The following is a 56223-nucleotide window of genomic DNA, read 5'->3' as shown; positions in this document are numbered from 1 at the left end:
CTGGGTCTTGCCCGCCCGCCATTGGGGGTCCTGTGAGAGTCGCCAGGCTCGCTGCCCTGTTCACCGCCGTCCTGGTCCTTCCGGCGACGGCGTTGCCCGCTCAAGCCGACGCGCCGCCGTCGCCGGTCTTCAAGGACGGCCAAGCCCAGCCGGTGTTCGACCCGGCGGACGTCATCCGGGAGAACGTCTGGGTCACCGCGCCGGTCGACAGCGACCGTGACGGCAAGGACGACCTCGTGCACGCGGAGGTCGTGCGGCCTCGCGCGACGCAGCAGGGCATGAAGGTCCCGGTCGTCTACCAGGCCAGCCCTTACTACGCGGGCGGCAACGACGTCGCGAACCACAACGTCGACGTCGAGCTGTACGTGCCCGGCGCGAAGCGTCCCCCGGCGGGCCCGCGGATCGCGACCAAGACCGTCGGCCCGAACGCGGCGCCGATCAGCTGGCGGTACCAGGACTACTTCACCGCCCGCGGCTTCGCCGTGGTGTACGGGGAGTCGCTCGGCAGCGGCCAGTCCACCGGCTGCCCGAGCAGCGGCGACGTCAACGAGACCATCGGCGCGAAGTCCATTGTGGACTGGCTGAACGGCCGCGCGACGGCACGGGACGCGGCGGGCAAGGCCGCGGTCGCGGACTGGAGCACCGGCAAGACCGGCATGATGGGCGTGTCCTACAACGGGACGCTGCCCAACGCGGTGGCCAGCACGGGCGTGGAGGGGCTGGAGACGATCGTCCCGATCGCGGCGATCTCCAGCTGGTACGACTACTACCGCAACGACGGCGCCGTCGTCGCGGCGGGCGGGTTCCAGGGCGAGGACGCGGACGTGCTCGCGGACTACGTCTACACGCGCGAGGATCGCGCCGTGTGCCGTCCGCTGATCGACGGCATCGCGGTCGACCAGGACCGGGTGACCGGTGACTACAGCCCCTTCTGGGACGCGCGGAACTACCGCGACGACGTGAACAAGGTGCGGGCCTCGGTGCTCGTGGTGCACGGCCTCGGCGACTGGAACGTCAAGACCGACCAGGGCACCCGCTGGTACGAGATGCTCAAGGCGCGCGGCGTCGAGCACAAGATCTGGCTGCACCAGGCCGGGCACTCCGATCCGTACAGCCTCCGCCGCGACGTCTGGCTCGCCACGCTGAACAAGTGGATGTCGCACTACCTCTACGACGTGGACAACGGCATCGAGCGCGAGCCGAAGGCCACCATCCAGCGTGAGGACAAGTCGTGGGTGGACGAGCCGGAGTGGCCGCTGCCCGGCACCCAGGACGTGAAGCTCTACCCGTGGCCCGGCGGCTCTTCGAAGGGCAAGCTCGACACGCGCAACCCCGTTCCGGGCAAGGCCGCCGTCGAGACGCTGGCGGACGACGCGAGCAAGACGATCGAACAGCTGGCGGCCGCGGCCTCGTCGGGCAACCGGCTGCTGTACTCGACCACCGCGGCGAAGCAGCCCGTGCGGCTTTCCGGAACCGTGAAGACCGACCTGTCGCTCTCCTTCGACAAGCCGGCCGCGAACGTGACCGCCGTGCTCCTCGACCGCGCCCCGGACGGGACGGCGAAGGTGATCACCCGCGGCTGGACCGACCCGCAGAACCGGCGCGACCCCGCCCGCACCGACCCGATCACCCCCGGTGAGAACTACAAGGTCGAGGTGGAACTGGTCGCTAAGGACTACCTGCTCGCGGCCGGGCACAAGATCGAGTTCCTGGTGGCGTCCAGCGACCACGACTACACGCTCCGGCCGAAGCCGGGCGCCGGTGTCTCGGTCGAGCTGAACCGCAGTTCGCTGGTGCTGCCGGTGGCGGGTGGCAAGCCCGCGCTGCGAGCCGCCTTCGGCTGAGCGGGCCGGCTTTCCGTGAAGGCCTCCTTTCCTACTTTCAAAGTAGGGAAGGAGGCCTTCGCTACGTCACGTCGCGGCCGTAGGCGTGTCGCGAAAGCCACTTTCGCAACCTCCAGCGTTGTGAAAGTGGCTTTCGCAACGTCACGCCGCGGCCATCGACCCCAGCCAGAATCCACTGGGTAACCAAACCCCGGACGACACGGAACACGCACGGCCGACGACGGGCGTTGCCGACGGCCTCGCAGGCGTCGCGAAAGCCACTTTCGGGACACCTGATGTCTCGAAAGTGGCTTTCGCGACACGCGATGCGGGCGCGCGGCTGCCGGAAAACCCCGACCCGACCTCGGGCTTGTACGGAAAATGTATTTCCTCCGGCTTTGCTTCGGGCCGTCCGGCTTCCCCACCTGATGGAGGTCTCCATGTCCAGGTTGCGCCGTTTCGCAGTGCTCGCCGCGGCCGCCGTCATCCCTGCGCTCGGCCTGACCCTCGCCGGTACGACGCAGGCGTCGGCCGCCCCGAACTTCCAGGTCCCGTTCAAATGCGGCGTCACGGTCACGGCGGCGACGTTCAGCGGGCACAGCCCGGCCAACTCGGTCGACTTCCAGAAGTCGGGTATCACCGGGATGCCGGTGCTGGCGTCGGCGGGCGGCACCGTCACCCGGGTCGCCAACGAGGGCAGCACGAGCTACGGGCGCTGGGTCGAAATCGACCACGGCGGCGGCTGGCGTACCCGGTACGCGCACTTGTCGACCCAGTCGGTCTCGGTCGGCCAGGCCGTCAGCCTCGGCAAGCAGATCGGCACGGCCGGGGCGACCGGCGGCGTGACCGGTCCCCACCTGCACTTCGAACAGCGGCTCAACGGGGTCGCGCAGAAGGCGGTGCTGCACGGGGTCGCGGTGCCGTACTACGGCCACACCAACTTCACCAGCAAGAACTCGTGCGGCGGTAACCCGTACTCGGCCACCGAGGTGTGCGGCAGCGGGTTCTCGGTCGTCGACTCGCAGGCGCTCGCGAACGGGTCTGGCACCGCGTACCTGCTCTACAACGCGTCGACCAAGGCCAACTGCGTCACCACGCTGAAGGCGGTTTCGCTCGGTACCGCTTCGCCGGTTTCGGCGTTCCTCGAAGTCCAGGGTTCGGCTCGCGTGACCGACTCCGGCAGCTTCACCTACTACGCCGGACCGGTGAAGAAGACGGCCGCCGCGACCTGCGTCAAGTGGGGCGGCTCGGTCGGGTCGAACACCTACGAGAGCCCGTTCGAACACTGCGGCTGACCCCGCGGGGCCGGGCACTGTAGATCACCCCACCGACAGGATCGGCGTCCCCGCGTCCGGCCCGCGGCGGTTGTCCACAACGGTCCCGGCTGTCCACAGATTGTCGTGCCCTCACCCGGCGGCCCCATTCCCGCCGCAGGGTGGGGGCATGACCACATCCACTCCGACCGGCAGGACCAAGGTCGATCTGACGGATCCGGCGGACCTGCTCGCCGCGATCCCGTACCTCCTCGGCTTCCACCCCGAGGACTCCGTCGTCGTCCTGGGCCTGCGCGGCCCGGGACGTATGCAGCAGGGCCTCGTCATGCGAGCGGACCTGCCGCCGCCCGGCCTGGAACACGACGGGGCCCGTGACCTCGCGGTCAGGCTCGCCGTGACCGGCCACACCGGTGCCACCGTCGCGGTGATCGGCGGTGGCACCGCGAACAAGGCCGGGCGGCCACCACGTCGGCGGTTCGTCCGGCGCCTGGAAGCCGTGCTGGCCGAGTACGAGATCTCGCCGAAGCATTCGGTGTGGGCGCCGCGGATCGCCGCCGGCGTGCGCTGGGGCTGCTACCGGGAAAAGACCTGTGGCGGACTCCTGCCGGACCCGCGCGACTCGGTGGCCGCCGCGGTCGTCACCGGTGCCGGGCAGATCACCCACGCGAGCCGGGACGAGCTCGAGGGCCTCTTCGATCCCGTCGCGCCGGAGACGCTCGCCCGGCGTGCCGATCTCCTCACCAGGATGGCCGACCCGCCGTGGCGAGGCCGGGATCCCGTCCAGGCGGGAGTCGCCGAGGTGAACGCCGCGCTCACCCGGGCGGACGGCGGCGACCTGGCGATCACCGACGACCAGGCGGTCCGGCTGGCCTGGGCGCTTTCCCTGGTCGAGGTCAGGGACGCCTGTGTGCTCACCGCCGCGCCGGCGGACTCACGGCTCGCCCGCGCCGCGGAGGACCTCTGGCTCACCTTGGCCAGGGAACTCCCGGCGCCCGAAATGGCCGAGGCACTCGTCCTGAAGGCGCACGCCGCCTATGTCCGGGGTGATCTGGCGACCGCCGGGATCGCCCTGGCCAGGGCCACCGAAGCCGACCCCGATCACGGGCTGGCGAGGCTGCTGACCGCGGCCCTGCACGCGATGGTGGAGCCGTCCGAGCTGTCCGGAGCGGTCCTGCGGCAGCGAGCCGGAGGACCGCCCGAGATCGGCCTCAGGCGTTCCGGCGGGACCGGGTGAATGCCCAGGCGTCGGCGACGATGCCGTCGAGGTCGGTGCGCTCGGGCTTCCAGCCGAGTTCGTCCCCGGCCCGCTCGCTGGAGGCCACCAGCACCGACGGGTCGCCCGCCCGGCGCGGAGCGACCGCGGCGGGGATCTCGTGGCCGGTGGTGCGGCGGCACGCCTCGATCACCTCGAGCACCGAGAAACCGGTGCCGCTGCCGAGGTTGTAGATGCGGTGTTCGCCTTCGGCCGCGTGGCGGAGGGCCAGCTGGTGCGCGTCGGCGAGGTCGACCACGTGGATGTAGTCGCGGATGGCGGTGCCGTCCGCGGTCGGGTAGTCGTCACCGAAGATCTGGATCCGCTCGCGATCCCCGGTGGCGACCTGGAGTACGAGGGGGATCAGGTGGGTTTCGGTGGTGTGCCGCTCGCCGAAGGAGCCGTAGGCGCCGGCGACGTTGAAGTAGCGCAGGCTGACGGCGGCGATGCCGTGGGCACGCGAGAACGAGGTGATCGCGTGGTCGATGGCCAGCTTCGTCGCGCCGTAGGTGTTGGTCGGCTGGGTCGGCGCCGTCTCCGGGATGGGGGAGGACTCGGGCTCGCCGTAGGTGGCCGCGGTGGAGGAGAACACCAGCCGCTTCGTGCCGTGGTCGCGCATCGCTTCGAGCAGGCGGAGCGAGGTCAGGACGTTGCCTTCCCAGTACTTCGCCGGATCCGTCATCGACTCGCCGACCAGCGACTTGGCGGCGAAGTGGAGCACACCGTCGAAGCCGTCGCCGAGCATCCGCCGGGCGACCTCGGCCGCGTCGCCCTCGACGAAGGTGGCGTCCGGGTGCACCGCGTCGGCGTGCCCGGTGGAGAGGTCGTCGACCACGGTGACGTCGTGCCCGGCCTCGACGAGGCGGGCCGCGCAGACGCTGCCCACATAACCGGCTCCGCCCGTCACCATCAGCTTCAGGGTCTTGGTCGGTTCGTCGGTCACGTTCGCGCCTTTCTGCTGCGGATGCGGTCGCGGCTCAGTGTCCTCGCCCCCGGCCACCGGCCGCGCCCCGGGGTGCGGTCCACGGAGCCCGGCCTCAGCGTGTTACGCCTTCAAGCACGCGAGTTACGTCCCCAAGCACGCGTGTTGCGGGCCTGGACACGCGAGTCACGCCGAAGCGGCCTTCGCGGCACGCCTCGGCATCACGGGGCAGCCCCCTCGCTAGAGCTCGTCGCGGCCCGCGCCGCGCGACGGCACGGCGGTGAACAGCCTGGGGTGGCGCAGATCCGCCGCTTCGTACGCGGCCTTCACCGCTCGCCCGACGGCGTCCACATCGGACTCGCGGACCAGCGCGATCGCCGAGCCGCCGAAGCCGCCGCCGGTCATCCGCGCGCCGAGCGCCCCGGCTTCGCGGGCCGAATCGACGGCGAGGTCGAGTTCACGGGTGGAGATCCGGTAGTCGTCGCGCATGCTCGCATGCGAGCCGTCGAGGTGAGGACCGATCTCGGTGATGCGGCCCGCCCGCAGCAGGTCCACGGTGTCGAGGACGCGCTGGTTCTCCGTCACCACGTGGCGTACCAGGGGCACGAGTTCTTCGGGCAGCTTGCCGAGCGCGGCGTCGAGCCCGTCGACGTCGATGTCCCTCAGCGCCTTCACCTCGAGCAGTTCCGCGGCGCGTTCACAGCCCCGGCGGCGTTCGCCGTAGCCGCCCTCGGCGTGCGAATGCTTCGTGCGGGTGTCCATGATCAGGATCCGGACGCCGGATTCCTCCAGCGGGAACGGCACCTGTTCCAGCTCGCCGGAGCGGACGTCGAGGAACAGCACGTTCGATTCCGTGCAGCACAGGGAAGCGGTCTGGTCGAGCAGGCCGGTCGGCGCCCCGACGAAGTCGTTCTCCGAACGCTGCACCCAGCGGGCCACTTCGTGCAGGCTCGGCGAAGCCCCGCCGGTGCCCGGAGTGGTACCCGCCAGCCCCAGCAGCGCGAGCGCGACGGCGCATTCGAGCGCGTGGGAGGAGGACAAGCCCGCCCCCGAGGGAACGTTGCCCGCGATGGCCACGTCCGCGCCGCCGCCGAGGCCCTGGTCACGCAGGACCCACGCGACCCCCGCCGGGTACGCGGCCCACCCCTCGACCGAGCCGGGCCGCAGGTCGGCGACCGTGAGCGGGCCGGATTCCTGGACCCTGCCGTCCGAGCCGAGGGTGGCCACGGTCAGCACACCGTCCTCGCGCGGCGTCGCCGCGGCGGCGAGCCGGTGCGGGAGGGCGAAGGGCAGCACGAAACCGTCGTTGTAGTCGGTGTGCTCACCGATCAGGTTCACCCGGCCCGGTGCGGACCAGACCCCGGCCGGAGCCCGGCCGTGGAGGGCCTGGAAGGTCTCCGCGGCGTCGGACGCGGCGCTCACCTGGCCTGCGCCAGCACGGCGTGCAGCGCCGACACGGGCACCTGCGCGGTGCTGCTCCCGCCGGTGACCTCGATGGTGCCGCCGGGCGCCGTCTTGCCGACCTTGACCCGGCTGCCGGGCACGATGCCGACCGACTTGAGCTCCGTCATCAGCGTCTCGTCCAGCTGCACGTGCTCGGCGATGCGGCGGATCTCGACCTCGCCGCCACCCATGCGGGCGAACTCGTCGAGCCGCACGAGGTCGGCTTCGGCGGGCGGAGCGGGTTCGCCGTCGCCGAGCTTGTCGAGCCCCGGGATCGGGTTGCCGTAGGGCGACGTGGTGGGGTGGTCGAGCAGCTTGACCAGCTTGCGCTCGACGGCCTCGCTCATCACGTGTTCCCAGCGGCAGGCCTCGTTGTGGACGTGCTCCCACTCCAGGCCGATGACGTCGACCAGGAGGCGCTCGGCCAGCCGGTGCTTGCGCATGACCGCGATGGCGAGTTCGCGACCGTGCTCGGTCAGCTGCAGATGCCTGTCGTCCGCGACCACGACCAGTCCGTCGCGCTCCATCCTGGCGACGGTCTGGCTCACGGTCGGGCCGCTCTGCTGCAGCCGCTCCGCGATCCGGGCCCGCAGCGGGACGACACCTTCTTCTTCGAGCTCGTAGATGGTACGCAAGTACATCTCTGTGGTGTCGATGAGATCGTTCACGCTGTCCCCTTCGTCCGCGTTGCTCATCGTAGTCGCTGGCACCGACAGCGACGCAGGCGTGGGGAGAACAAGCATCGAGGCGGGAAAAGTCCCCCAAGCTGGGCAGGGAGCCCTGAGGCACGGAAAGATGGGCCCATGCGCCCCATGATCACCACCAGCGAACTCGCCGCGCGGCTCTCCGGACCGGAATCGGCACGCTCCGTAGTGCTCGACGTCCGCTGGCGGCTCACCGGTCCGCCGGGCGCCGATTCCTACCGTGAGGCACATCTCCCGGGCGCGGTGTACGTCGACCTCGACACGGCGCTCGCCGGGGAGCCGGGCGACGGCGGCCGTCATCCGCTCCCCGAGCCGGAGACGCTGCAGCGGCATCTGCGGGCGGCCGGGGTCCGCGCCGGTCACCCGGTCGTGGTCTACGACGACGCCGACGGTTCGGTCGCGGCCAGGGCGTGGTGGCTGCTTCGGTGGGCCGGGCACGCCGAGGTCGCCGTGCTGGACGGCGGGTTCGCGGCCTGGGCCGAGGAGGAGCGCCCCGTCACCGACGAGGTGCCGACGCCCGAGGAGGGGGACATCGTCGTGAAGCCCGGTGGCATGCCGGTGCTGGACGCGGCCGAGGCGGCGACGCTCGCCAGGGACGGCTTGCTCTTCGACGCGCGGGCCAGGCCCAGGTACGCGGGGGAGACCGAGCCGATCGACCCGCGCGCCGGGCACATCCCCGGCGCGGTCAACGCGCCCTTCTCCGGGCACCTCGGCGAGGACGGGCGCTGGCGCGACGCCTCGGAACTGGCCGAGCGGTTCGAAGGCCTCGGCGTGACCCCGGAGACCCCGGTCGGTGTCTACTGTGGATCGGGCGTCACCGCCTCGTCCGTCGTGCTCGCGCTGGAGGTCGCCGGCCATCCGGAGCCGGCGGCGTTGTACGCGGGTTCGTGGTCGCACTGGTCGCGCGATCCGGAGCGCCCGGTGGCCACCGGGGATCTGCCCGGCTGACCCGCGGGCGTCCGGAACGACGCACGGGCCGCGTCCGGGCACTAGAGTTCGGACCATGCGAGCACCGGCCGTCGTATGGGACTCCTCGCTGCTGGGCTACGACCTCGGCGGCGAGCATCCGTTCAATCCGGTGCGGCTCGAACTGACCATCCGGCTCGCCACCGAGCTCGGCGTGCTCGACGGCGTCGAGCTGCTCGTCCCCGGCCCGGCCGGGGAAGACGAGCTGCGCCGCGTGCACCTCGGCGAGTACATCGAGGCCGTGCGGCAGGCGCCGATGACCGGCGCCGACTTCGCGCACGGGCTCGGCACCGAGGACAACCCGGTGTTCACCGGGATGCACGAGGCTTCCGCGCTGGTGGTGGGCTCGACGCTGCTGGCCGCGCGGAAGATCGCCGAGGGCGAGGCGACCAGGGCGGTGAACATCGCCGGCGGGCTGCACCACGCGATGCCGGGCAAGGCGTCGGGTTTCTGCGTCTACAACGACTGCTCGGTGGCGATCTCGTGGCTGCTCGACCACGGTTTCGACCGTGTCGCCTACGTCGACACCGACGTCCATCACGGCGACGGCGTGCAGACGGCGTTCTACGACGATCCGCGCGTGCTGACCGTTTCCCTGCATCAGCACCCCTTCACGTTGTGGCCGGGAACGGGCTACTCGGCGGAGATCGGCAAGGGCGGGGCCGAGGGCACCGCGGTCAACCTCCCGCTGCCGCCCGGCACCCGCGACGGCGGCTGGCTGCGGGCGTTCGAGGCGGTGGTGCCGTCGCTGCTGGAACAGTTCCGGCCGCAGATCCTCGTCACCCAGTGCGGCGTCGACTCGCACGAGGAAGACCCGCTGGCGGATCTCTCGCTGTCGGTGGACGGCCATCGCGCCATCTACCGGCGGCTGCGCGAACTTTCCGAAGCGCACGCCGGTGGCCGCTGGCTCGCCGTGGGCGGCGGTGGTTACCAGCTGATCCGAGTGGTGCCGCGCTCCTGGACCCATCTGCTCGCGACCGTGCTCGGCCGCGACGTCGACCCGGCGACGGCGCTGCCGCCGAACTGGGTCGCGTCGATCTCCAGGGCGGCGCCGCAGGCAGAGCTTCCGGCCGGCATGTCCGACGGCCGCGAGACCACGTTCGTCCCGTGGGGAGACGGAGCGGACGAGCCGGTCGACATCGCCATCCGTGACACCCGCCGCGCGATCTTCCCGCTGCACGGCCTCGATCCGGACGATCCGAGGGACTGACATGGCCAGTGAGGACACCAAACGCGACCCGTACGACTTCCCGCGCGAGTGGGAGGCCGACGTCCTGCTCTCCGACGGCGGCACGGTGCACCTGCGCCCGGTGATCCCCAGCGACGCCGACGGGCTCGTCGCCTTCCACGGCAGGCTGTCCGAACGCACCCGCTACTTCCGGTACTTCGGCGCCTATCCGCGGATCCCGCAGCGCGACCTCGAACGGTTCTCCGTCGTCGACCACCACGACCGCGTCGCCTTCGTCGCGCTGCTGGGCGACGACATCGTCGCCGTCGGCCGGTACGAACGGCTCGAACACGGGCCGTCGGCCGAGGTCGCGTTCGTCGTCGACGACGCCCACCAGGGCCGAGGGCTCGGGTCGATCCTGCTGGAACATCTGGCCGCCGCCGCATCGGAATGCGGGCTTCGCCGCTTCGTCGCCGAAGTGCTCGCCGAGAACGCGGCCATGGTCCGCGTGTTCCGCGACGCGGGCTACCAGGTCAGCCGCGAGATCGAAGAAGGCGTGCTGCACCTGGAGTTCGACATCGACCCGACCGAGGAGTCGCTCGCGGTCGCCCGGTCCCGGGAGCAGGCCGCCGAGGCGCGCAGCGTGCACAATCTGCTGCACCCGAAGTCGGTCGCGGTGATCGGCGCGTCCACCGATCCGACGAAGATCGGCTACGTCGCCCTCACGAACCTGCTCAGCGCCGACTTCGCCGGCACCGTCTACCCGGTCAATCCCGAGCACAAGTCCGTCCGCGGCGTCCGTGCCTATCCGTCCGTCGTGGACATCCCCGAGGACGTCGACCTCGCGCTGGTCGCCGTGCCCGCCGAGGCCGTCGAGTCCGTTTTGGACGGTGCACTGGCCAAGGGGGTCAAGACCCTTCTGATCGTCTCGGGCGGATTCGCCGAGGCCGGGCTGCACGGGCTGCACGCCGAGCTGAGACTGGTCGGCGAGGCCAGGGCGCACGGGATGCGGGTCGTCGGCCCGAACGCGCTGGGCGTGCTCAACACCGACGCCTCGGTCCGGCTCAATGCCACCCTCGCACCCCGCCTGCCCGCGCGCGGCCGCACCGGGTTCTTCTGCCAGTCCGGCGCGCTGGGCACCGCGATCCTCGCGGACGCCGAGTCGCGCGGCCTCGGGTTGTCGACGTTCGTCTCGGCGGGGAACCGGGCCGACGTCTCCGGCAACGACCTGCTCCAGTACTGGGAGACCGACCCGGCGACCGACCTCGTCCTGCTGTACCTGGAATCGTTCGGCAATCCGCGCAAGTTCGCGCGGCTCGCCCGGCGGCTGGCGCGGACGAAACCGGTGGTCGCGGTGAAATCCGGCAGGCACGCGGTCCGCCCGCAGCTCGCCGCGACGTCGGCGGAGGTCGACGAGTCCAGCGTCCAGGCCTTGTTCGAGCAGGCGGGTGTCGTCCGCGTCGACACGCTCGCGCAGCTCTTCGACACCGCGCTGGTCTTCGCCCACCAGCCGCTGCCCGCCGGGCCGCGGATCGCCATCGTGGGCAATTCCAGCGCCATCGGGCTGCTCGCCGCGGACACCGCGCGGGCGCACGGCCTCCGGCTGACCTCGGACCCGGTCGACGTCGGGCCGCAGGCGAGCCCGGAGGAGTTCGCCGCGGCCGTGCGCGAGGCGCTCAACTCGCCGGAGACCGACGCGCTGGTCGTGGTCTTCGTGCCGCCGCTCGCGATCCCGGGCACCGCGTACGCCCGCGCGTTGCGGGAGGCCGTCGTCGAGATGGACAAGAACAAGCCGATCGTGTCGACCTTCCTCGCCGTCGAAGGCGTGCCGGACGAACTCGCCGTGCTGTCCGAGGACGGCGTGCCGACGCGGGGTTCGGTCCCGTCGTACCCCAGCCCCGAACGCGCGGTGAACGCGCTCGCGCGAGTCGTGCGCTACGCGGCCTGGCGGCAGCGGCCGCAGGGAAACCTGGTGCGTCCCGCCGGGCTGCACGCCGAACAGGCGCAGGTGATCGTCGCCGAACTGCTGGCGGGCGAGGACGGCAAGACGACCCTGCTCTCCGACGACGACGTGGTCCGTCTCCTGGGCTGCTACGGCATCGACGTCGTCCCGTTCCGGGTGGTGACGTCCGCGGACGAAGCGGTGAAGGCGGCCGAGGAGCTGGGCTTCCCGGTCACCCTCAAGGCCGTCGACGAACGGCTGCGCGGCAGGCCGGACCTGGCGGGCGTGCGGCTCGATCTGTCCTCTGTGGACGGAGTGCGCCGGGCGTATCTCGACCTGCGGGAGATCTCCGGTGACGACGAGGTCTACGTCCAGCGGATGGCGCCCAAGGGCATTTCGTGCGTGGTCGGGCTGCAGGACGATCCGTCGTTCGGCACGCTCGTGTCGTTCGGTCTCTCCGGCCTGGTCAGCACGCTGCTGGGGGACAGGGCCTACCGGGCGGTCCCGCTCACCGACGTGGACGCCGCCACATTGCTGCGCGAACCGCGGACTTCGCCGCTGCTGACCGGGTATCGCGGCGACGAACCGGCGGATCTGGCCGCGCTCCAGGACATCGTGCTGCGCGTCGCGGCGCTCGCCGAGGACAATCCCGAAGTCCGCTCGATGACGCTCGACCCGATTCTGGCGTCACCGGACGGTGCCTTCGTCGCCAACGCGCGGATCGTGCTGGGCCCGCCACCGTCCCGGCCCGACACGGGGCCGCGACGGCTACGGCCGATCAACGCCCCTGCTTGAGCCATTCCTGGGGAGAGCGGGCCGCTAGGTCCGCGTCGTGGCCGGCGAATGCCGCGATATCCCGCTTGATCGTGTTGTGGAACGCGACGATCAGCCCGTCGTGGACGAGTTTCGACTGCACCGCCTCAGCTTCCCCGGCCAGAGGACCGGCGGGGATGGTCAGCTTGGTGGCGGTGTGCACGAGATCGAACCCGCCGCCGAGCGGACGGCTCGACACCTGGCGGATCCGCAGCGTGCTGCCCCGGTAGACGGTGTCGAAGATGTTCTGGCTCTCGCGCGCGATCGTCGCGCGGCCGCGCTGGATGCGGCCGACGACGTCGACGAAATCCGCGTCCTCGGCGAAATTCGCGGCCCACGCCTCGCCGTCGCCCGCGTTCCAGGCGCGTTCCAGCGCGGTGATGATCTCCTCGGTGGTCATCGCTATCCTTTCCTGTAACGACGATCCATAAGTTAGAACAACGTTCCAACTTTCGAGGAGCATACATGCCCGCGGACCTTCCCGGCATCGTCCGGTTGCGCGACCGTCGTGAGGCGCTGACGCTGCGCACGATCCTGACGGCGGCCCGCGGCCTCTTCGCCGAGCGCGGGTACGCGCGGACACCGATCCGCCTCATCGCCCAGGAAGCGGGGGTGTCCCCGCAGACCATCTACGCGCACTTCGGTTCGAAGGCCGGGGTCCTCGGCGGGCTCGTCGACCTCCTCGACGACGAGGCCGGGATTCCCGACGTCGTCGCCGAGGCGCACCGGACCGAGGACCCGGTCGCGTTGCTTGGCCTGCTGGCCACGGTCGCCCGCCAGGTCCGGGAACGCTGCGGTGACATCGTCGCGATGCTGAGCTCCGGCGCCGCCGTCGATCCGGACATCGCCGCGACCCAGGCGGAAGGCGCCCGGCGTAACCGGCTCGGCGTCGAAATGGTCGTCGGCCGTATCCGCGAGAGCGGGCGCGCGGTGGTGCCCAGGGCCGCGGACGTCGCCGTGGCCCTGATGAGCGCCGACGTCCACACCAGCCTCGTCACCGAGGCCGGGTGGAGTCACGACGACTACGAAGCCTGGCTCAAGGACACTTTGGTCACGTCGCTGCTTCGGTGACGCAGTGTCTTGCCGAAGAACTCCGAGAGCCGGGTGCGCTGTTCGGCGACGCTGCGCACGGGATCGATGGTGCCGACGAACGCGGCCGGGGCATTGCCCAATTGCGGCAACAGCGTCTGGTAGTCGGTGAAACTGAAATGCTCGCCGTCCGGCAGCCGCACTTCGCGCGTCCAGCCACGCTGGTTGCGGAGGAACTCCTGCCAGGACGCGTCCGACGCGGCGCTGTGGTCACCGGCGCTCATCAACACGAACGGCCGGTCCAGCCCCTCGTCGGCGACGCGGCCGAAGATCCGCTGCGACTGCGAGTGCGCCATGCTGCCGTCCAGATCCGCCCCGGCGACGATGCGCCGGTCGCTCACCATCGTCTCGCCCGCGGTGAACCCGCCGGCGGAGTGGCCGAACATGCCGGCCTGGCTCAGTCCGAGTGAGTCGAGCACGAAACGCGTGTCCCGGACGCGAGTGTCGATCACGCGCTTCGACACCTCGATACTCGACGGCGGCAAGGATTTCTTCGCGACGCGGCCGCCGGGGAACTCCACCGCTTCCGCTTCGTGGGTGTGGTCGATGGCCACGACGACGTAGCCCTCGCTCGCGAGTTGTTCCTGGTGGGTGGTGCCGTGCGAACGCGACAAGGTGCCGCCGGGCGAATACAGCACGACGGGCCGCTTGCCACCGATCGCGGGAGCGCCGACCCGGGAGTGGGTGGGGAAGCGGTAGTCGAGCCGATCCGCCGCCATACCCAGCTTGACGGCGTCGCCCTCGGCCACGACCTTCGCGACACCTGGCGCCATGTACGGCGCTTTCGGCTTTCCGCTCGGCAAAGCCGGGTACCGCACGGTGACCATCAATTCCCTTGGCACACCGGGAACCCACGGGTCTTGGCGGGAGTGGTCGACGAGATGGAGGTCGGTGCTGCCGACGGCGTACGGACCCGTCGGTGCGGGAAGACTCAAGCGGACGGGCGCCGCCGACGCGGGCGGGGTGAGGAGGACGGCGGGCAGGGCGAGAGCGGTCGCCAGTACGCCGATCCGGCGCGTTGTTCGTTTCATGGCACCGAACGTAGGCAACGCGCCCGGCCGCGGACATCGGGAAGATCACCCGTCCCGACCCTGAGATCCACTCCGCATTTCGTCCTCTGGATGCGGTAGTTGCCAACGCCAACTACCGCATCCAGAGGACTAAATGCGGGGGTAGTGGAGCTCGTGGGCGTCGCGGGTCCCGTCGGCGGCCAGGTCGCGTTTGAGGACCTTGTGTGTGGCGGTCCGCGGGAGTTCGTCGAGCGTCCGCACGAACCGGGGCCGCTGCTTCGGCCCCAGATCGCCTTGTGCGGCAACGAAAGCGGCGAGCTCGTCGGCGTCGATCGGTGACCGGCAGACCAGGGCGGCCATCACCTGGTCACCCACCCGCGGATCCGGCACCCCGTACACGGCGGCCTCCCTGACGTCGGGATGCCGCAGGAGCGCGCGCTCGATCGGGGCCGTGCCGAGGTTCTCGCCGTCGACGCGCAACCAGTCGCCGAGCCGCCCGGCGAAGTAGCAGTAGCCGTCCGCGTCGAGATACGCCAGGTCGCCGGTGTGGTACATCCCGTCGCGCATCCGCTCGGCCTCGGCCGCCGGATCCCCGTAGTACCCGGCGAAGAAGCCGGGACCGCCGGTGTTGACCAGTTCGCCGACCGCCTCGGCGGCGTTGAGCAGCTTCCCGCGCGCGTCGAATTCCGCCGGGGGACAGGGTTTCCCGGTCTCCGGGTCGAGGACGGCGACGCCGTCGAGCAGCCGGCCGAGCGAACCGGCCGGGGTGGTGGCGTCCCGTCCGAAGTTCACGCCGCCCTCGGTCGAACCGAAGGCGTCGACCACGTGGCAGCCGAATCGCTTCCCGAATGTGGCGAGGTCGGCCTCCGCGCCTTCGTTGCCGTAGACCAGTTTCAGCGGATTGTCGGCGTCGTCGTCCCGTTCGGGAGTGGCGAGCACATAAGACAGTGGCTTGCCGACGTAGTTGGCGTACGTCGCCCCGAAATTCCGGACGTCCGGCAGGAAACCGGAGGCCGAGAACCGCCGCCGCAACGCGATCCCCGCGCCGGCGGCGAGCCCGACCGACCAGCCCGCCATGATGGCGTTGGAGTGGAACATCGGCATCGACACGTACACGGTGTCCTCTGTGGACAGACCGAACCGGGTGGCCAGCATCTCGCCGGGGTAGGCGATCTTGCCGTGCGTGCACCGGACCGCCTTCGGGTCCCCGCTGGTGCCGGAGGTGAAGATCAGCATGAGCAGGTCTTCCGGCTTCGCGGCCACCGGCTCGGCAGCCGCCGGCACCGGCTCCAGCTCGCTCAGCGGCAGCACTGGCACGTTGGCCTCGGACAGCAGCGGAAGGTACTTCTCCTCGGCGAACACCAGCTCGCAGTCGGCCAGCGCGACGTCGCGGGCCAGCGCCGCGCCCCGGCGCGTCGGGTTCAGGCCGACCAGCACGTGCCCCGAAAGGGCCGCGCCGCCGAGCAGGAACGAGAACTCGGGAACGTTGTCCGCCAGCAGCCCGAAGTGTCCGCCGGGCCGCAGGAGTCTGGCGAGCGCGGCGGCGTGTCCGGCGCAAGCCCGGACGTGCTCGGCCCAGGACCAGCGCCGGTCTTCGAACAGCAGGCCGGTCGAGCGGTCCTCCGCCCGCGCGAGCAGGAGTTCCGTGACCGTGGGGGTCATGCCGGGTCCGCGGCCAGCAGGTCGCCGAGTCCCCGCAGTTGCGCGGTCGCCCCGCCCAGGGTGAACTCGAGCCGTTTCGCCGCGACGAAGTAGCGATGCAGGGTGTGGTCGACGTCGATGCCGACCCCGCCGTGGACGTGCACGGCGGTGTGCGCGACCCGGTGCCCGGCCTCGGCCGTCCAGAATTTCGCCGTCGCGACCTCTTCGGCCGCCGGAAGCCCTTCGCTCAGCCGCCAGGCCGCCTGCCACAACGTCAGCCGGACGGCTTCGACGTCGACGTAGGCGTCGGCGAGCCGCTGCCGCACCGCCTGGAAACTCCCGATGAGGTTGCCGAACTGCTTGCGTTCCCGCGCGTACGCCGCGGTCAGCTCCAGCGCCCGCTCGACCACGCCGAGCTGCTGTGCACAGACGCCGACCGTGCCCCGTAGCCGCAGCCATTCACCGATGTCGCCCAAGGACGTGGCGGCCTTCGCGCCGGACAGCTCGACGAGCGCCGCGTCCGCGTGGTCGACCGTCCGCTGCGGCGAGACCGTCACGGCGTCCCGGTCGAGCAGGAACACCTGCCGTCCGCCGTCGATGGCGGCCTCGACGAGGAACCCGTGCGCGAACGCCCCCGACGGCACCGCGGTCTGCGCGCCGGTCAGCCGCCAGCCGTCACCGTCGGCCTCGGCGGTGAACCCGCAGGGCACGCCGTAGTCCGGCAGCGCCACCGCGAGGACGTGGTCGCCGCGCAGGACCGGGACGATCCAGCGCTCCGCGAGCCGTCCGTCACCGAATTCCGCGACCGCGGACGCGCCCATCACGACGGACGTCAGATACGGCACGGGCGCGACCGCGCGCCCGATCTCGGCCAGCACGGAACACTGCTCCAGCAGCCCGAACCCGCCACCGCCGACCGACTGCGGCAGCGCCGCGTCGAGCACCCCGGCCTGCGCCAGCGCCGTCCACAGTGGAGCGTCGAAGCCGCCGGAACCGTGCGGCCCCAGCACGTCGGGGGTGACCTTGTCCGTCAGGATCCGGCGCGTGAGCGAAGCGAGATCCTGCTGCGTTTCGGTGAGCGTGAAGTCCATCGATATCTCCTAGCGCGTGACGGGCAGGCCGAGGGCGGTCGCGGCGATCATGTCCCGCTGGATCTCGTTGGTCCCGCCGCCGAAGGTGAGGATCAGCGAAGACCGGTGCAGCCGTTCGATCCGGCCGCGCAACTGGGCGCCGGGGGAGCCCTCGCGGACCACGGCGCCCGCGCCGAGGATCTCCATCATCAGCCGGTACGCCTCGGTCGCGAACTCCGTGCCGAACACCTTCGTCGCCGACGCCTCCGCCGGGCCGAGGTCGCCGCTCGCGGCCGCCCAGGCGATCCGCCAGTTCCGCAGCTTCAGGTACTCGGCGTGGGTGTGGATCCGCGCCAGGTGCAGCCGTACCCACGGCTGGTCGATGACGCGGGAGCCGTCCGGCAGCTTCGTGGTCTGTGCCCAGCTCCGCACCTCGCGCAGCGACGTCTGGATCGGGGCGGCCGAGGTCAGCGCGACGCGTTCGTGGTTGAGCTGGTTCGTGATGAGCGGCCAGCCCTCGTTCTCCCCGGCGACCCGGGAGGTCACCGGCACGCGCACGTCGTCGTAGTAGGTCGCGCTCGTGCCCGGCCCGGCGACCGTGTGCACCTTCGTCCAGGAGAAACCGGGGGCCGAGGTCGGCACGATCAGCATGCTCAGGCCCTTGTGCTTGCGGGCGTCGGGGTCGGTGCGGGCGGCGAGCCAGACGTAGTCGGCGTACTCGATCAGGCTCGTCCACATCTTCTGGCCGTTGATGACGTAGTCGTCGCCGTCGCGGACCGCGCGGGTGCGCAGGGACGCCAGGTCGGTGCCCGCGCCCGGCTCGGAGTAGCCGATCGCGAAGTGCAGCTCGCCGGCGGCGATCTTCGGCAGGTAGAACGTCTTCTGTTCTTCGGTGCCGTAGCGCATGATGGTCGGCCCGACGGTGTTCACCGTGAGGAACGGGACGGGCACCCCCGCCGCGGCCGCCTCGTCGGTGAAGACGAGCTGGTCGAGCATCGGCCGGTCCTGCCCGCCGTACTCGCGGGGCCAGCCGATCGCGAGCCAGCCCGCGCTGCCGAGATCGCGGACGATTTCCTTGTACACCAGGCCGTCGCCGTACTCGCCACCGTCACCGGCCAGGGCTTCACGGCGTTCGGGGGTCATCAGCCCGGCGAAGTACTCCCTGAGTTCCGCCGCCAGCGCCCGCTGCTCCGGCGTGTAGTCGATCCGCATCCGTCACCTCTGCCGTCGGTGCTCGTTACTGGTGCCATGGCCGCTCGCGGCGGTAAGGTAGAACCTGTTCTAGTTGTACCAGTGTGGCGGCGAGGAGGGAATATGGAGATCGACGTCGATCGCTCGCTCTGTGAGGCGAACGCGATCTGTGTCGGCTTCGCGCCCGAGGTCTTCGATCTCGACGACGACGAGGAGCTTGTCCTCGCATCGGCGGAAGTTCCGCAGAACCAAGTAGAACGTGTTACTCAGGCTGTGGCGAGCTGCCCGAAAAACGCCCTGCTCATACGTGGTTAGCACCGTTTATTTGATGCTTGCATCGAGCAAGAACAGATTCTACTGTGTGCGGAGAGGCAAGGAGGCCTGGAGTGAGCTTGGACGGCAGGACGGCCATCGTGACCGGGGCCGGCGCGGGACTCGGCCGGGCCGAGGCGCTGGCGCTGGCCGCGGCGGGAGCGTCGGTGGTGGTCAACGACGTGTCGGCCGCGGCGCAGGCGGTGGCCGACGAGATCGAGGCCGAGGGTGGCAAGGCCGTCGCGGTCACCGGCGACGTGTCGGAGTCCGCGACCGCGGACGCGCTGCTCACCGCCGCCGTCGACCACTTCGGCGGGCTGCACGTCCTGGTCAACAACGCGGGCGTGCTGCGCGACCGGATGCTGTTCTCGATGTCCGACGACGAATGGGACACCGTGCTCCGCGTCCACCTGCGCGGGCATTTCCTGCTTTCCCGCAACGCCGGGGCGTACTGGCGCGACAAGTCCAAAGTGGACGGAGCGCCGGTGTACGGCCGCGTGGTCAACACCGCGTCGGAGTCGTTCCTGCTCGGCGCGCCCGGCCAGCCGAACTACGGCGCGGCCAAGGCGGGTATCGCCGCGCTCACCGTCTCCACCGCACGCGGTCTTTCGCGGTACGGCGTCCGCGCCAACGCGATCTGCCCGCGTGCCCGCACGGCGATGACCGAAGGGGTCTTCGGCGCCGACGCGCCGGAAGGGATCGACCCGCTGTCGGTCGACCACGTCGCGCCGTTCGTGTCCTTCCTCTGCTCGCCGGACGCCGATCGCGTCAACGGCCAGGTGTTCCTCGTCTACGGCGGGATGGTCGCGCTGATGCGGCCGCCGTCGGTGGAACAGCGGTTCGACACCGTCAACGGCACCTGGACCCCCGAAGAACTCGCCACCAGCGTGGGCGGCTACTTCGCCGACCGCGACCCGGAACGGATGTTCTCCGCGTCCGAGATCATGTCGCTGCCGTGAATCGGAGGAGATGACGATGGGCAGGCTCGACGGCAAGGTAGCGCTGATCACCGGCGGCGCCCGCGGGCAGGGCGAGGCGGCCGCGCGGCTGTTCGTCGCCGAGGGCGCGCGCGTGGTGATCGCCGACATCAACGACCTCGACGGCAAGAAACTCGCGGCCGACCTGGGCGAGTCCGCGGTCTACCAGCATCTCGACGTCGGCGACGAGGCCGAATGGGACGCCGCGATCGAGCGCACCGTCTCGGAGTTCGGCCCGCCGACCGTGCTGGTCAACAACGCGGGCATCCTGCACTTCTCGGAACTGGGCAAGACCACGCTCGCCGACTACGAACGCGTCATCCGGGTCAACCAGATCGGGGCGTTTCTCGGGATGCGTTCGGTCGTTGAACCGATGACCGGGGCCGGAGGCGGCTCCATCGTCAACGTGTCCTCAGTCGAAGGGCTCGCCGGGATGCCGTTCCTCGTCGCCTACACCGCGAGCAAGTTCGCGATCCGCGGGATGACCAAGGTCGCCGCGCTCGAACTCGGCGCGAAGAACATCCGCGTCAACTCGGTCCATCCCGGCGCGATCGACACCCCGATGGTCGCGGCCGCCGCGGGCGGGCAGAAAGTCGACATGTCGTGGGTGGGCAAGAAGGTCGCCCTCGGCCGCGTCGGGCAGCCGGAGGACATCGCGAAGCTCGTGCTGTTCCTGGCGAGTGACGAAAGTTCGTACAGCACGGGCGCCGAGTTCGTCGCCGATGGCGGCGCCACGGCCACGCATGCTCTCAAGTTCTGACGCGGAGGTGCCGAGAGCAAAGTGAACACCGCTAACGCAATGGGGCGTTGACAGGTGGAGTAAGACTCGGGGCAGGCGAGCTGGGAGGTTCTGTGGGAGCGACGGTGTCCGTCCCCGGTACGGGTGCGCTCACACAGGTCGGCAGGCTCGCGACCCTGTCGTGGGAAGTCCTGCGCGCGATCTTCAAACGCCCGTTCCAGTTCCGCGAATGGATCCAGCAGTGCTGGTTCTTCGCCAGCGTCACGATCCTGCCGACGGCGCTGGTGGCGATCCCGTTCGGCGCCGTCATCGCGCTGCAGCTGGGCTCGCTGACACAGCAGATCGGCGCGCAGTCGTTCACCGGCGCGGCGAGCGCGCTCGCGATCGTGCAGCAGGCGAGCCCGCTGATCACCGCGCTGCTGGTGGCGGGCGCGGGCGGGAGCGCGGTCTGCGCCGACATCGGCGCCCGCAAGATCCGCGAAGAGATCGACGCGATGGAAGTCCTCGGGGTCAACCCGATCCAGCGCCTGATCGTGCCCCGCGTGCTCGCCGCGATCGTGGTTTCGGTGCTGCTGAACGGTTTGGTCAGCGTCGTCGGCGTGCTCGGCGGTTACTTCTTCAATGTCGTCATGCAGGGCGGCACCCCGGGCGCGTACCTCGCCAGCTTCAACGCGCTCGCCCAGGTACCGGATCTGTGGATCAGCGAGATCAAGGCGCTCCTCTACGGTTTCGTCGCCGGGGTGGTCGCGGCGTTCCGCGGGCTGAACCCGGCCGGCGGGCCGAAGGGCGTCGGCGACGCGGTGAACCAGGCCGTGGTCATCACGTTCCTGCTGCTGTTCCTGATCAACGTCGTGCTGACCGCGATCTACCTGCGGATCGTCCCGCCGAAGGCGATGTGACATGGCAGGCGAACCCGCTGTCTCCGACCGGACGCTCGAAATCATCGCGCGTCCCGGCGCGATGCTGGAAGGCTTCGGCGGCCAGCTGTCGTTCTACTTCCGCGCGCTGGCCTGGACCCCGCGCACGATCCGGCGCTACGGCCGCGAGATCTTCCGCCTGCTGACCGAGGTCAGCTTCGGCACCGGCGCGCTGGCGGTGATCGGCGGGACGCTCGGCGTGATGATCGGGATGACGCTGTTCACCGGCCTCATCGTCGGCCTGCAGGGCTACTCGGCGCTGAACCAGCTCGGCACCGCCGCGCTCACCGGGTTCATTTCGGCCTACTTCAACACCCGCGAAGTCGCGCCGCTTTCGGCCGGGCTCGCGCTCTCGGCCACCGTCGGCTGCGGGTTCACCGCGCAACTCGGCGCGATGAAGATCTCGGAGGAGATCGACGCGCTCGAAGTGATGGGCGTGCCGAGCCTGCCGTATCTGGTGACGACACGGGTGATCGCCGGCGTCACCGCCGTCATCCCGCTCTACGCCGTCGGCCTGCTTTCGTCGTACCTCGCCTCGCGGCAGATCACCATCTGGCTCTACGGCCAGTCCGCGGGCACCTACGACCATTACTTCACGCTGTTCCTGCCGCCCGAGGACGTGCTCTGGTCGTTCCTCAAGGTGATCATCTTCAGCGTGCTCGTGATCCTTTCGCATTGCTACTACGGCTACACCGCCAGCGGTGGGCCCGCCGGGGTCGGCGTCGCGGTCGGGCGCGCGGTGCGGACGTCGATCGTGCTGATCTCGGTCCTCGACTTCTTCCTCAGCCTCGCGATCTGGGGCGCCACGACGACGGTGAGGATTTCCGGGTGAACAGGAGGATTCTGCTGCAGCGGCTCCGGCACCAGGTGCTGGGGCTGATCTTCCTCGTGGTGGTCGTGCTGTTCTTCGTCACCACCATCGCCTTCTACCAGAAGGCCTTCACCACGGTGACGCTGGTGAAACTGGAGACCGACCGCATCGGCAACCAGATGCGCGAAGGCGCGGACGTGAAGGTGCGGGGGATGGTCGTCGGCGAGGTCCGGACGATCCAGGCGCACGGCGATCGGGCGACGATGGATCTGGCGCTGCAGCCGGACAAGACGTCGGTCATCCCGTCGAACGTGTCCGCGCGGCTGCTGCCGAAGACGTTGTTCGGCGAACGGTACGTCGCTTTGCAGATCCCGGAGAAGCCGGAGCGGCACATCGCCGAGGGCGACGTCATCCCGCAGGACCGCAGCAGCAGCGCGATCGAGCTGGAAACCGTGCTCGGCAACGTGATGCCGCTGCTGCAGGCCGTCCAGCCGGAGAAGATGGCCAGCACGCTCAACGCCGTCGCGTCCGCTTTGGACGGTCAGGGCAAGCAGCTCGGCGCGACGATGGCGGGGCTTTCGGATTACCTCGGCAAGGTGAACCCGTCGCTGCCCGACCTGAAGGCCGACATCACCGGGATCGCCGACGCCGCCAAGATCTACGACAAGGCCGCACCGGATCTGCTGGCCGCGCTTTCGGATCTGACCACCACGAGCAAGACCCTGGTCGAGAGCCAGCGCGGGCTCGCCGACGTCTACTCGACGGTGACGGCGGCCTCGATCGACCTGACGAGTTTCCTGAAGGTGAACCAGGACAACCTGATCCGCCTCACCACCAACCTTCAGCCCACGTTGGACGTTCTCGCGAAATACGCGCCGGAATATCCGTGCCTGCTCAAGCAGCTCGCCGGGTCGGTGCCGCGCGCGGAACTCGCGTTCGGCAAGGGCACCGCCCATCCCGAGGTCAGCCGGGTGACGATCGAGTTCACGCCGAGCCGGGGCAAGTACCTGCCCGGGGTCGACGAGCCGAAGTACAACGACAAACGCGGGCCGCGGTGCTACCCGGAGGTGCCGCCGCCGGGCCGCTGGCCGCAGTACCCGCCGGACGGCGCCATCGACGACGGATCCTCGAAGCCCGCGCCGCCGCGCGACCCCGACGGCAGGCTGCCGTCGAACGGGACCATTCCCGCGGGCGGGAACGCGGGTGGTTCGGTGGTGAACTCGCCGGACGAGCAGCGGCTGATCGACCTGCTCGTGTCGCCGGCCATGGGCACGACGCCGGATCAGGTGCCGAACTGGGGGAGCCTGCTGGTCGGGCCGCTGTACCGCGGGGCGGAGGTGGAGCTGCGATGAGTACTCGGCCGAGCTCGCCGGGCGCCGGACGACGTCGCGAAAGCCACTTTCGCGACCTCTGGTGTCCCGAAAGTGGCTTTCGCGACATGCGCGCGGTGGGTGCGGGCGTGACCCCCGGCTGCCCGCCGGTCGCCCCGACGCCCGCCCGGCCGGCGTTGCGAAAGCCACTTTCGCAACCTTCAACGTTGCGAAAGTGGCTTTCGCAACGCGCTCGGCCCGCGGCGGCAGGAAGCGACCGGACACGCTGGGGTCTCGTGAGCGGTAAGGGTGGTTCTAACCGTCCTAGCCATTCACGAGGCGGGAGGGGCACCCGATGAGGTCCTTCATCCCGGATCTGGTCAAGATCCTCGTCTTCGCCGTGGTGACGGTGCTGCTCACCGCGATCCTCGGCGCCACCATCGCGAACACCAACTTCGGCGAGACCTCCGGCTACACGGCCAAGTTCACCGACGCGTCCGGCCTCAAGGAGGGCGACGACGTCCGCATCGTCGGCGTGAAGGTCGGCCAGGTCGGCAAGATCGAGGTCGAAGAAGGCGAGAAAAACCTCGCCCAGGTCCATTTCGACGTCCAGGCCTCGCACCGGCTGCCGGCCTCGGTGACCGCGACGATCAAGTACCGCAACCTGGTCGGCCAGCGGTATCTCTCGCTCGGCACGGACATCGGGGACGAGAAGTCGTTGCCACGCGGCGGGGTCATCCCGCCCGAGCGCACCAAACCGGCGCTCAACCTGACCGTGCTGTTCAACGGGTTCAAACCGCTCTTCCGCGCGCTGAACCCCGAGGACGTCAACAAACTCTCCTACGAGATCATCCAGGTCTTCCAGGGCGAGGGCGGCACGATCACCAGCCTGCTCGCGCACACCGCGTCGGTCACGTCGGCCATCGCGGGCAAGGACAAGATCATCGGCGAGGTCATCGCGAACCTCAACACCGTGCTCGGCACGGTCGAGCGACGCTCGCCGCAGCTGGGCGAGCTGATCGACCAGACCCAGCGGCTGGTCACCGGGCTCTCCGAGCAGCGGCAGCCGATCGGGGAGGCGGTCAAGGCGCTGGGCGACCTCACCGTCGCCACCACCGGCCTGCTCGCCGACGCGCGGCCGGCGCTCAAGGACGACGTCGTCCAGCTCGGCGCGCTGTCGCAGAACCTCGGCGATTCGGAACAGCTGCTCGACCATCTCCTGCAGGTACTGCCGGGCAACCTGCAGAAGTTCACCAGGACGCTGAGCTACGGCAGCTGGTTCAACTACTACCTGTGCGGGATCTCCGGCAGCATCGGCATCAAGTCGCTCGACATCGAACTGCCGATCACGCCGCTGCCCGGCACGCAGCGACCGGAGAGGTGCGGGCCGTGAAGCCGCTCAAGGAACGCAACCAGGCCGTGGTCGGCGGCGTGACGCTCATCCTGATCGTGCTGATCACGGCGACGACGTACTTCTCCGACCGGATCCCGTTGTTCGGCAGCGGGACGACGTACTCCGCGTACTTCGGCGAGTCCGCCGGGCTGGCGCCGGACAACGAGGTCCAGGTCGCCGGGGTCAAGGTCGGGCAGGTCAGCTCGGTGGAGCTGGCCGGCAAGAAGGTGCTGGTGAAGTTCCGGGTCTCCGGCGTCCGGGTCGGCGACGCGACCGCCGCGTCGATCGAGATCAAGACGCTGCTGGGGGAGAAGTTCCTCGCGCTCACGCCGAAGGGCAAAGGCAGCCAGGACCCGAACACCACCATCGGGCTCGACCGCACGCGGACGCCGTTCGAGCTGCAGGACGCGTTCCAGGAGCTGTCCGGCACGGTCGGCGACATCGACACGGCACAGCTGGCGACGAGCTTCACCGTCCTTTCCGACGCGCTCAAGGACAGCCCGCAGTACCTCAAGGACGCGCTGAGCGGCCTCTCCTCCTTGTCCAAGACGGTGTCCTCACGCGACGGTGACCTGAAGACGTTGCTGGCCAACACGAGCAAGGTGTCCAAGACGCTGTCCGACCGCAACGCCCAGCTGAAACGGATCCTCGACGACGGCAATCTCCTGCTCACCGAGCTGCAGAACCGGAAGGACGCGATCAGCACCTTGCTCAAGGGCACGCAACAGGTCTCGGCGCAGCTGTCCGGTCTCGTCGCCGACAACCGGCAACAGCTGAAGCCGACACTGGAGAAACTCGGCAAGGTCACCGACATCCTGCAGCGTAACCAGGACAACCTCAGCCGCAGTCTCGCGCTGATGGCGCCGTTCGCCCGCGTCGGCGCCAACGCGACAGGCAACGGGCGCTGGTTCGAGGGCTACCTGTGCGGGCTGCTGCCACCGACGATCATCGCGGGCGCGTTCCAGGTGAACCCGGAGGGCTGCACCCCGCCGATCGCGGCACCGAACCAGGGGGTGGGCGGACGATGAGCACTCGCACCCGCACGGTCTACGACTGGGTCGCGTTCGCCTGTGTCCTCGTGCTGCTCCTGACCGCCGGGCTGTGGCTGGTCTTCAAAGAACCCGGCGGGACCCGGATCAGTGCCTACTTCGGGAAGACGGTCGGGCTCTACGCGGGTTCGTCGGTCCGGGTGCTGGGGGTGAAGGTCGGGGAGATCACCGGGGTCACACCGCAGGGTGAGGCGGTTCGGGTCGACATGCGGATCGACGGTGACACCCCGATCCCGGCCGACGCGGGTGCCGTCGTCGTCGCGCCGAGCCTGGTCAGCGACCGGTACGTCCAGCTGACCCCGGCGTACGAGAGCGGCCCCGAGATGGCCTCGGACACGGTGATCGCCAAGGAGAAGACGGCGACCCCGGCCGAACTCGACGACCTCTACACGAGCCTCGACAAGCTCTCGACCAGCCTGGGACCCAACGGCGCCAACAAGAACGGCGCGCTGTCCGACGTGCTCGACACCGCCGCGGCGAACCTCGACGGCAACGGCAAGAACCTCAACACCACGGTCACGCGGCTGTCCGAGCTGGCCAAGACGCTGGACAGCTCCAAAGGCGACCTGTTCACCACGATCCAGAACCTGAACTCCTTCACCGGCGCGCTGGCCGAGAGCGACAAGCAGCTCAACGAGTTCTACCGCCGGGCCGCGGATGTGAGCGGCTTCCTGGCCGCGGATTCCGCCGACGTGGGCGCCGCGCTGAGCTCACTGGCGACGGCGATGGGTGACGTCGAGAAGTTCGTCGCGGAGAACAAGGACCTCCTGTCGTCCAATGTGGACAAGCTGGCCGGGTTGACCAAGGTGCTCGTGGACCAGCGGGCCTCGCTCGCCGAGGTGATCGACATCGCGCCGACCGGCGCGACCAACTTCATCAACTCCTACGACGCCGCGTCCGGCACGATCGCGGTGCGGGACAACCTGAACGAGCTGACGCATCCGCCGATCCTGACCGTGTGCCGCCTGATCAGCGCGAGCACGCCGAAGCCGATCCCGGACGCGCTGGGCAACATCTGCAAGCAGCTCGCGCCGGTCCTCGACGGCACGCTGAAACTCCCGTCGGTGCCGCAGGTGCTGGCCTCACTGCAAAGCGGTGAGCTGCCACCATTGCCGCTCCCGCTCGTCGACGTCATGACCAAGGGAATCCCGAAATGAGGCGGCAACGGCAGAAGATCGCGGGAGTGATGGCGGGCGTCCTGGTGCTGGCCGGTTGCAGTGACGGCGGTTTTTCGGGGCTGTACAACACTCCCTTGCCGGGCGGTGCGGATCTCGGTGACCACCCGTACCGGCTCACCGCGCAATTCTCCGACGTACTCGACCTCGTGCCGCAGGCGAGTGTGAAGGTCAACGACGTCCCGATCGGCCGCGTCGAGAAGATCGATCTCGCGCCGGACACGCGTTCGGCGTGGGTGAGCATGGTCGTCAACGGCGACATCGCGCTGCCCGCGAACGCTCGTGCCGAGCTGCGGCAGTCGAGCCTGCTCGGCGAGAAGTTCGTCGACCTGCACGCCCCCGAGAAGCCCGAGGGGACGCTCGCCGAGGGCGCGAAGATCCCGCTGGATCGCACGAACCGCAACCCCGAGGTCGAAGAGGTCCTCGGTGCGCTTTCCCTGCTGCTCAATGGTGGCGGCGTCGAGCAGATCCAGAAGATCAGCCACGAACTCAACGACGCGCTCACCGGCAACGAGGCCGAGGTCCGCTCCCTGCTGTCCCAAGTGGACAAGCTGGCCACCGAACTCGACGGGCACAAGGGCGAGATCCTGCGCGCCATCGACGGCCTCGACAAGCTGTCCAAGACCCTCGTCGGCCAGACGCAGAACCTCACGAACGCGCTGGACCACCTCTCGCCGGGGCTCAAGGTCGTGACCGAGCAACGGGACCAGCTCGTCGGCATGCTGCAGTCGCTGAACACGCTGTCCGGAGTCGCGACCGAGACGATCAACGCGAGCAAGGACACGCTGGTCGCGAACCTGCGCGCGTTGCAGCCCACGCTGAAGAAGCTGACCGAAGCCGGCCAGGACCTGCCGACGGCGCTGCGGATCCTGCTCACGTACCCGTTCCCGGACTACGCGGGCAACGTGATCAAGGGTGACTACGCGAACGTCGAAGCGAAGATCGACCTCAAGCTGGACACGTTCCTGGAGAACATGAACAACTCGTCGCAGCCGATCATCCAGCTGCCGGGCACCCAGGGTACCGGCACGCCCGGCGCGATCCCGTTCAACAACGGTGCCGCGCCACCGGTGCTGCCGCTCCCCGCCGGTGATCTCCCGCAGGTTCCCCAGGCACCGCAGGGGGATGTGCTCGGCGGCGTACTGGGCGGGATCCTCGGTCCGCTGCTCGGAGGTGGCAGGTGATCACACGCAAGACCAGGATCCAGCTGGCGGCGTTCGTCGTCATCGCGGTGGTTTCGGTCGTGTACGCGGGCGGCAAGTACGCCGGGCTGGACCGGCTCTTCGGCACCCGCGGCTACCTCGTCACCGCGCAGCTCGTGGACTCCGGCGGGATCTTCGTCAACGCCGAGGTCTCCTACCGCGGTGTCGCGGTCGGCAAGGTCGCGTCGATGACGCTCACCGAACACGGTATCGACCTCGGTCTCGACATCGATTCGAGCGCGCCGAAGATCCCCGCGGACACCAAGGCCGCGGTCGCGAACCGGTCGGCGGTGGGGGAGCAGTACGTCGACCTGCTGCCCATGCACGAAAACGGGCCGTACCTCGCCGAAGGGTCGGTCATCAAACGCGACAGGACCTCGATCCCGCTCGGGCCGGAGACCGTGTTGTCCAATTTGGACAAACTGGTGTCGAGCGTGAAGCCGGATTCGCTGAAGACCGTCGTCGACGAGACCTACGAGGCGTTCGCGAACGCCGGCCCGGATCTGCGGCAGCTGCTGAACAGCACCGGTTCGCTCACCGCGACCGCGACGCAGTACCTGCCCGAAACCCAGGGCCTGCTCGCCAACTCCCGGACGGTGCTGGACACCCAGCGGCGGCAGGCGGACAACATCACCCAGTTCTCCAGCGGGCTCAAGACGATCGCCGCGCAGCTGAAGACCTCCGACCCGGACCTGCGGCGCGTGATCGACGAGGCGCCGAAGCTGAGCCGCCAGATCAGCGACGTGCTCGCGGTCTCCGGGACCGACCTCGGCGTGCTGTTCGCGAACACGCTCACGACCGCCCAGATCACGTCCGCCCGCACCGACGCGATCGAGGAACTGCTCGTCGCGTACCCGATCATCTCGGCGTTCTCGCGTTCGACGTCGCCGGACGGCACCGGTCACCTGGGCGTGGTGTTCAACTTCTTCGATCCGGTCTCGTGCACGAAGGGGTACGAGGGCACGAAACAGCGCCCCGCCAACGACACCACCGAGGCACCGGTGAACACCCAGGCGTACTGCGCCGAGCCGCCGGGCAGCCCAACCGGCGTGCGCGGTTCGCAGAACGCGCCGTACGCAGGAAAGCCGCCCGCGGTTCCGGAGCGGCCGAAGCAGACCCCGCAGGCGGCGGAATCCGCCCAGCTGCCGGGCGTGCTGAGCCTGCTCTCCGGATCCGCTCCCGGCGGGCTCGGCGCGCTGCTGGGCGGCAAGTAGTGCTCACCCGTGCCCTCACCGTCGTCGCCGCGCTGGCGGTCCTCGCGGCCGCCTGGTTCGGCTGGTCGTGGTGGAGCGCGGCCCAGGACGACGGCCTGGCGCGCGGCAGAGAACGCGAAGCCGTCCTGGCCGCCGCGTCCGGCCAGCTCGAAGTGCTCAACACGATCGACTACCGCAGCGGCGCCCAGGACGTCGACCGCTGGCTCGGCGTCACCACGGGACGGCTCGGCAAGGACCTCACCGGCGACCGGCAGATCCAGATCGACCGGGCGAACGCGAGCAAGACCGTCGCGACCGCCGAGCTCAAACAGGCCGCGGTCACCGAACTCGACGCCGCCGCCGGGACGGCACGGCTGATGGCCGTGCTGGACGTGCGGGTCAGCACCGGCGGCGGCCCGGCCGCGCCCAAGGTGAGCAGGCTGACCGTCGACTACCAGCGGGTCGAGGGCGGCTGGAAGGTCAGCGCGGTCCAGGCGGCGGGATCATGACCGGCCGCGTCCCGCGGATCCTGCTCGCGATCATCGTGGTGGCCACCGGCTGCGCCGTGTGGTTCGGCCTCCAGGCGTCCTCGCTGGGCTCGGACGGCAACGCGGCGCTGGTGGACCAGGCCGCCACGGCCGAGGTCGCGGACCAGGTCGGCGCCGGGGTGAAGGCCGTCTTCTCCTACGACTACAGCAACCTCGCGCGTACCGAGCGGGCCGCGGGCGAGGTGCTGACCGGCGAGGCGACCGGGCAGTACCGGGACCAGTTCGCGTCGGCGCGGAAACGGGCCGAGGAACAGAAGCTCGTACGGACGACGACCGTCCGGTCGCTGGGTGTCCGGTCCCTGCGCGGGGACCAGGCCGAGGTGCTGCTGTTCCTCGACCAGCAGACGATGACCGCCGGTGGCGGCGCGCCGCAATCGACGGTCTCGCAGCTTTCGGTCACCGCGCAACGCGTCGACGGACGGTGGAAGATCTCCCAGCTGACTCCGTTGTGATCAGGAAAGGCGTTTCATGTTCGCGCCGGTGATCGTGCCGTCGGAAACGGTGTAGGAACCGGAGAAAGTCCGCAGCGAACCGTCGGTCTGCCGGGCCGAAAGGTCGACGTACACGGTGTTCCCGCTCACGCTCCGCACGGTGACGGCGGCCCAGGAAGTCGACGCGTATCCACTGGCCCAGGAGGCATAAGAGCCGCCTTTCGCCAGTCGTTGCCCGCCGAGATTCCACGCGGTGAGGAAATCACGCCGGTTGATCGCGTCGTAGAAGGCGATCACCGTTTGCGCCACGGGAACCGAGGGCGTGACATAAACCGTCTGCGGCGGAGCGGCGACGGCGGGTGGCTGGATCACGATCGTGTTCGGCGGAGCGGCCACCGTGACGGCGGGCAGCGCCGTTCCCTGATTCGGTACCGCGCACGCGGCCAGCGTGCCCGCCGCCATCAGCGGCACCGCCGCCCATTTCTTCGCTCCCATTTCTCTCCCCTTTTCCTCGTACTGCCGAGAATGCGGGAAAAGGTGACGGGACAATAGGGGATTTGGCCTCGTTACGATCGCTGAAAAACACGCCGGAACCGTTATCGGATCTTGTGCGCACGGGGCCTAGGGCCACCCTCGTCTCACACCGGAACGCCGCCGGGTTTAGCGTTAGGCATGACCACTGCACCTGTCGATGTCGAGAGCGCCCGCCGCGACTACGCGGCCCTCGTCGACCGTGGCCTCTCCCTGGACATCACCCGCGGCAAGCCGTCCCCCCGCCAGCTGGACCTCGCCGACGGGCTGCTCGCCCTCCCCGGAGACGTGCGCAAGGCCGAAGACGGCACGGACGTCCGCAACTACGGCGGCCTCAAGGGCCTGCCCGAGCTCCGCCGCATCTTCGCCGGGCCGCTGCAGGTCCCGGCCGAGCAGCTGCTCGCCGCGGGCAACTCCAGCCTGGAGCTGATGCACGACTCGATCGTGCAGGCCTTCCTCAGCAAGCTCCCCGGCGCCGAGCGCCGCTGGGCGGACGAGCCGAGCGTCAAGTTCCTGTGCCCCGTGCCGGGTTACGACCGTCACTTCGCGCTGGCCGAGCGCTTCGGGATCGAGCTGATCCAGGTGCCGCTCACCGAGACCGGCCCGGACATGGAGGTCGTCGAGCGCCTCGTCGCCGAGGACGCCGCGGTCAAGGGCATCTGGTGCGTGCCGAAGTACAGCAACCCGACCGGCGTCACCTACAGCGACGACACCGTGCGCCGCCTGGCCACGATGACCACGGCCGCCCCGGACTTCCGGATCTTCTGGGACAACGCCTACGCCGTGCACCACCTCACCGACGAAGAGGCGCGGCTGGCGGACCTGCTCGCGCTGGCCACCGAGGCCGGCAACGCCGACCGCGTGTTCGTCTTCGGCTCCACCTCGAAGGTCACCTACGCGGGTGGCGGTGTCGGCTTCTTCGGCGCCTCCGAGGCGAACCTGGCCTGGTGGACCGGCCTTATCGGCAAGCGGACCATCGGCCCGGACAAGGTCAACCAGCTCCGCCACGCGCAGTTCCTGCGCGACGAGGAGGGCGTCCGCGAGCACATGCGCAAGCACGCCGAGCTCATCGGGCCGAAGTTCGCGGCCGTCGACGAGATCCTGACCAAGGAACTGGGCGAATCGGGCCTCGCGTCCTGGACCAAGCCGACCGGCGGGTACTTCATCTCGCTGACCGTGCCGTCCGGGACCGCCAAGGAGGTCGTGCGGCTGGCCAAGGAGGCGGGGATCGCCCTGACCCCGGCCGGCGCGACCCACCCGTACGGCGACGACCCCGAGGACGCCGTCATCCGCATCGCGCCGACGTACCCTGAGCTGGCCGAGGTCGAAGAGGCCATCCGCGGTCTCGCCGTCTGCGTCCGCCTTGCCGCGGCGACGAAGAAATAAGTTCGAGATCTTCTCCAATCCGGGTCACGGGTGGTTCCGAACGTCCGAGTGGGTGGGTGTGCACCGCAAAGACGAGAGGAACCACTCGTGTTCGGAAAGCCCTTCGTTCGTACCCTGATCTCGCGCAGCGCCGAGAACCGCACGGATCGCCGCCGGTTCCTGAAGGCCGCGGGCGCGGCGGGGCTCGGTGTGGTCGGCGCGACCTACCTCGGGGTGCAGGCCACTTCGTCCGCATCGGCGACGGGTGAGGCCGCTGCCGCCGCGGAAGCCCCTAGTGACGCGGCCGTGCTCAACTTCGCGCTCAACCTGGAGTACCTCGAAGCCGAGTTCTACTCCTTCGCCGTCCACGGCCGCGGGCTGCCGGACGACCTCACCGGCGGCGTCGGCGCCCAGGGTGGGGTCGTCGGCGGCAAGAAGGTCATGTTCCACGACAAGACCCTGCACCAGTTCGCGAAGGAGATCGCGGGCGACGAGGTCGCGCACGTCAAGTTCCTGCGCGGCGCGCTGGGCGAGGCCGCGGTGTCGCGGCCCGAGATCGACCTGAAGAACAGCTTCACCGCCGCCGCCCGCGCGGCCGGGCTGATCAGCGAGTACCAGCAGTTCGACCCGTTCGCCAACGAGAAGAACTTCCTGCTGGCGGCGTTCCTGTTCGAGGACGTCGGCGTGACGGCCTACAAGGGCGCCGCTCCGCTGATCACCAACAAGACCTTCCTGGACGCGGCCGCGGGCATCCTGGCGGCCGAGGCCTATCACGCCGCCACCATCCGGACCTCGCTGTTCGACCGCGGCCTCGGTGACGCGGCGGCCAAGATCTCCAACGCCCGCGACACCCTCGACGGTCCCGGCGACGACGACCAGGGCATCCTGCTCGGCAACCAGGCCAACATCGTGCCCGCCGACGCCAACGGCATCTGCTTCGGCCGCGGCGCGGACAGGGTGCTGAACGTCGTCTACCTGAACCCCGGCCCGGTGAAGGAGGGCGGGTTCTTCCCCAAGGGGGTCAACGGCGACATCGTCGCCAGCGGCGGCGCGTAACCCTCTCCGTCGGGTCGCCGTTTCCCGGTAGGTTCGGGTGACGGCGACACGACAGGGGGTCAGCGGTGAAGGCTGTGATCATCGGCGGCGGTATCGCGGGCACGGTGACCGCGATGGCGTTGCAGCGGGCCGGGATCGAGGCGAGCGTCCACGAGGCGTATCCGTCCGGCGGCGAAGACGCGGGCGCGTTCCTGACGATCATGCACAACGGCATGGACGCCCTGCGCGCGATCGGCGCCGAGGGGCCGGTGATCGACAAGTCCTTCGAGGCGGTGGGCCTGGAGTTGGTGACGCCGGACGGGCGGACCGTCGAACGGCGGTCGTTCGACATCGACGGTCTCGCCGGGCCGCGCACGATGACCCGCGCGGCGCTGTATCGCGTGCTGCAGGAGGAGGCGATCTCGCGCGGGATCGCCTTCGAGCGCGGGAAACGGCTGGTCTCCGCGACACCGGGGGTCGCTCGCTTCGAGGACGGTTCCGTGGCCGAGGGCGACATCCTGATCGGCGCCGACGGGCTGCGCTCGGTCGTCCGGACCATCATCGACCCGGACTGCCCGCCTCCGCGCTCGACGGGCCTCGACGTCGTCTACGGCTACACGACCGACCCGGGCGTCCCGCAGGCGCCGTCCCTCTATCGGATGATTCAGAGCCTGCATGCCTACTTCGGCTACACGAGCACGCCCGACGGTGCGACGTACTGGTTCGCGCGGCTTCCCACGGCCGAGGGAGTGCGCTCGGGCCTGTCGCCAGCCGAATGGCGCTCGGCCGCGTTCGCCGCTTTCGAGGGGGAACCGTTGCCTGCCGCGGAAATCATCGAGTCCACCGGGGACGACGTCTTCGGCGGGCATTCCTACGACGTCCCCTCGACGCCGGTGTGGTTCACCGAGTCGATGGTGCTCGTGGGCGACGCGGCGCACGCGGCCTCGCCCGCCGCGGGGCAGGGCGCGTCGATGGCGTTGGAGGACAGTGTCGTGCTGGCGCAGTGTCTGCGGGATCTTCCCGACGCGCCAACGGCTTTCGCGGCCTACGAGCGGCTGCGGCGGGCGCGGGTCGAGGAGCTGGTGGCCGGCAGCGCGGCGGTGTCGTCGGGGACGACGTCCGACCGGGACCGGAACTGGCTGTACCGGCACCACATCGAGTGGGACGCGAAGATCGGCTGAAGGGCGCTTTCGCCGCGCAGGTGGGGTGTCCCGAAGGTCACCTTCGGGACGGCTCTGTCCACAGTGGATGATCGTCGGAGGCGTTGCGAAAGCCACTTTCGCAACACCCAGCCTGGCCCGCTCAAGTACGTGAAGGCCCCCTTCACTGCGCGAGACGCAGTGAAGGGGGCCTTCACGTACTCACGAGCCTACTTCTTGTACAGGGCCTCGATGTCGGTCGCGTAGTTCTTGTTCACGATGTTGCGCTTCAGCTTCAGGCTCGGCGTGATCTCGCCGCCTGCCTCGGTGAAGTCCTTCGAGAGGATCGTGAACTTCTTGATCGCCTCGGCCTGCGAAACCGCGCTGTTGGCCTGATCGACGGCCGTCTGGATCTCGGCGCGCAGCTCGGCGTCGTCGGCCAGGTCGGACACCGAGGCGTCGGCGGGCTTGCCGTGCTGCGACTTCCACGACGGGAAGTACTCCTCGTCGATGGTGATCAGCGCGCCGATGAACGGCCGCTGGTCGCCGACGACCATCGCCTGGCTGACCAGCGGGCTGGCCTTGATGGTGTCCTCGAGGCCGGACGGGGCGACGTTCTTACCGCCCGCGGTCACGATGATCTCCTTCTTGCGGCCGGTGATCTTGAGGAACCCGTCCCGGTCCAGCTCGCCGAGGTCGCCGGTGTGGAACCAGCCGTCTTCGAGCGCTTCGGCGGTCGCTTCGGGGTTGTTGAAGTAGCCGCTGAAGACGACGTCGCCCTTGAGCAGGATCTCGCCGTCTTCGGCGATCCGCACCGAGGTGCCGGCGACCGGGCGGCCCACGGTGCCGACGCGGAATCCGTCCTGGGTGCCGACGCAGGCGGCGGCGGACGTCTCGGTCAGGCCGTAGCCTTCGAACACCGGGACACCGATGCCGCGGAAGAAGTGCGCGAGCCGCACGCCGAGCGGGGCACCGCCGGACACCGCGGCCACGCACCGGCCACCGAGGGCCGCGCGCAGCTTGGTGAACACCAGCTTGTCGAACAGCGCGTGCTTGATCTTGAGGCCCAGCCCGGCACCGCCGGTGTCCTGGGCCTGGCTGTACGCGACGGCGGTGGCTTCGGCGGCGTCGAAGATCTTGCCCTTGCCGTCACCGTGCGCCTTCTGCTTCGCGCCGTTGTAGACCTTCTCGAACACCCGCGGCACGGCGACGACGAACGTCGGCCGGAAGGTGCCGAGGTCGGCGACGAGGTTCTTGACGTCCGAGGTGTGCCCGAGGGTCACCCGCGCGCTGAGCGCGGTCACCGCGATGGCGCGGGCGAGGACGTGCGCGAGCGGCAGGAACACCAGCAGCGAGTTGCCCTGCTCCATCAGCTGCGGGAACGCGGCGATGTCGGCGCGGATCTCGGCGAGGAGGTTCCGGTGGGTCAGCTCGACACCCTTGGGGCGGCCGGTCGTCCCCGAGGTGTACACGATCGTGGCCAGGTCGCCGGCCTTCACCGTGCGGCGGCGCTCGTGCAGGTCGTCGTCGCTGAGCCCGGCACCCTGCTCGGTGAGGCGTTCGACGGCGCCCCCCTCGATCTGCCAGGTGTGCTCCAGGGCGTCGAGACGGCCCTTGACGGTCTCCAGCGTCGCGACGTGTTCGTCGGTCTCGACGAACACGGCCTTCGCGGCCGAGTCCGAGAGGATCCAGTGGACCTGCTCGGCCGAGGACGTGTCGTAGATCGGGACGGTGACCGCGCCGGCGGCCCAGATCGCGAAATCGATCAGGGTCCATTCGTAACGGGTCTTGGACATGAGCCCGACTCGATCGCCCGGAGCGATGCCCGCCTCGGCCATTCCCTTGGCCACGGCCAGAACCTGGGCGGCGAAGTCTTTGGCGGTGACGTCCAACCAGGTACCGTCGACCTGGCGGCGGAAACTCACCACATCGGAGAACCGCTCGGCGTTCGCCCAGACGACGTCGGCGAGATTTTCGTCGTCGTTCACCGGAGTGGCGGCGGGGGCGCTGTATTCGCGCACGAGGAACCTCCGTGTTCGCGTGCAAGTGGTGTGACCGGTGTTACCCGCCAGTCAACTTAGCGTGCCGTGCACCTTAAGACCATGCTGACGAATCGGCCATACCCAGGGCATGACATTCTGCCGCTGTGAACCAGGCGCCGCCAGCTCTCGACATCGTCGACGAGACCTTCATCGTGGTCCCGCCCTCCACCGTCGCCGCCGCCTTCGCCGATCCGCGATCTTGGTCACGTTACTGGCCGGACCTCGTCCTGGAGGTCTACACCGACCGTGGCGACCAAGGACTGCGCTGGACCGTGCGCGGCGCCTTGATCGGTACCATGGAGGTCTGGCTCGAGCCGGTGCTCGACGGCACTTTGCTGCACTACTTCCTGCGTGCCACGCCCGCCGGTCCGGACGGGGAGCCTCGTCCGCTCCAGGCCCGTGACCTGCGGCGGGAGTTCGATCGCAGGGCCCGTGCCGCCAAGGCGATCGCGCTCGGGCTCAAGGAGGTCCTCGAGGACGGGCGCGAGCCCGGGGTCGGTCCCCGGGCCGAGTAGGGGAGAGCATGCGGGTTCACGTGGTGTCGGACGTGCACGGCAACGCCGACGCGCTCAAACGCGCGGGCGACGGCGCCGACGCGCTGATCGTGCTGGGCGACCTGCTGGACTTCGTCGACTACCGCGAGCACGACAAAGGCATCATGGGCGCGCTGTTCGGCGCCGAGAAGGTCGGCGAGTTCGCGCGGCTGAGGCGTGAGGGCACTCGTGATGAGACCGTTGCCTTCTCGCGATCGTTGTGGGCCACTTTGGCCGATCCCGCCGCCGCGGTCGGCGAGGCGATCCAGGACCAGTACGCCGTCCTCTTCGGAGCGCTGACCGCGCCGACGTTCGCGACCCCCGGCAACGTCGACGACCCGTCGCTGTGGCCCGAGTTCGCCGGCGACGGCATCACCGTCCTCGACGGCGAGGTCGCCGAATTCGGCGGGCTGCGCTTCGGGTTCATCGGCGGCGCGCTGCTCCCGCCGAACGTGGTCCCGCGCCGCAACGGCTTCTGGCGGCCGTACCTGCGCACCCGCGAGGAGTACGACGTCGCGGTCGCCGGCCTGGAGAAGGTGGACGTCCTGTGCACCCACATCCCGCCCGCCGTCCCGGAACTGACCTACGACGTGATCGCCCGGCGCTCCGAGATCGGGTCGGCGGCGCTGGTGGATCTCATCCGCGAGCAGCGGCCGCGCTGGTCGGTCTTCGGGCACGTCCACCAGCCGCTGACCCCGAGGACGAGGCTCGGCAGGACCGAATGCCGTAACGTCGGTCACTTCAAAGAGACCTCTCAGCCGTACGTGCTTCGCTGGTGACCGCCGGTCCCGGCTAGAGTTCGGGGCATGGCCGAGCAGTCCACGCAGTCCATCGAGGTCGACGCCGAGCCCGCGCGGGTGATGGCCGTCATCGCCGACTTCCCCGCGTACCCGGAATGGGCCAAGGCCGTCCGGGAGACCGAGGTCCTCGCCGAGGACGACAACGGCCGCGCCAAGCAGGTGAAACTCACCCTCGACGCCGGACCCATCAAGGACGTCTACACCCTCGAGTACGACTGGGACGCCGACGGCCACGGAGTCAGCTGGCACCTGGTCAAGGGGCAGATGCAGAAGGCCCAGAACGGCCGCTACGCCCTCGAAGCGCTGGACGCCGGCCGCACCAAGGTCACGTATACGCTGTCCGTCGAGCTGGCGCTGCCGATGATCGGGCTGCTGCGCCGCAAGGCCGAGAAGATGGTCATGGACACCGCGCTCAAGGAGCTCAAGAAGCGCGCTGAAGCATCCTGAGTCGAAGGGTAGGCATGCGGATCCTGCTGTTCACCGGCAAGGGGGGTGTCGGCAAGACCACGCTGGCCGCGGCGACGGCGGCGGCACTGGCCGGGCGGGGCAGGAAGACGCTCGTGGTCTCGACTGACCCTGCGCATTCCCTCGGTGACGCCTTCGGCCGCGCGCTCGGCGGCGAACCGTCCGAAGTGGACACGCTGCTGCACGCCGCCCAGATCGACACGCGCGGCCTCGTCGACAGCACGTGGCGCGAGCTCCGGCAGGAACTCCAGATCGCGCTCGCGGGAGCGGGTCTCGACTCGCTCGACGCGGAAGAGCTCACGGTGGTGCCCGGCGTCGACGAACTCCTCGCCCTCACCGAGGTGCAGCGCCTCGCCGAGCACGGTCCCTGGGAGACGGTCGTCGTCGACTGTGGACCGACCGCGGAAACGCTGCGCCTGCTGGCCTTGCCCGAAGCCGTCTCCGGCTACCTGTCGCGGATGTTCAAACCGGGCGCGCGGCGGACGGCGGCCGCGGTGCGGCGGCTCGGCGCGCACCTGGAGTCGCTGCGCACCCTGCTGACCGATCCGGCCACCACGACCGTGCGGCTCGTGCTGACGCCGGAACGCGTCGTCGTCGCGGAAGCCCGCCGCACGCTCAGTTCCCTTGCCCTGCGCGGAATCCTGGTCGACGGCCTGATCGTCAACCGGCTGATGCCCGCGCCCGGGTTCTGGCGCGGCGCGGCGGCCGCCTGGATGCGGACCCGGCGTACGCAGCAGAACACCGTCCTCGCCGAACTCGCCGACGCGGGTTTCGGGCCAGGGCAGGTGAAGCCCGTCGAGTATCGCGCGGTCGAGCCGGTGGGGCTCGAGGCGCTGCAGGAAATAGCGTACGAGCTCTACCAGGGGCTGGACCCCCTGGCGGGCAACGAAAAAGGGGTGACCCCGCTGTTGCGGGTGTCCGAATCGGACAGTGGCTACGAGCTGCGGATCGCGGTGCCGCTGCACCGTGACTCCGAAGTGGACCTGGCCAGAGTGGACGATGATCTCGCCGTCACCGTGGACGGTTTCCGGCGGCTGATCGCGCTGCCGGAGATGCTGCGCCCGTGCCGGATCACCGGTGCGGAATCCGACGCGCACGGCCTGGTCGTGAACCTGGCCGGGAACCGGGGACCCGGGTGAGCGAGAACGACGAGAACACCGGATCGGCGCCGCTCGACCTGGTCGAAGAGATCCGCCTGCTGGTCGAGCTGGTCGTCGAGCACGCCGCGCCGTGGCTGGAGGGGCTGATCTCCGCCGGGCACGGCTGCACCGACCACGATTCCGGCGAATGGTGCCCGCTCTGCGCCATCGTCGGGATCTTCCGGGGGGAGCGGCCCGAGTTCGTGGCCCGCCTGATGGAGCAGGCCGCGCAGCTCGTCGCGCTGCTGCGGGCGGTGCTCGCCGATCGATGGGAACCCGAGGCCGGCGTGCACATGCCGGGGTTCCAGCCTGCGCGGAAGGAGCCCACGGCCGAAGATGTCCAGGTGGGAGCTTCGCGGGTCCAGCACATCACGGTGACCAGGCGCGACGCTTGGCAGCCGGACCGGGAGAACTGAGTTGCTGACGGTAGGGGTGGACGTCGGGGGCACGAGTGTGCGCGCCGGCGTGGTGGACGAGCACGGCTCGCTGATGGACACGGCCAGGGTCGGGACGCCCAGCGGTGAGGACGCGCTCGAGGACGCCATCGCCGGGGTCGTCGAAGACCTCCGCAACCGGCACGACGTCTCCGGTGTCGGCCTCGCGGTCGCCGGGTTCGTCGCGAAGGACCGGCGGACGGTGATGTTCGCGCCGCATCTGTCCTGGCGTGCCGCGCCGGTCGCCGAGCGCATCGAAAAGCGGGTCGGCCTGCCGGTCACCCTGGAACACGACGTGAACGCCGCCGCGGTCGGCGAATACCGCTTCGGGGCCGCCCGCGGCGCTCATGTCGCCGCGCTGATCGCACTGGGCACCGGGATCGGCGCGGGACTGCTGCTCGACGGCAAGATCTACCGGGGCGCGTACGGCGTCGCGCCGGAACTCGGGCACCTGACCGTCGTCCCCGGCGGCAGGCCCTGCCCGTGCGGGAAGTACGGCTGCTGGGAGCGGTACTGCAGCGGGACGGCGCTGGCCGCCACGGCGGTGGAGCTGCTCGCGCGGCATCCCGGCCGCTCGACCGTCCTCGCGCGTGAGACCAGGGGAGACCCCGGTTCGGTCACCGGCCGCCGGGTCGCCGGTGCCGCCCGCGACGGCGACCCGATCGCCCAGCGCGCGATGACCGAGCTGGCGAAATGGCTGGCCGAGGGCCTGGCCCTGGTCGCCGACGTCTTCGATCCCGAGATCATCGTGATCGGCGGCGGGGTGTCCGAATCGGCGCCGCTGTTCCTCGACGAGGCGCGCGAACGCTACGCGGACAAGATCACCGGTGCCGGGCACCGCCCGCTGGCCCGGATCCGGGCCGCGCACCACGGCGACGATTCGGCGATCGTCGGTGCCGCCGCGCTCGCCGTCGACGCGGCGAAGGCTCCCGGTGCCCAGGTCGGTGTGACAGGCTGAAGCCGTGACCCGGCAGGACGGCAACGGCTTCGTGAAGTGCGACTTCGGGCATCTTCACTGGGGTTTGAACGGCGCCGCCGGGTTGTTGTTGTCCGATCCCGCGCGCGGTGTCCTGCTGCAGCGGCGGGCCTGGTGGGTCCATCATGGACGCACCTGGGCGCTACCCGGGGGCGCCGTCGAGGCGGGGGAGAGCCCGCGCGAGGCCGCCACCCGTGAGGCGCACGAGGAGGCCGACATCCCGCCCGGGCGGGTCCGCGCGCTGGCGGCGTCGCATGTCGACCACGGGAACTGGCGGTACACCACGGTCCTGGCCGCGCCGATCGGCCCGCTTTCGGCCAGGGTGACGAGTGCGGAGAGCGCGGAACTGCGGTGGGTCCGGGCGGCCGAGGTCGCGGACTTCCGGCTGCACCGGGATTTCGCGGCGGCGTGGCCGGGATTGAGGGAACACTTGGATCGCAGGCTGGTACTGGTGGTCGACGGCGCCAACGTCGTCGGGTCGCGGCCGGACGGCTGGTGGCGCGACCGGCATGGCGCTGCCGAGCGGCTGCGGGACAAGCTCGCGACCTTGTCCGAGACCGGGCTCGCCGATCCGGCACTGCCCGGCGGCGGCGGATGGTCGTGGTGGCCGAAGGTCGTGCTGGTCGTCGAGGGCAAGGCGCGGGGAGTCGCGGCCGTGCCGGGCGTCGAGGTCGTGGACGCTGAGTCCGACGGGGACTCCCGGATCGTGGCGGTCGCACGGGAGGCCCGGGCGGCCGGCCCCGACGACCACGTCGTCGTGGTGACCGCCGATCGTGAGCTGCGGTCCCGCGTCGAGGCTCTGGGCGCCACGACCTTCGGCCCCGGCACTCTTCTGGGCCACCTCGACTAAGGGCGCGCGATCTTCCCGTCCCGCATCTCCGCGATGAGCGAAGCGACGACGGCGCGGAGGCTGCCGTTGTACTGCTTCGCCACCGCGCGCTGACGCAGGTAGCTGGGCCCGCAGGTCAGGATCGTCTCCACCGACCGCAGTTCGTCGGCGCAGTCCAGGCGCCGGGCGACCGGTTCCAGCCGGTTCAGCAGGTCGTAGGTGTCGTCGGTGACCAGCCGCTCGTTGCCCGCCGCGTCGAGGATGACGATCGCGTCGACGCCGTAGCGCGCCGCGCGCCACTTGTTCTCCTGGACGTGCCACGGCGGCAGCGTCGGCAGGATCTCGCCGTCGTCGAGACGCGCGCTGAAGTCGTCGACCAGGCATTGGGTCAGTGCGGAGATCGCACCGACCTCCTCCAGCGTCGGCAGCCCGTCGCACACCCGCATCTCGATCGTCCCGAAATGCGGCGCGGGCCGGATGTCCCAGCGGATCTCCGAGAAATGGTCGATCACGCCCGTGGTGAACATGTCGTCGACGTAGCTCTCCAGCTCGGTCCACTTCCGGAACTGGAACGGCAGCCCGGCCGTCGGCAGCTGCTGGAACATCAGCGCGCGGTTCGACGCGTACCCCGTGTCCTCCGCGCCCCAGTACGGCGAAGACGCCGAAAGCGCTTGCAGATGCGGCGCGTACTTGAGCAGCGCGTCCAAGATCGGCAGAGCCTTGTCGCGGTGGTCGACGCCGACGTGCACGTGGACGCCGTAGATCAGCATCTGCCGTCCCCACCACTGGGTCCGGTCGATGAGCTTGGCGTACCGCTCCTTGTCGGTGACCTTCTGCTGGTACCACGTCGAGAACGGATGCGACCCCGCCGAGAACAGCTCGACGCCCAGCGGGTCGAGCACCGAGTGCACGACGTCCAGCGAGTCGTTCAGATCGGCCTTGACCTCGGCGATCGTGTCGCAGATCCCGCTGATCACCTCGATGGTGTTGAGCAGCAGCTCCTGCTTGATCTTCGGATGCTCCTCCTCGCCGTCCGGACGGACGGCGTCGAGCACCTGCTCCGCGACCGACGAGAGCTCACCGGTCCGCCGATCGACGAGGGCGAGTTCCCATTCCGCGCCGACCGTCGACCGGCGCGAGGGGGTGAAGTCGATCTTCATCTTCCGAATTGTCCGGCAGATCAGACCTGGGCGCCGTTGTTCGGATCCGCGCCGGGCGGCGGCCCCTGACGCACCCGCAGCAGGAGCAGGGCGATCGCGGTCGCGAGGGCGAGGATGCCGAGGGGGGTGCCGAGCCGGGTGCCCATGCCGATCAGGTTGGGCGCGATCAGGAGCAGCAGGCCGAGCAGGAAGAACAGCAGGACGATGAACGCGCCCTTGCGCGGACGCGGCAGGGGAGGCGGCTCGGGCGGCACGAAATGGCCCTCGTCGTCGCTCGGCCCGGAGGGGTCGTCCTCGAAGAGGGTCTTGTCCCAGCTGGTGCCGCCGCCGCGCCAGCCCGGTTCGGGTTCGGCGTCCGACGGCTCGGGCCGGGGTGTCTTCTCGGCGGGCTTCTCCGCCGTCTTCCCGGCCGGTTTCTCCACGTCGTCGTCGGGGAACAGGCCGACGCCCTCCGCACGGAGGTCGGCCACGATCTCGGCGAACGTCGCGTCGACGTCCTCCGGCCCGTCCTTGCCTCTGCTCATCCGGCGTCCACCTGTCCCGCCCGGCGCACGGACCGGGCGAAGTCCACCGTACGCGTGAAGATCAGGCCCGCGTCGTGGTCTTGCGTGGCGACGTGGAAGCTGTTCTCCAGCACCACCTCGGTGACGTCGTCGCTGCCGATCCCGTCCAGGATCACCTGGGAGTTGACCGGCTCCACGATGTGGTCGACGGCCGAGTGGAGCAGGAGCACCGGCTGGGTCACCTTGGCCAGATCCGCGCGGGTGACCTTCCACAGCTTCGCCAGGCTGGCCGCGGCGCGCACGGGCGTCCGCGAGTAGGCCAGCTCCGTCTCGCCGGGCTTCGCGATGTCGTTCGCCACGCCCGGCACCGACGGCAGGATCCTCGACAGGACCGGCAGCAGCTTGGCGTCCCGGCGCAGCGTCAGGATCGAGGGGTTCACCAGCACGATGCCGGCGATCCGGTCGCCGAACTCCTCGGCGAGCCGCAGCGTCAGCGTCCCGCCCATCGACATCCCGGCGACGAACACCGTCTCGCAGGTCGCGAAGAGCGCCAGCAGCTCTTCACGGACCGCGCCGTACCAGTCCTCCCAGCCGGTCCGGTTCATGTCCTGCCACCGGGTGCCGTGCCCGGGAAGGAGCGGGCAGCGCACCGTGTAACCGGCTTCGGCCAGATGGTCTCCCCAGGGCCGCATGCTCGCGGGGGTGCCGGTGAATCCGTGGCACAGCAGGAACCCTGCTTCGGTCGAACCGGTGTGAGCGAACGGTTCCGCGCCGGCGAGGACGGCCATGCGATCGCCTTCCGTGAGAGCTGGGTAGGTCTCCTATGTTCGCACGAGCGGAGCGGCTTGTGGGCCCCCGCTCTCACTTCGAAAATCGGGCGGGATCGGATGTGAGATCCGTCGCTGGGTGCGGGTAACCGGGTGGACTTCGTTGTGCCTGGGGTGCGCGATTCGTAGTCTTGACCATCGGGCGCGGGGGTTGAGCTGCTAGGAGGAGTTTTCGCAGTGCTGTACTGGCTCATGAAACACGTGTTTATCGGGCCACTGCTGAAGGCGCTGTGGCCCACCAAAGTCGTCGGCGTGGAGAACATCCCCGACGACGGCGGCGCGATCCTCGCGGGCAACCACCTCGCGGTCGCCGACTCCTTCTTCATGCCGCTGCGCGTCAAGCGCAAGGTGACCTTCCCGGCCAAATCGGAGTACTTCACCGAAAAGGGCTTCAAGGGCCTGCTGAAGAAGTGGTTCTTCACCGGCGTCGGCCAGTTCCCGATCGACCGCTCCGGCGGCAACGCCGCGCAGGCCGCGCTCGACACCGCGACCCGGTTGGTCCGCGAGGGCCACCTCCTCGGCATCTACCCCGAAGGCACCCGCTCCCCGGACGGCCGCCTGTACAAGGGCAAGACCGGCGTCGCGCGGATCGCGCTCGAATCCGGCGGCGTCGTGGTCCCGGTCGCCATGATCGGCACCGACAAGGTCAACCCGATCGGCTCGAAGATGTGGTGGCCGCGCCGCCTCGAGATCCGCTTCGGCAAGCCGCTCGACTTCTCGCGCTACGAAGGCCTCGCCGGCGACCGCTTCATCGAGCGGTCCATCACCGACGAGATCATGTACGCGCTCATGGAGCTCTCCGGCCAGGAGTACGTCGACATCTACGCCGCCAAGGCGAAGGAACTGCTCGCCGCCGAAGAGGCCGGGCTCCGCCCGAAGGTGCCCGCGCAGCCGTCCGCCAAGGACGTCGCCCGTATCCCGGACACCAAGGTCGGCTGAGGCCCCACTAGGGTTCTCCGGTGCGCTTTTTCTACGACACCGAATTCATTGAGGACGGCGTGACCATCGATCTGGTGTCGATCGGTGTCGTGGACGAAAGAGGACGCGAGTTCTACGCGGTCTCGACCGATTTCGATCCCGGCAAGGCAGGCCCCTGGGTCCGCGACAACGTGCTCCCGAAACTCCCGTCGCCCGCCGACCCGGCGTGGCGCAGCCGCGAGAAGATCCGCACGGATCTGCTCGAGTTCTTCGGCAAGCCGCCCGGCGGGATCGAACTGTGGGCCTGGTTCGCCGCTTACGACCACGTCGCGCTGGCGCAGCTGTGGGGGCCGATGCCCGCGCTGCCGCGCCAGCTGCCCCGGTTCACGCGTGACCTGCGGCAACGCTGGGAGGACGCGGGCAAGCCGAAGCTGCCCTCGGCGCCGGACGACCAGCACGACGCGCTGGCCGACGCGCGGCACAACTACCAGCGGTGGCAGATCATCGAGTCCTACTGGCACCGGTAGAGCCTTCGCCCTCGTGAGTGGTATGGACGGTTCTAACCGTCCATACCACTCACGAGGCCTGGAGTCAGCGGCGTGAGTCGACGGCCTCCGCGAGGGTGTCCAGCAGCTCCGCCGTCGTGTCCCACCCGAGGCACGCGTCCGTGATCGACTGCCCGTAGGTCAGCGAAGCGGCCGAGCCCAGCGTCAGGTCCTGCCGCCCCTCCACCAGGAAGCTTTCCAGCATCAGCCCCGCGATACCCCGCTCACCGGCACCGATCCGGTCGGCGAGTTCGCGGACGACCGTGGCCTGCCGCACGTGGTCCTTCGCGCTGTTGCCGTGGCTCGCGTCGATGATCACGCGCTCCGGCAGCCCCGACTTCGCCAGCCGTGCCAGCGTGTCGGCCACCGTCGCGGGGTCGTAGTTCGGGCCCGCCGAGCTGCCGCGCAGGATCACGTGGCAGTCCTCGTTGCCCGCCGTGGTGATCAGGGCGGCGAGACCGTCGGGGTTGATACCCGCGAAGACATGGCTGGCGCCGGCCGCGCGGGTGGCGTCGACGGCGACCTGGACGTCGCCCTCGGTGGAGTTCTTGATCCCGACCGGCATCGACAGCGCGCTGCACAGCTGCCGGTGCACCTGGCTCGCCGCGGTCCGCGCGCCGATGGAACCCCAGGTCACGGTGTCGGAGATGAACTGCGGGGTGACCGGGTCGAGGAACTCGCAGCCCACCGGCAGACCGAGCGCGGAGATGTCGAGCAGCAGTTTGCGCGCCATCCGCAGGCCGTGGTTGACCTCGTACGTGCCGTCGAGCCCGGGGTCGTTGATGAGCCCCTTCCAGCCGAGCGTGGTCCGCGGCTTCTCGAAGTAGACCCGCATGACGATGTGCAGGTCGCGGCGGTGTTCTTCGGCCTTGGCGGCGAGGCGGCGGGCGTAGTCGAGCGCGGCGTCCGCGTCGTGCACCGAGCAGGGCCCGACGACGACGAGGAGCCGGTCGTCCCGGCCGTCGAGGATGTCGACGGCCGAGGCCCGCCCGGCTAGGACGGTATCGGCGATCTCCGCCGTCATCGGATGTTCGTGCCGCAGCATCGCGGGCGACAGCAGCGGGCTGATGGCCGCCGTGCGGTGCCCGTCGAGGGCGATGAGGGTGTCAGCGGAGGGAGACATCGCGGGTCTGGTTCCTTTCGAAAGGGATACCGACCCGCGGGAACTCGCCGAGCCGGTGTGATTCCGGCTCGGGGTGGAGGTCAGCGCAGGTTCACGCGGCCGTGCCCACCCGGGGCCGGCTTCGTAAACCAGAAATAGCGCTGCACGGGGCCAAGCTAGCACATCGCGGGCGTGGACCGATTCCCGAGGTGGTCCGCCCTGCACCGATCCAGAGAACTCCCGCTACGCTGGCGGCGGGACATGTGACTGTCATCTCTACGGAACACAAGACGGAGGCTTCTCATGCGTGTCGGTGTGCTGACCGGCGGTGGCGACTGCCCGGGGCTCAACGCGGTGATCCGCGCTGTGGTGCGCAAGGGCATCGAGGTGCACGGCTGGGACATCGTCGGGTTCCGCAACGGCTGGAACGGTCCCCTCACCGGGGACAGCCGCCCGCTCGGCCTGAACGACGTCGAGGACATCCTGACCCGCGGCGGCACGATCCTGCGGTCGTCGCGGACCAACCCGTACAAGGTCGACGGCGGGGTCGACAAGATCAAGGCCGTACTCGCCGAGCAGCAGGTCGACGCGCTGATCGCGATCGGCGGCGAGGACACCCTCGGCGTCGCGAAGCGACTCACGGACGACGGCGTCGGAGTCGTCGGGGTGCCCAAGACGATCGACAACGACCTCGGCGCCACCGACTACACCTTCGGCTTCGACACGGCCGTCTCGATCGCCACCGAGGCCATCGACCGGCTGCACACCACGGCCGAATCGCACCACCGCGCCCTGGTCGTCGAGGTCATGGGACGGCACGCGGGCTGGATCGCGCTGCACTCCGGTCTCGCCGGCGGCGCGAGCGTGATCCTGGTACCGGAGCGGCACTTCAGCGTCGACCAGGTCGTCTCGTGGGTCGAGCGCCGGTTCGAGAAGGAGTACGCGCCGATCATCGTGGTCGCCGAGGGCGCGCTGCCCGAGGGCGGCGAGGAGAAGCTGCTGACCGGGGAGAAGGACGCCTTCGGGCACGTCCGGCTCGGCGGCATCGGCACTTGGCTGGCCGACGAGATCGCCGCCCGCACCGGCAAGGAGTCCCGCGCGGTCGTGCTCGGGCACGTCCAGCGTGGCGGCACCCCGACGGCGTACGACCGCGTGCTCGCCACCCGGTTCGGCCTCAACGCCGTCGACGCCGTGGCCGACGGTGACTTCGGCGTGATGGTGGCGCTGCGCGGCACGGATATCGTCCGCGTCAAGCTCTCCGAAGCCACCGCCGAGCTGAAGACCGTCCCGGTCGAGCGGTACGAAGAGGCCGAGGTCTTCTTCGGCTGAGCCCGGTTCGATGAGGAGGCCCCTTACTTTGTGCTGAATCCGGGTAAGGGGCCTTCGTTTTCTTGCGGCCCCGCCGCCGCGGCAAGTTGAATCGGCCATCTGGGGATCCAGGTGAAAGGGACGGCGGTTCTCATGGCGAGTGCGGGATCCAGTAGGCGCGAGTTCTTGAGGTTGCTGGCCGCCGGAGGGACCGGGGTGGCGTTCGCCGGGCTGCTGCCCGGCACGGCAGGCGCCGGCCTCGGCGAGCTCGTCGTCATCGCCGACGTCACGCTGATCGACGGCACGGGTGCCGCGCCACGGCCGGGCGTTTCGGTCGTGCTCGCCGGCGACCGGATCGTCCGGGTGGGCGGCTCCGCCGGGCTGCCGGAAATCGGTGGCGCGCGGGTGATCGACGGCCGCGGCAAATACCTCGTCCCGGGACTGTGGGACATGCACACCCACAGCGCGGACCTCGAAGACATCGTCCCGCCCCTGCACCTGGTCCACGGTGTCACGGGCGTCCGCGAGATGTGGGGGTACGCGGAGAACCGCGAGACGAAGGCCAAGATCGAACGCGGTGAACTGCTCGGCCCGCGTATGGTGCTGGCGAGCGGGATCGTCGACGGGCCGGTCACGCTGCTGGCGCCACCGGTGCTCCACGTGTCGACGGCGTCCGAAGCGCGAGCCGTCGTCCGCGCGGAGAAGGCCGCGGGCGCCGAATTCGTCAAGATCTACTCCTACCTCGGGCCCGGCGCCGTGCGCGCGCTCGCGGGCGAAGCCCGCGCACAGGGCCTCCGTTTCTCCGGGCACTGGCCGTACAAGCTGTCGCACCTCGAGGTGAGCGACCTCGGCCAGCACAGCCTCGAGCACTACTTCGGGGTGTCCATCCACTGCTCGTCCCGGCGCGACGAGATCCTCGGCAGGCTGGCGGAGACGCCCTACGACCCCGCGGCACCGCGTGCCTTCTTCGACCTGGCACGGCGGCTGGAGTTCGAGTCGGTCACCACATACGACCACGGCCGGGCGCAGGCCTACTTCGGCAGGCTGCGGCGCAACGGCACCTGGCATTCCCCGACGCTGACGATCAACCGGGTGGTCACGCAGCCCGCCGAAACCCACCAGCAGGACCCGCGGCTGAAGTACGTGCCCGCCGACGTCCGCGAGAGCTGGGCCAAGGGCATCGAACGGTTGGCGCCCAAGACGCCTGAGGACGTCGCCCTGCATGAGCGGTACTACCAGGAGACGCTGCGACTGGTCGGCGTCGCGCACGAAGCCGGCGTCGGGCTCGTCGGCGGCACCGACTGCCTCAACCCGTACACCTTCCCCGGCAGCGGGCTGCACGAGGAACTCGCCTTCCTGGTCGAAGCGGGGCTTTCCCCGGTGCAGGCACTGAAGACCGTCACGGGTGACGCGGCGAGGTTCCTCGGCAGGGAAGCGACGTCGGGCACCGTGGCGGTGGGGAAGGAGGCGGATCTCGTGCTGCTGGACGCGAATCCGGCCGCCGACATCCGCAACGTCGCGAAGATCGACACGGTGATCACCCGCGGCCGGATCCTCGGCAGGGCGGAGCGACAGCGGATGCTCGACGCCGTGGAGGTCGCCGCGAACCGGCCGACGACCACCACGAGCGCCCGGGTCCACGCCCTCGCCCGGCGGGGTTGCTGCTGCTGACCTCCCGGAACGCGGGGAGTCAGATCCGCGCGAGGGTGTCCAAAAGGGACACGGCACGCGCGATGTCCTCGGTGAGCGGCCGGTCCTCGACGCTGGGATCGAGCACCGCCGCGGCCGCCTCGTAGGCGTCCCGAGCGGGGAGGGAGACGAGGTCCGCCTTCCGCATCCGCAGCGCCCGGACGGCCGCGACCAGCTCGCACGCCAGCACCTGCTGGTACGCCGAGCCCGCCGCGGTCGCCGCCCGCGCGGCCTGGGTGGAGAAGCTCGCGTGGTCCTCGATCCCGCGTGAGACGACGGCGGTGCCCAGCGTCGCCGGGAGCGCGGCCTGCCGCAGTTCGGTGAGCGCGTCGTGCGCGACGTACTCCAGGATCATCACGCCCGAGCTGCCCGACGGCCCGGCCGCGAGGAACGGCCGCAGCCCGGTGAACTCCGGCTCCACCAGGTCGCCCAGCCGGGCCACCGACAGCTCGGCGACCTGGTGGACGGTCGCACGCACCTGGTCGAGCGCGGTCGAGACGTACGCGGTGTGGAAATGCGCGTGGTGGTAGGCGTCCTGATGCACCGTGGAGATCATCGGGTTCTCGGTGCTGGCGTTGATCTCCACCGCGAGCACGTCGCGCAAATAGTGGATCGCGTCGAGCGCGGGCCCCTGCACCTGCGGGAAAGCGCGGAGCCCGAACGGATCCTGGATGCGCCTGCCGGGTTTCGGCGTGCCCTCCATCCCGAGCAGCCGCCGCATCTCCGCCGCGCACGCGACCTGTCCGGCGTGCGGACGTGCCTCGTGGACGGGGGTCGCGTAGGCCTCCGGGTTCCCGTCGAGCGCGATGTAGGTCAGCGCGGCGACGACGTGGCTCGCCCGCGTCAGGGTGTCGAGCCGCATCGCCGCGAGGGTCGCTTCGGCCAGCGTCGCGGCGTTGCTGCTCATGAACGCGAGCGCGTCACCGGCCCGCACGGGCACCGGAGGCACGCTGCCCGCCAGCCACGGCCGTTCGCCGGTGAGGGCGAGCGCGGTCTCCGCCAGCGGCGCGAGGTCGCCGGTGCCGATCGCGCCCAGCCGGTGCACCAGCGGCAGCGCGCCGGTCCGCACGGCGGTGGCCAGCGCCCCGATCAGCTCGGGGCTGAGCCCCGAACGTCCGGCCAGCAGCTGGTTGAGCCGGATGAGCATCATCGCCCTGGTCTGGCCGGGGGACATGACGTCGCCGCTGCCACCCGCGTGACTGCGCAGCAGCCGCAGCCCGTGATCCGGCGACTCCCCCTCGCCGACCGGGTCCTCCTTGTTGGCGCCGACGCCGGTGGTGCGGCCGTAGACGATGCGGCGCGTGCTCAGCTCCTCGGCGAGTTTCCACGCGCTTTCCGCGCCGCGCAGCGCGGCGATCGAGACGTCGATACCCAGCGGGCCCTCGGTACTCGCGGCGGTCACGACGTCCGCGCAGCGCAGGGTCCGGCCGTCCACCCGGATCACGGCGGCCTCCTTTCACGACCGCCCCACTATGAACGCCTTCAGTCCGACGGCGGCCGCCAGGGCGGCCGGTTGCCCCAGTCCCACTTCGGCATGGGCTCGGGGACGGTGACCTCCCGGCCCGGTTGGGAGAACATCACCGCGAGCCTGCTGCCCCATTCGACGTACGCGGCGAACGCGGAGCGGAACTCCGGATCGGCGGGCAGCCCGGCCTCGTCGGCGGCGTCGAAGAGCAGGTTCACCCAGCGGCGGCGCTGCTCTTCGGTGATGGCGCGGCCGAGATGCCGCCCGACCATGTGCCGGTGGCCGCCGTGGTCGCGACCGTAGGTCTCCGGTCCGCCGAACACCTCGGCGAGCCAGACCGCCACGTGTTCGGGATGGCCGGGGTCCATGTCGCGGAAGACCGGCTCCAGCAACGGATCCTTCAGCACGTGGCCGTAGAAGACGGTGGTCAGCCGTCGCAGGGCGGGAAGCCCGCCCGCCCATTCGTACAACGTCGGCGTCTCGGTCACGTAGGGTCCTCCCAGCGGCGCTGATCTTCCGGTCCGGCAAGGCAACCACCCCGGATCGCTCGGGACAACCGCTTACTTTTCGGTGCGTGCCAACGGGAGTGACGATGAAGCGGTACCGCTGCGCGGTCGAGCTCGCGGTCGACGTCATCGGCGGCAAGTGGAAGCCGGTGATCCTGTCGCATCTCAAGGAAGGGGTGCACCGGTACGGCGAACTCCGGCGCCGGATGCCGGGCGTCAGCGAGAAGATGCTGACCCAGCACCTGCGCGAGCTGGAGGCGGACGGCCTCGTGCTCCGGGAGAGCCGGGAGGGGCGGGTGCCGCACGTCGAGTACCGGCTCACCGAGGAGGGGGAGCGGTTACGCCCCGCACTCGAGGCGCTCTACGACTGGGGAACCCGGCGCGCGGCGGACCGCGGGATCACGTTCGAGCCGTTACCGATTCACTGACTGCCGACGTCCCGCTATGGCGGGGCAGCTCGACTGGGGGGCCTGGGCCAGCTCAGCGAGGCTTTCGGCATATTCCCGTCGGAGAATGTTCGAAAATGTCCATCCGAAAGTCTTGGTCTGAACCATTGACGGTGTGGTCTAGTCCACTTAACTTGTGCGTGTCCCGCCGCAGTCCTCTCGTCACCGCTGGTGACCGGGAAGGGAGAACGCATGTCCCGTTTGAACAGGTTCACCGCGATCGCGGGTGCCGCGGCCGTCGCACTGGGCGCACTGGCCGTCGCGGCGCCGGCGCAGCAGGCGGCCGCCGAACCGGAAGCACCGGCGGCCTCGGTCGGCAAGGTACTCGGGTACTTCGCCGAATGGGGCGTCTACCAGCGGAACTACCATGTGAAGAACATCGACACCTCGGGCTCGGCGAGCAAGCTGACGCATATCAACTACTCGTTCGGCAACGTGACGAACGGTGGCTGCGCGATCGGTGACGCGGAGGCGGCGACCAGCAAGTTCTACGACGCCGCGGGCAGTGTGGACGGGGTCGCCGACAGCTGGGACACCGGGGCGCTGCGCGGGAACTTCAACCAGCTGAAGAAGCTCAAGGCCAAGTACCCGAATCTCAAGGTGCTGTGGTCCTTCGGCGGCTGGACCTGGTCCGGCGGCTTCGGCGAGGCGGCGAAGAACCCCGCCAAGTTCGCGGAGTCCTGCTACAACCTGGTCAACGACCCGCGCTGGGCCGGTGTCTTCGACGGCATCGACATCGACTGGGAGTACCCGAACGCCTGCGGTCTCTCGTGTGACACCAGCGGACCGGCCGCGATCAAGAATCTCGCGCAGGCGCTGCGGGAGAAGTTCGGCTCGAAGCTGGTCACCGCCGCGATCACCGCCGACGGCACCGACGGCGGAAAGATCGACGCGGCGGACTACGGCGGCGCGTCGCAGTACTTCGACTGGTACAACGTCATGACCTACGACTACTTCGGTGCCTGGGCCGCGCAGGGCCCGACCGCCCCGCATTCGCCGCTGACCGGCTACGACGGCATCCCGACCGCCGGCTTCCACTCCGACGCCGCGATCCAGAAGCTGAAGAGCAAGGGCGTCCCGGCGGGCAAACTGTTGCTGGGCATCGGTTTCTACGGCCGCGGCTGGACCGGCGTCACCCAGGAGGCCCCGGGCGGCACCGCGACCGGTCCGGCGGCGGGCACCGAGCCGGGCATCCAGGACTACAAGGTCCTGAAGAACACCTGCCCGGCCACCGGCACCGTCGCGGGCACGGCCTACGCGAAATGCGGCAGCGACTGGTGGAGCTACGACACCCCCGCGACCATCGGCGGTAAGGTCACCTACGCCAAGAACCAGGGGCTCGGCGGAGCCTTCTTCTGGGAGCTGTCCGGTGACACCACCGACGGCGAGCTGATCACCGCGCTGGCCAAGTAAGGCCTCTCCGACGGAAGCGCGTGAAGGCCCCCTTCACGCGCTTCCGTCGGTGCCGGGGATTACGGTCACCGCATGGGTTTCGAGGGTTTCGGCGAGTACGCCATCGACTTCTACGACGGTCTCGAGGCGGACAACTCCAAGTCCTACTGGGACGCGAACCTCGCCACCTACAAGGCCGACGTCCGCGCCCCGATGGAGGCACTGCTCGCCGAGCTGGTGCCGGAGTTCGGTGACGGCTTCGGCGAGGGCAAGGTGTTCCGCCCGTATCGCGACGTCCGGTTCGCCAAGGACAAGACGCCGTACAAGACCCACTGCGGCGCGGTGATCGAACAGGGCCGCGGCGGCGGCGCGTACTACGTCGAGGTCGGCCCGGCCGGGCTGCGGGTCGGCGGCGGCTGCTTCCACTTCGAGTCCGATCAGCTCGCCCGCTTCCGCAAGGCCGTCGACACCGAACTGCGCGGCGCCGAGCTGGCGAAGATCCTCGCGAAGCTGGAGAAGGCGGGCTGGGAGATCAAGGGGGACAGGCTCAAGTCGAAGCCGCGCGGGTTCGCCGAGGATCATCCCCGCATCGACCTGCTGAAGTACCGCTCCGTGTACGCCGTCCGCGGCTGGGAGCCCGACGACGTCCTGCACGAACGCGGCGCCCTCGACCGGGTGCGGAAGGCGTGGCGGCAGGTCCGCGCGTTCAACGAGTGGGCGCGGGACCGGGTCGGGCCGAGCGAGAAGCCGCGACGATAACCACCGAACCCTGATCGACGGTTGTCCGCCGCCCAGGTCAACTGACACTTTTCTTGAACTTTCGGTATCGGTACAGACGTATCCGCGATGAGGGACTACGCTGTGCGAACGTGAGCCGACGCGCGAAGATCGTTTGTACCCTGGGCCCCGCGACCGCTACGCCGGAGAAGATGCGGCAACTCGTCGACGCCGGGATGGACGTCGCGAGGATGAACTTCAGCCACGGGACGCACAGCGACCACAAGCAGGTCTACGACCTCATCCGCACCGCCGCCGCCGAATCGGGCCGCGCGGTGGGCATCCTCGCCGACCTCCAGGGGCCGAAGATCCGTCTCGGCACCTTCGCCGGCGGCCCGGTCGAGTGGCACAACGGCGACATCGTGCGCATCACCGTCGAGGACGTCGCGGGCACGCACGACCGCGTCTCGACCACCTACAAGGGACTCGCCGACGACGCGAAGCCCGGCGACCGTCTCCTCGTGGACGACGGCAAGGTCGGCCTCGTGGTCAAGGAGGTCGAGGGCCCGGACGTCGTCTGCGAGGTCACCGAAGGCGGCCCCGTCAGCAACAACAAGGGCGTCTCCCTGCCGGGTATGGACGTCTCCGTGCCGGCGCTGTCCGAAAAGGACATCGAAGACCTCGAGTTCGCGCTCGAACTCGGCGTGGACTTCATCGCGCTCTCGTTCGTCCGCTCGCCCGCCGACATCGACCTGGTCCACCAGGTGATGGACCGTGTCGGCAAGGGACGCCTCCCGGTCGTCGCGAAGATCGAGAAGCCCGAAGCGGTCTACAACCTCGAAGCCATCGTGCTGGCCTTCGACGCGGTGATGATCGCCCGCGGTGACCTCGGCGTGGAGCTCCCGCTGGAGCAGGTCCCGCTGGTGCAGAAGCGCACCATCCAGATCGCCCGCGAGAACGCGAAGCCGGTCATCGTCGCGACGCAGATGCTCGAGTCGATGATCAACAGCTCCCGCCCGACCCGCGCCGAGGCCTCGGACGTCGCCAACGCGGTGCTCGACGGCGCGGACGCGCTCATGCTCTCGGGCGAGACCAGCGTCGGCCGCTACGCCATCGACGTGGTCAAGACCATGGGCCGGATCATCGAAGCCGTCGAGACGGACTCGCCGGTCGTGCCGCCGCTGTCGCACGTCCCGCGCACCAAGCGCGGTGTCATCTCCTACGCGGCCCGGGACATCGGCGAGCGGCTGAACGCCAAGGCGCTGGTCGCCTTCACCCAGTCCGGTGACACCGTCCGGCGGCTCGCGCGGCTGCACACGCGGCTGCCGCTGCTGGCGTTCACGCCGGAGGAGAGCGTCCGCAGCCAGCTCGCGATGACCTGGGGCACCACGACACGGATCGTGCCGAAGGTGGGCTCCACCGACCAGATGATCCAGCAGGTCGACCACGCGATGCTCGAAATGGGCAAGTACGCCAAGGGTGACCTGGTGGTCATCGTGGCCGGTTCCCCGCCCGGGACCGTCGGCTCGACCAACCTCATCCGCGTGCACCGCCTCGGCGAGGACGACCACGCCTGACCCTGCCCCGCGAGGCCGCCCGCGCCTTCACACGCCGTCGCTCAAGTTGGTCGTGAGTGGCGTTTCGGGTTAGAACCCGAAACGCCACTCACGACCAACGGTACCGATCCGAGACGTCCTGAAGGTGGCCTTCGCGACAAACGTCCCGCCTCACGGAGGCTCCGAGTACCCGCACGGCCTAAAGTCCATGACATGACTGAGATGGCCAGGGAAGCCGCGGCCGGTTTCGACAACGCCGGCGGGACGGGCGGGCAGCCCGTGCTCGACCGGCTGGTCGCGCTGCTGGACTTGGAGAAGATCGAGGAGAACATCTTCCGCGGCGTCTCGCCCGCACACTCGCCGGTGCGGGTGTTCGGCGGGCAGGTCGCGGGGCAGGCGCTGGTCGCCGCCGGCCGCACGGTCCCCGAGGAGCGGA

General features: G+C 69.8%; 55 protein-coding genes (1 of these 55 only partly in view). 39 read left to right on the top strand and 16 right to left on the bottom strand.

What is annotated here, in order from left to right:
• The first annotated feature begins 32 nt into the window (after positions 1-32).
• The 3 genes from NQK81_RS10455 to NQK81_RS10445 all read left to right on the top strand — a co-directional run bounded on the left by NQK81_RS10455 (position 33) and on the right by NQK81_RS10445 (position 4331).
• Positions 33-1844, top strand: a complete 1812-nt coding sequence (locus tag NQK81_RS10455; RefSeq protein WP_257488023.1) for a Xaa-Pro dipeptidyl-peptidase — start codon at positions 33-35, stop codon at positions 1842-1844.
• Between the two features lie 419 nt (positions 1845-2263).
• On the top strand, positions 2264-3118 hold the full coding sequence (locus tag NQK81_RS10450; RefSeq protein WP_126734898.1) for a M23 family metallopeptidase: 855 nt from the start codon (positions 2264-2266) through the stop codon (positions 3116-3118).
• 148 nt (positions 3119-3266) lie between these two features.
• On the top strand, positions 3267-4331 hold the full coding sequence (locus NQK81_RS10445) for a DUF4192 domain-containing protein (protein WP_257488022.1): 1065 nt from the start codon (positions 3267-3269) through the stop codon (positions 4329-4331).
• On the opposite strand, the gene galE is transcribed toward NQK81_RS10445, so the two are convergent.
• The 3 genes from galE to NQK81_RS10430 all read right to left on the bottom strand — a co-directional run bounded on the left by galE (position 4306) and on the right by NQK81_RS10430 (position 7409).
• Positions 4306-5259, bottom strand: a complete 954-nt coding sequence (galE, locus tag NQK81_RS10440) for a UDP-glucose 4-epimerase GalE (RefSeq protein WP_371878894.1) — start codon at positions 5257-5259, stop codon at positions 4306-4308. The two genes, NQK81_RS10445 and galE, sit on opposite strands and share 26 nt — an antisense overlap.
• A gap of 252 nt (positions 5260-5511) precedes the next feature.
• Positions 5512-6693 (bottom strand): galactokinase, encoded by a 1182-nt coding sequence (galK, locus tag NQK81_RS10435; RefSeq protein ID WP_257488020.1) that lies wholly within the window; start codon positions 6691-6693, stop codon positions 5512-5514.
• Positions 6690-7409 carry an iron-dependent transcriptional repressor DtxR gene (locus NQK81_RS10430; protein WP_126734895.1) on the bottom strand — a complete coding sequence of 240 codons (720 nt, stop codon included), beginning with the start codon at positions 7407-7409 and terminating at the stop codon, positions 6690-6692. The genes galK and NQK81_RS10430 overlap by 4 nt, the downstream gene beginning before the upstream one ends.
• A gap of 108 nt (positions 7410-7517) precedes the next feature.
• On the opposite strand from NQK81_RS10430, the gene NQK81_RS10425 reads away from it, so the two are divergent.
• Genes NQK81_RS10425 through NQK81_RS10415 form a run of 3 tightly spaced genes read left to right on the top strand, consistent with a single transcriptional unit; the run spans position 7518 to position 12289 of the window.
• Entirely contained in the window at positions 7518-8366 is an 849-nt protein-coding gene (locus tag NQK81_RS10425; RefSeq protein ID WP_257488019.1) for a sulfurtransferase, read from the top strand.
• 55 nt (positions 8367-8421) lie between these two features.
• Positions 8422-9594, top strand: a complete 1173-nt coding sequence (locus NQK81_RS10420) for an acetoin utilization protein AcuC (protein ID WP_257488018.1) — start codon at positions 8422-8424, stop codon at positions 9592-9594.
• Position 9595: 1 nt separating this feature from the next.
• Complete coding sequence (locus NQK81_RS10415) at positions 9596-12289, top strand: bifunctional acetate--CoA ligase family protein/GNAT family N-acetyltransferase (protein ID WP_257488017.1); 2694 nt, start codon at positions 9596-9598, stop codon at positions 12287-12289.
• Here NQK81_RS10415 and NQK81_RS10410 read toward each other — a convergent pair.
• The gene (locus tag NQK81_RS10410; RefSeq protein WP_126734891.1) at positions 12273-12707 is read right to left on the bottom strand and encodes an SgcJ/EcaC family oxidoreductase; all 435 of its coding nucleotides are present in this window, start codon (positions 12705-12707) and stop codon (positions 12273-12275) included. The two genes, NQK81_RS10415 and NQK81_RS10410, sit on opposite strands and share 17 nt — an antisense overlap.
• 65 nt (positions 12708-12772) lie before the next feature.
• Between NQK81_RS10410 and NQK81_RS10405 the strand changes: the two genes are divergently transcribed.
• The gene (locus NQK81_RS10405) at positions 12773-13378 is read left to right on the top strand and encodes a TetR/AcrR family transcriptional regulator (protein ID WP_257488016.1); all 606 of its coding nucleotides are present in this window, start codon (positions 12773-12775) and stop codon (positions 13376-13378) included.
• Here the strand turns inward: NQK81_RS10405 and NQK81_RS10400 are convergent.
• The 4 genes from NQK81_RS10400 to NQK81_RS10385 form a co-directional block, all read right to left on the bottom strand.
• On the bottom strand, positions 13330-14427 hold the full coding sequence (locus NQK81_RS10400; protein ID WP_257488015.1) for an alpha/beta hydrolase family protein: 1098 nt from the start codon (positions 14425-14427) through the stop codon (positions 13330-13332). The two genes, NQK81_RS10405 and NQK81_RS10400, sit on opposite strands and share 49 nt — an antisense overlap.
• Before the next feature lie 129 nt (positions 14428-14556).
• Complete coding sequence (locus NQK81_RS10395; RefSeq protein WP_257488014.1) at positions 14557-16068, bottom strand: long-chain-fatty-acid--CoA ligase; 1512 nt, start codon at positions 16066-16068, stop codon at positions 14557-14559.
• The gene (locus NQK81_RS10390; RefSeq protein ID WP_257488013.1) at positions 16065-17138 is read right to left on the bottom strand and encodes an acyl-CoA dehydrogenase family protein; all 1074 of its coding nucleotides are present in this window, start codon (positions 17136-17138) and stop codon (positions 16065-16067) included. The genes NQK81_RS10395 and NQK81_RS10390 overlap by 4 nt, the downstream gene beginning before the upstream one ends.
• Before the next feature lie 9 nt (positions 17139-17147).
• On the bottom strand, positions 17148-18329 hold the full coding sequence (locus NQK81_RS10385; RefSeq protein ID WP_257488012.1) for an acyl-CoA dehydrogenase family protein: 1182 nt from the start codon (positions 18327-18329) through the stop codon (positions 17148-17150).
• A 102-nt stretch (positions 18330-18431) separates the two neighbouring features.
• Here NQK81_RS10385 and NQK81_RS10380 point away from each other — a divergent pair, with 102 nt between their 5' ends.
• From NQK81_RS10380 to NQK81_RS10320, 13 genes are all read left to right on the top strand, one after another.
• On the top strand, positions 18432-18623 hold the full coding sequence (locus NQK81_RS10380) for a ferredoxin (RefSeq protein ID WP_007033756.1): 192 nt from the start codon (positions 18432-18434) through the stop codon (positions 18621-18623).
• A gap of 71 nt (positions 18624-18694) precedes the next feature.
• The gene (locus NQK81_RS10375) at positions 18695-19579 is read left to right on the top strand and encodes a 3-oxoacyl-ACP reductase (RefSeq protein ID WP_257488011.1); all 885 of its coding nucleotides are present in this window, start codon (positions 18695-18697) and stop codon (positions 19577-19579) included.
• Between the two features lie 16 nt (positions 19580-19595).
• Positions 19596-20357: a glucose 1-dehydrogenase gene (locus tag NQK81_RS10370; RefSeq protein ID WP_034322618.1), complete on the top strand. Its 762-nt coding sequence runs from the start codon at positions 19596-19598 to the stop codon at positions 20355-20357.
• A 92-nt stretch (positions 20358-20449) separates the two neighbouring features.
• On the top strand, positions 20450-21235 hold the full coding sequence (locus NQK81_RS10365; RefSeq protein ID WP_125675589.1) for an MlaE family ABC transporter permease: 786 nt from the start codon (positions 20450-20452) through the stop codon (positions 21233-21235).
• A 1-nt stretch (position 21236) separates the two neighbouring features.
• Positions 21237-22085: an MlaE family ABC transporter permease gene (locus NQK81_RS10360; protein WP_034322613.1), complete on the top strand. Its 849-nt coding sequence runs from the start codon at positions 21237-21239 to the stop codon at positions 22083-22085.
• Positions 22082-23416, top strand: a complete 1335-nt coding sequence (locus NQK81_RS10355; RefSeq protein ID WP_257488010.1) for an MCE family protein — start codon at positions 22082-22084, stop codon at positions 23414-23416. Before NQK81_RS10360 ends, NQK81_RS10355 begins: the two co-directional genes overlap by 4 nt.
• A 313-nt stretch (positions 23417-23729) precedes the next feature.
• Positions 23730-24767 carry an MCE family protein gene (locus NQK81_RS10350; protein WP_257488009.1) on the top strand — a complete coding sequence of 346 codons (1038 nt, stop codon included), beginning with the start codon at positions 23730-23732 and terminating at the stop codon, positions 24765-24767.
• Positions 24764-25795, top strand: a complete 1032-nt coding sequence (locus NQK81_RS10345; protein ID WP_257488008.1) for an MCE family protein — start codon at positions 24764-24766, stop codon at positions 25793-25795. The genes NQK81_RS10350 and NQK81_RS10345 overlap by 4 nt, the downstream gene beginning before the upstream one ends.
• A complete protein-coding gene (locus tag NQK81_RS10340) occupies positions 25792-26973 on the top strand; it encodes an MCE family protein (protein ID WP_126734880.1) in 1182 nt (393 codons plus the stop codon). Before NQK81_RS10345 ends, NQK81_RS10340 begins: the two co-directional genes overlap by 4 nt.
• On the top strand, positions 26970-28175 hold the full coding sequence (locus NQK81_RS10335; protein ID WP_257488007.1) for an MCE family protein: 1206 nt from the start codon (positions 26970-26972) through the stop codon (positions 28173-28175). The genes NQK81_RS10340 and NQK81_RS10335 overlap by 4 nt, the downstream gene beginning before the upstream one ends.
• Complete coding sequence (locus tag NQK81_RS10330) at positions 28172-29407, top strand: MCE family protein (RefSeq protein WP_257488006.1); 1236 nt, start codon at positions 28172-28174, stop codon at positions 29405-29407. The genes NQK81_RS10335 and NQK81_RS10330 overlap by 4 nt, the downstream gene beginning before the upstream one ends.
• Complete coding sequence (locus NQK81_RS10325; RefSeq protein WP_257488005.1) at positions 29407-29895, top strand: Rv1363c family protein; 489 nt, start codon at positions 29407-29409, stop codon at positions 29893-29895. The genes NQK81_RS10330 and NQK81_RS10325 overlap by 1 nt, the downstream gene beginning before the upstream one ends.
• Positions 29892-30386, top strand: coding sequence for a hypothetical protein (locus NQK81_RS10320; protein ID WP_126734877.1), 495 nt, complete (start codon positions 29892-29894; stop codon positions 30384-30386). The genes NQK81_RS10325 and NQK81_RS10320 overlap by 4 nt, the downstream gene beginning before the upstream one ends.
• Here NQK81_RS10320 and NQK81_RS10315 read toward each other — a convergent pair whose 3' ends face one another.
• Positions 30387-30860: a hypothetical protein gene (locus NQK81_RS10315; RefSeq protein ID WP_257488004.1), complete on the bottom strand. Its 474-nt coding sequence runs from the start codon at positions 30858-30860 to the stop codon at positions 30387-30389. It abuts the gene before it with no gap.
• A gap of 177 nt (positions 30861-31037) precedes the next feature.
• Here NQK81_RS10315 and NQK81_RS10310 point away from each other — a divergent pair, with 177 nt between their 5' ends.
• From NQK81_RS10310 to NQK81_RS10300, 3 genes are all read left to right on the top strand, one after another.
• Positions 31038-32282: an aspartate aminotransferase type Ic gene (locus tag NQK81_RS10310; protein ID WP_257488003.1), complete on the top strand. Its 1245-nt coding sequence runs from the start codon at positions 31038-31040 to the stop codon at positions 32280-32282.
• An 87-nt stretch (positions 32283-32369) separates the two neighbouring features.
• Positions 32370-33317, top strand: coding sequence for a ferritin-like domain-containing protein (locus NQK81_RS10305; protein ID WP_192745518.1), 948 nt, complete (start codon positions 32370-32372; stop codon positions 33315-33317).
• Positions 33318-33382: 65 nt separating this feature from the next.
• A complete protein-coding gene (locus NQK81_RS10300) occupies positions 33383-34477 on the top strand; it encodes an FAD-dependent oxidoreductase (RefSeq protein ID WP_257488002.1) in 1095 nt (364 codons plus the stop codon).
• Between the two features lie 188 nt (positions 34478-34665).
• On the opposite strand, the gene NQK81_RS10295 is transcribed toward NQK81_RS10300, so the two are convergent.
• Positions 34666-36456 (bottom strand): AMP-dependent synthetase/ligase, encoded by a 1791-nt coding sequence (locus NQK81_RS10295; RefSeq protein ID WP_126734872.1) that lies wholly within the window; start codon positions 36454-36456, stop codon positions 34666-34668.
• Between the two features lie 125 nt (positions 36457-36581).
• Between NQK81_RS10295 and NQK81_RS10290 the strand changes: the two genes are divergently transcribed.
• The 7 genes from NQK81_RS10290 to NQK81_RS10260 are packed head-to-tail and all read left to right on the top strand — an operon-like array spanning position 36582 to position 41674.
• The gene (locus NQK81_RS10290) at positions 36582-36992 is read left to right on the top strand and encodes a polyketide cyclase / dehydrase and lipid transport (protein WP_192745515.1); all 411 of its coding nucleotides are present in this window, start codon (positions 36582-36584) and stop codon (positions 36990-36992) included.
• A gap of 8 nt (positions 36993-37000) precedes the next feature.
• Positions 37001-37789: a metallophosphoesterase family protein gene (locus NQK81_RS10285; RefSeq protein WP_126734870.1), complete on the top strand. Its 789-nt coding sequence runs from the start codon at positions 37001-37003 to the stop codon at positions 37787-37789.
• Between the two features lie 27 nt (positions 37790-37816).
• On the top strand, positions 37817-38257 hold the full coding sequence (locus NQK81_RS10280) for an SRPBCC family protein (protein WP_257488001.1): 441 nt from the start codon (positions 37817-37819) through the stop codon (positions 38255-38257).
• A 14-nt stretch (positions 38258-38271) separates the two neighbouring features.
• On the top strand, positions 38272-39414 hold the full coding sequence (locus NQK81_RS10275; RefSeq protein ID WP_257488000.1) for an ArsA family ATPase: 1143 nt from the start codon (positions 38272-38274) through the stop codon (positions 39412-39414).
• Positions 39411-39830: a hypothetical protein gene (locus NQK81_RS10270; protein ID WP_126734868.1), complete on the top strand. Its 420-nt coding sequence runs from the start codon at positions 39411-39413 to the stop codon at positions 39828-39830. The genes NQK81_RS10275 and NQK81_RS10270 overlap by 4 nt, the downstream gene beginning before the upstream one ends.
• A gap of 16 nt (positions 39831-39846) precedes the next feature.
• Complete coding sequence (locus NQK81_RS10265; protein WP_257489733.1) at positions 39847-40806, top strand: ROK family protein; 960 nt, start codon at positions 39847-39849, stop codon at positions 40804-40806.
• Positions 40807-40810: 4 nt separating this feature from the next.
• Positions 40811-41674 (top strand): NUDIX domain-containing protein, encoded by an 864-nt coding sequence (locus tag NQK81_RS10260; protein WP_257487999.1) that lies wholly within the window; start codon positions 40811-40813, stop codon positions 41672-41674.
• Here NQK81_RS10260 and NQK81_RS10255 read toward each other — a convergent pair.
• Genes NQK81_RS10255 through NQK81_RS10245 form a run of 3 tightly spaced genes read right to left on the bottom strand, consistent with a single transcriptional unit; the run spans position 41671 to position 44104 of the window.
• A complete protein-coding gene (locus NQK81_RS10255; protein WP_126734866.1) occupies positions 41671-42813 on the bottom strand; it encodes a glutamate--cysteine ligase in 1143 nt (380 codons plus the stop codon). The two genes, NQK81_RS10260 and NQK81_RS10255, sit on opposite strands and share 4 nt — an antisense overlap.
• Positions 42814-42833: 20 nt before the next feature.
• Entirely contained in the window at positions 42834-43337 is a 504-nt protein-coding gene (locus NQK81_RS10250; RefSeq protein WP_257487998.1) for a hypothetical protein, read from the bottom strand.
• Positions 43334-44104, bottom strand: coding sequence for an alpha/beta hydrolase (locus tag NQK81_RS10245; RefSeq protein ID WP_257487997.1), 771 nt, complete (start codon positions 44102-44104; stop codon positions 43334-43336). The genes NQK81_RS10250 and NQK81_RS10245 overlap by 4 nt, the downstream gene beginning before the upstream one ends.
• A gap of 216 nt (positions 44105-44320) precedes the next feature.
• On the opposite strand from NQK81_RS10245, the gene NQK81_RS10240 reads away from it, so the two are divergent.
• Positions 44321-45082, top strand: coding sequence for a lysophospholipid acyltransferase family protein (locus NQK81_RS10240; RefSeq protein ID WP_126734863.1), 762 nt, complete (start codon positions 44321-44323; stop codon positions 45080-45082).
• Positions 45083-45102: 20 nt separating this feature from the next.
• Complete coding sequence (locus NQK81_RS10235; protein WP_016332795.1) at positions 45103-45588, top strand: polyadenylate-specific 3'-exoribonuclease AS; 486 nt, start codon at positions 45103-45105, stop codon at positions 45586-45588.
• Positions 45589-45652: 64 nt separating this feature from the next.
• Here NQK81_RS10235 and NQK81_RS10230 read toward each other — a convergent pair whose 3' ends face one another.
• Positions 45653-46729 carry a 3-deoxy-7-phosphoheptulonate synthase gene (locus NQK81_RS10230; RefSeq protein WP_257487996.1) on the bottom strand — a complete coding sequence of 359 codons (1077 nt, stop codon included), beginning with the start codon at positions 46727-46729 and terminating at the stop codon, positions 45653-45655.
• Positions 46730-47011: 282 nt separating this feature from the next.
• Here NQK81_RS10230 and NQK81_RS10225 point away from each other — a divergent pair, with 282 nt between their 5' ends.
• Positions 47012-48037 carry a 6-phosphofructokinase gene (locus NQK81_RS10225; protein WP_034322513.1) on the top strand — a complete coding sequence of 342 codons (1026 nt, stop codon included), beginning with the start codon at positions 47012-47014 and terminating at the stop codon, positions 48035-48037.
• Positions 48038-48169: 132 nt separating this feature from the next.
• Positions 48170-49687: an amidohydrolase family protein gene (locus NQK81_RS10220; RefSeq protein ID WP_257487995.1), complete on the top strand. Its 1518-nt coding sequence runs from the start codon at positions 48170-48172 to the stop codon at positions 49685-49687.
• Positions 49688-49706: 19 nt separating this feature from the next.
• Here NQK81_RS10220 and NQK81_RS10215 read toward each other — a convergent pair whose 3' ends face one another.
• Together NQK81_RS10215 and NQK81_RS10210 are read right to left on the bottom strand one after the other, a co-directional pair.
• Complete coding sequence (locus NQK81_RS10215) at positions 49707-51149, bottom strand: aromatic amino acid ammonia-lyase (RefSeq protein ID WP_192745505.1); 1443 nt, start codon at positions 51147-51149, stop codon at positions 49707-49709.
• A 38-nt stretch (positions 51150-51187) separates the two neighbouring features.
• On the bottom strand, positions 51188-51658 hold the full coding sequence (locus NQK81_RS10210; protein ID WP_257487994.1) for a group II truncated hemoglobin: 471 nt from the start codon (positions 51656-51658) through the stop codon (positions 51188-51190).
• Between the two features lie 104 nt (positions 51659-51762).
• Between NQK81_RS10210 and NQK81_RS10205 the strand changes: the two genes are divergently transcribed.
• The 5 genes from NQK81_RS10205 to tesB all read left to right on the top strand — a co-directional run.
• Complete coding sequence (locus tag NQK81_RS10205) at positions 51763-52104, top strand: winged helix-turn-helix transcriptional regulator (protein WP_192745503.1); 342 nt, start codon at positions 51763-51765, stop codon at positions 52102-52104.
• A 210-nt stretch (positions 52105-52314) separates the two neighbouring features.
• Entirely contained in the window at positions 52315-53535 is a 1221-nt protein-coding gene (locus tag NQK81_RS10200) for a glycoside hydrolase family 18 protein (protein WP_257487993.1), read from the top strand.
• 72 nt (positions 53536-53607) lie between these two features.
• Positions 53608-54273 carry a DUF2461 domain-containing protein gene (locus NQK81_RS10195; RefSeq protein WP_016332804.1) on the top strand — a complete coding sequence of 222 codons (666 nt, stop codon included), beginning with the start codon at positions 53608-53610 and terminating at the stop codon, positions 54271-54273.
• Between the two features lie 110 nt (positions 54274-54383).
• Positions 54384-55808: a pyruvate kinase gene (pyk, locus tag NQK81_RS10190; protein WP_126734855.1), complete on the top strand. Its 1425-nt coding sequence runs from the start codon at positions 54384-54386 to the stop codon at positions 55806-55808.
• Positions 55809-56000: 192 nt separating this feature from the next.
• Positions 56001-56223 carry the beginning of an acyl-CoA thioesterase II gene (tesB, locus tag NQK81_RS10185; protein ID WP_126734854.1) on the top strand. The gene runs 677 nt beyond the window's last position, so only the first 223 of its 900 coding nucleotides appear in the window; it begins with the start codon at positions 56001-56003; its stop codon lies beyond the right edge, outside the window.

Source organism: Amycolatopsis roodepoortensis (genome assembly GCF_024628825.1).
Classification (GTDB): domain Bacteria; phylum Actinomycetota; class Actinomycetes; order Mycobacteriales; family Pseudonocardiaceae; genus Amycolatopsis; species Amycolatopsis roodepoortensis.
The sequence above is the reverse complement of the archived record's forward strand: the minus strand, read 5'-3'. Positions and strand labels throughout refer to the sequence as shown.

What these genes read in the sequence shown, in the direction of transcription:
- NQK81_RS10320 (WP_126734877.1), top strand. Translation starts at nt 29,892, where the DNA reads ATGACCGGCCGCGTCCCGCGGATCCTGCTCGCGATCATCGTGGTGGCC.
- NQK81_RS10245 (WP_257487997.1), bottom strand. Translation starts at nt 44,104, where the DNA reads ATGGCCGTCCTCGCCGGCGCGGAACCGTTCGCTCACACCGGTTCGACC.
- NQK81_RS10315 (WP_257488004.1), bottom strand. Translation starts at nt 30,860, where the DNA reads ATGGGAGCGAAGAAATGGGCGGCGGTGCCGCTGATGGCGGCGGGCACG.
- NQK81_RS10205 (WP_192745503.1), top strand. Translation starts at nt 51,763, where the DNA reads ATGAAGCGGTACCGCTGCGCGGTCGAGCTCGCGGTCGACGTCATCGGC.
- NQK81_RS10350 (WP_257488009.1), top strand. Translation starts at nt 23,730, where the DNA reads ATGAGGTCCTTCATCCCGGATCTGGTCAAGATCCTCGTCTTCGCCGTG.
- NQK81_RS10335 (WP_257488007.1), top strand. Translation starts at nt 26,970, where the DNA reads ATGAGGCGGCAACGGCAGAAGATCGCGGGAGTGATGGCGGGCGTCCTG.
- NQK81_RS10410 (WP_126734891.1), bottom strand. Translation starts at nt 12,707, where the DNA reads ATGACCACCGAGGAGATCATCACCGCGCTGGAACGCGCCTGGAACGCG.
- NQK81_RS10370 (WP_034322618.1), top strand. Translation starts at nt 19,596, where the DNA reads ATGGGCAGGCTCGACGGCAAGGTAGCGCTGATCACCGGCGGCGCCCGC.
- NQK81_RS10405 (WP_257488016.1), top strand. Translation starts at nt 12,773, where the DNA reads ATGCCCGCGGACCTTCCCGGCATCGTCCGGTTGCGCGACCGTCGTGAG.
- NQK81_RS10255 (WP_126734866.1), bottom strand. Translation starts at nt 42,813, where the DNA reads ATGAAGATCGACTTCACCCCCTCGCGCCGGTCGACGGTCGGCGCGGAA.
- NQK81_RS10285 (WP_126734870.1), top strand. Translation starts at nt 37,001, where the DNA reads ATGCGGGTTCACGTGGTGTCGGACGTGCACGGCAACGCCGACGCGCTC.
- NQK81_RS10340 (WP_126734880.1), top strand. Translation starts at nt 25,792, where the DNA reads ATGAGCACTCGCACCCGCACGGTCTACGACTGGGTCGCGTTCGCCTGT.
- NQK81_RS10385 (WP_257488012.1), bottom strand. Translation starts at nt 18,329, where the DNA reads ATGCGGATCGACTACACGCCGGAGCAGCGGGCGCTGGCGGCGGAACTC.
- NQK81_RS10400 (WP_257488015.1), bottom strand. Translation starts at nt 14,427, where the DNA reads ATGAAACGAACAACGCGCCGGATCGGCGTACTGGCGACCGCTCTCGCC.
- NQK81_RS10395 (WP_257488014.1), bottom strand. Translation starts at nt 16,068, where the DNA reads ATGACCCCCACGGTCACGGAACTCCTGCTCGCGCGGGCGGAGGACCGC.
- NQK81_RS10445 (WP_257488022.1), top strand. Translation starts at nt 3,267, where the DNA reads ATGACCACATCCACTCCGACCGGCAGGACCAAGGTCGATCTGACGGAT.
- NQK81_RS10425 (WP_257488019.1), top strand. Translation starts at nt 7,518, where the DNA reads ATGCGCCCCATGATCACCACCAGCGAACTCGCCGCGCGGCTCTCCGGA.
- NQK81_RS10225 (WP_034322513.1), top strand. Translation starts at nt 47,012, where the DNA reads ATGCGTGTCGGTGTGCTGACCGGCGGTGGCGACTGCCCGGGGCTCAAC.
- NQK81_RS10220 (WP_257487995.1), top strand. Translation starts at nt 48,170, where the DNA reads ATGGCGAGTGCGGGATCCAGTAGGCGCGAGTTCTTGAGGTTGCTGGCC.
- NQK81_RS10420 (WP_257488018.1), top strand. Translation starts at nt 8,422, where the DNA reads ATGCGAGCACCGGCCGTCGTATGGGACTCCTCGCTGCTGGGCTACGAC.
- NQK81_RS10310 (WP_257488003.1), top strand. Translation starts at nt 31,038, where the DNA reads ATGACCACTGCACCTGTCGATGTCGAGAGCGCCCGCCGCGACTACGCG.
- NQK81_RS10195 (WP_016332804.1), top strand. Translation starts at nt 53,608, where the DNA reads ATGGGTTTCGAGGGTTTCGGCGAGTACGCCATCGACTTCTACGACGGT.
- NQK81_RS10200 (WP_257487993.1), top strand. Translation starts at nt 52,315, where the DNA reads ATGTCCCGTTTGAACAGGTTCACCGCGATCGCGGGTGCCGCGGCCGTC.
- NQK81_RS10450 (WP_126734898.1), top strand. Translation starts at nt 2,264, where the DNA reads ATGTCCAGGTTGCGCCGTTTCGCAGTGCTCGCCGCGGCCGCCGTCATC.
- NQK81_RS10280 (WP_257488001.1), top strand. Translation starts at nt 37,817, where the DNA reads ATGGCCGAGCAGTCCACGCAGTCCATCGAGGTCGACGCCGAGCCCGCG.
- NQK81_RS10360 (WP_034322613.1), top strand. Translation starts at nt 21,237, where the DNA reads ATGGCAGGCGAACCCGCTGTCTCCGACCGGACGCTCGAAATCATCGCG.
- NQK81_RS10415 (WP_257488017.1), top strand. Translation starts at nt 9,596, where the DNA reads ATGGCCAGTGAGGACACCAAACGCGACCCGTACGACTTCCCGCGCGAG.
- galE (WP_371878894.1), bottom strand. Translation starts at nt 5,259, where the DNA reads ATGGTGACGGGCGGAGCCGGTTATGTGGGCAGCGTCTGCGCGGCCCGC.
- NQK81_RS10430 (WP_126734895.1), bottom strand. Translation starts at nt 7,409, where the DNA reads ATGAGCAACGCGGACGAAGGGGACAGCGTGAACGATCTCATCGACACC.
- NQK81_RS10380 (WP_007033756.1), top strand. Translation starts at nt 18,432, where the DNA reads ATGGAGATCGACGTCGATCGCTCGCTCTGTGAGGCGAACGCGATCTGT.
- NQK81_RS10390 (WP_257488013.1), bottom strand. Translation starts at nt 17,138, where the DNA reads ATGGACTTCACGCTCACCGAAACGCAGCAGGATCTCGCTTCGCTCACG.
- NQK81_RS10250 (WP_257487998.1), bottom strand. Translation starts at nt 43,337, where the DNA reads ATGAGCAGAGGCAAGGACGGGCCGGAGGACGTCGACGCGACGTTCGCC.
- NQK81_RS10230 (WP_257487996.1), bottom strand. Translation starts at nt 46,729, where the DNA reads ATGTCTCCCTCCGCTGACACCCTCATCGCCCTCGACGGGCACCGCACG.
- NQK81_RS10275 (WP_257488000.1), top strand. Translation starts at nt 38,272, where the DNA reads ATGCGGATCCTGCTGTTCACCGGCAAGGGGGGTGTCGGCAAGACCACG.